The 44321-nt window shown below is 35.5% G+C and carries 46 protein-coding genes, 1 tRNA gene and 3 pseudogenes; 45 read left to right on the top strand and 5 right to left on the bottom strand.

Translation table 11 applies throughout. The features are described 5' to 3' along the window. The first annotated feature begins 29 nt into the window (after positions 1-29). The 14 genes and pseudogenes from LQ50_RS26625 (at position 30) to LQ50_RS19370 (ending at position 10381) form a co-directional block, all read left to right on the top strand. On the top strand, positions 30-239 hold the full coding sequence (locus LQ50_RS26625) for a sigma factor (protein ID WP_308417937.1): 210 nt from the start codon (positions 30-32) through the stop codon (positions 237-239). Then, a complete protein-coding gene (locus tag LQ50_RS26445; protein WP_505669919.1) occupies positions 209-547 on the top strand; it encodes an RNA polymerase sigma factor in 339 nt (112 codons plus the stop codon). The genes LQ50_RS26625 and LQ50_RS26445 overlap by 31 nt, the downstream gene beginning before the upstream one ends. Then, entirely contained in the window at positions 528-1121 is a 594-nt protein-coding gene (locus LQ50_RS19425) for a hypothetical protein (protein WP_034632475.1), read from the top strand. The genes LQ50_RS26445 and LQ50_RS19425 overlap by 20 nt, the downstream gene beginning before the upstream one ends. 388 nt (positions 1122-1509) lie before the next feature. After that, positions 1510-2190: a YgaN family protein gene (locus tag LQ50_RS19420; RefSeq protein WP_034632473.1), complete on the top strand. Its 681-nt coding sequence runs from the start codon at positions 1510-1512 to the stop codon at positions 2188-2190. 17 nt (positions 2191-2207) lie between these two features. Continuing rightward, entirely contained in the window at positions 2208-2420 is a 213-nt protein-coding gene (locus tag LQ50_RS19415) for a hypothetical protein (RefSeq protein ID WP_034632471.1), read from the top strand. A gap of 289 nt (positions 2421-2709) precedes the next feature. Then, a pseudogene (locus tag LQ50_RS26075) lies at positions 2710-2913 on the top strand (cysteine hydrolase); the annotation flags it as partial. 558 nt (positions 2914-3471) lie between these two features. Next, the gene (locus LQ50_RS19405; protein WP_308417935.1) at positions 3472-3996 is read left to right on the top strand and encodes a sigma-70 family RNA polymerase sigma factor; all 525 of its coding nucleotides are present in this window, start codon (positions 3472-3474) and stop codon (positions 3994-3996) included. A gap of 18 nt (positions 3997-4014) precedes the next feature. Then, positions 4015-5061 carry a DUF4871 domain-containing protein gene (locus tag LQ50_RS19400; RefSeq protein WP_034632468.1) on the top strand — a complete coding sequence of 349 codons (1047 nt, stop codon included), beginning with the start codon at positions 4015-4017 and terminating at the stop codon, positions 5059-5061. A 655-nt stretch (positions 5062-5716) separates the two neighbouring features. Then, complete coding sequence (locus LQ50_RS19395) at positions 5717-6523, top strand: undecaprenyl-diphosphate phosphatase (protein WP_034632466.1); 807 nt, start codon at positions 5717-5719, stop codon at positions 6521-6523. Between the two features lie 135 nt (positions 6524-6658). Beyond that, complete coding sequence (locus LQ50_RS19390) at positions 6659-7003, top strand: cupin domain-containing protein (protein WP_034632464.1); 345 nt, start codon at positions 6659-6661, stop codon at positions 7001-7003. Positions 7004-7088: 85 nt separating this feature from the next. Continuing rightward, positions 7089-7892 carry a class I SAM-dependent methyltransferase gene (locus LQ50_RS19385; protein WP_034632461.1) on the top strand — a complete coding sequence of 268 codons (804 nt, stop codon included), beginning with the start codon at positions 7089-7091 and terminating at the stop codon, positions 7890-7892. A gap of 383 nt (positions 7893-8275) precedes the next feature. Continuing rightward, positions 8276-8824, top strand: a complete 549-nt coding sequence (locus LQ50_RS19380) for a sigma-70 family RNA polymerase sigma factor (RefSeq protein WP_052144873.1) — start codon at positions 8276-8278, stop codon at positions 8822-8824. Next, positions 8821-9606, top strand: coding sequence for a hypothetical protein (locus LQ50_RS19375; protein ID WP_034632459.1), 786 nt, complete (start codon positions 8821-8823; stop codon positions 9604-9606). Before LQ50_RS19380 ends, LQ50_RS19375 begins: the two co-directional genes overlap by 4 nt. 307 nt (positions 9607-9913) lie before the next feature. Then, positions 9914-10381: a GNAT family N-acetyltransferase gene (locus LQ50_RS19370; RefSeq protein ID WP_034632456.1), complete on the top strand. Its 468-nt coding sequence runs from the start codon at positions 9914-9916 to the stop codon at positions 10379-10381. Positions 10382-10575: 194 nt separating this feature from the next. Here the strand turns inward: LQ50_RS19370 and LQ50_RS19365 are convergent, their stop codons facing one another. Then, positions 10576-10869 carry a MazG-like family protein gene (locus LQ50_RS19365; protein ID WP_034632454.1) on the bottom strand — a complete coding sequence of 98 codons (294 nt, stop codon included), beginning with the start codon at positions 10867-10869 and terminating at the stop codon, positions 10576-10578. Between the two features lie 87 nt (positions 10870-10956). Here LQ50_RS19365 and LQ50_RS19360 point away from each other — a divergent pair, with 87 nt between their 5' ends. The 10 genes and pseudogenes from LQ50_RS19360 (at position 10957) to LQ50_RS19320 (ending at position 21467) form a co-directional block, all read left to right on the top strand. Beyond that, entirely contained in the window at positions 10957-11226 is a 270-nt protein-coding gene (locus LQ50_RS19360; RefSeq protein ID WP_034632451.1) for a hypothetical protein, read from the top strand. 750 nt (positions 11227-11976) lie between these two features. Then, positions 11977-12144, top strand: a complete 168-nt coding sequence (locus tag LQ50_RS25545; protein ID WP_161784703.1) for a hypothetical protein — start codon at positions 11977-11979, stop codon at positions 12142-12144. Between the two features lie 162 nt (positions 12145-12306). Continuing rightward, complete coding sequence (locus LQ50_RS26340; RefSeq protein ID WP_272913738.1) at positions 12307-12438, top strand: hypothetical protein; 132 nt, start codon at positions 12307-12309, stop codon at positions 12436-12438. A 348-nt stretch (positions 12439-12786) separates the two neighbouring features. Next, a complete protein-coding gene (locus tag LQ50_RS19355) occupies positions 12787-14031 on the top strand; it encodes an MFS transporter (protein ID WP_034632449.1) in 1245 nt (414 codons plus the stop codon). Between the two features lie 244 nt (positions 14032-14275). Continuing rightward, a complete protein-coding gene (locus tag LQ50_RS19350; protein WP_034632446.1) occupies positions 14276-14890 on the top strand; it encodes a hypothetical protein in 615 nt (204 codons plus the stop codon). Between the two features lie 385 nt (positions 14891-15275). Next, positions 15276-15785 carry a hypothetical protein gene (locus tag LQ50_RS19340; protein WP_034632445.1) on the top strand — a complete coding sequence of 170 codons (510 nt, stop codon included), beginning with the start codon at positions 15276-15278 and terminating at the stop codon, positions 15783-15785. 44 nt (positions 15786-15829) lie between these two features. Beyond that, entirely contained in the window at positions 15830-16438 is a 609-nt protein-coding gene (locus tag LQ50_RS19335) for a DUF5412 family protein (protein ID WP_237563762.1), read from the top strand. Positions 16439-17880: 1442 nt separating this feature from the next. Further along, a complete protein-coding gene (locus LQ50_RS19330; RefSeq protein ID WP_034632439.1) occupies positions 17881-18114 on the top strand; it encodes a YczI family protein in 234 nt (77 codons plus the stop codon). An 863-nt stretch (positions 18115-18977) separates the two neighbouring features. Beyond that, positions 18978-20747 (top strand): annotated as a pseudogene (gene ltrA / locus LQ50_RS19325) (group II intron reverse transcriptase/maturase). 186 nt (positions 20748-20933) lie between these two features. Next, positions 20934-21467, top strand: a complete 534-nt coding sequence (locus tag LQ50_RS19320; RefSeq protein WP_034632437.1) for a GNAT family N-acetyltransferase — start codon at positions 20934-20936, stop codon at positions 21465-21467. 205 nt (positions 21468-21672) lie between these two features. On the opposite strand, the gene LQ50_RS19315 is transcribed toward LQ50_RS19320, so the two are convergent. Next, positions 21673-22062 (bottom strand): cytochrome b5 domain-containing protein, encoded by a 390-nt coding sequence (locus LQ50_RS19315; RefSeq protein ID WP_034632435.1) that lies wholly within the window; start codon positions 22060-22062, stop codon positions 21673-21675. A 658-nt stretch (positions 22063-22720) separates the two neighbouring features. On the opposite strand from LQ50_RS19315, the gene LQ50_RS19310 reads away from it, so the two are divergent. Both LQ50_RS19310 and LQ50_RS19305 read left to right on the top strand, forming a co-directional pair. Continuing rightward, the gene (locus LQ50_RS19310) at positions 22721-25225 is read left to right on the top strand and encodes a toll/interleukin-1 receptor domain-containing protein (RefSeq protein WP_052144872.1); all 2505 of its coding nucleotides are present in this window, start codon (positions 22721-22723) and stop codon (positions 25223-25225) included. Between the two features lie 406 nt (positions 25226-25631). After that, on the top strand, positions 25632-25976 hold the full coding sequence (locus LQ50_RS19305; protein WP_084138946.1) for a fumarylacetoacetate hydrolase family protein: 345 nt from the start codon (positions 25632-25634) through the stop codon (positions 25974-25976). A 427-nt stretch (positions 25977-26403) separates the two neighbouring features. Here LQ50_RS19305 and LQ50_RS25240 read toward each other — a convergent pair. After that, positions 26404-26500 (bottom strand) — tRNA-Sec (locus tag LQ50_RS25240). A 293-nt stretch (positions 26501-26793) separates the two neighbouring features. Here LQ50_RS25240 and LQ50_RS19300 point away from each other — a divergent pair. The 10 genes and pseudogenes from LQ50_RS19300 (at position 26794) to LQ50_RS19260 (ending at position 35888) form a co-directional block, all read left to right on the top strand. Beyond that, positions 26794-27666 carry a LysR family transcriptional regulator gene (locus tag LQ50_RS19300; RefSeq protein ID WP_034632433.1) on the top strand — a complete coding sequence of 291 codons (873 nt, stop codon included), beginning with the start codon at positions 26794-26796 and terminating at the stop codon, positions 27664-27666. Positions 27667-27830: 164 nt separating this feature from the next. Beyond that, positions 27831-28757: an AEC family transporter gene (locus LQ50_RS19295; protein WP_034632432.1), complete on the top strand. Its 927-nt coding sequence runs from the start codon at positions 27831-27833 to the stop codon at positions 28755-28757. Between the two features lie 246 nt (positions 28758-29003). Further along, positions 29004-29447 (top strand): histidine utilization transcription antiterminator HutP, encoded by a 444-nt coding sequence (hutP, locus tag LQ50_RS19290; protein WP_034632429.1) that lies wholly within the window; start codon positions 29004-29006, stop codon positions 29445-29447. 123 nt (positions 29448-29570) lie between these two features. Further along, the gene (gene hutH / locus LQ50_RS19285; RefSeq protein WP_034632426.1) at positions 29571-31088 is read left to right on the top strand and encodes a histidine ammonia-lyase; all 1518 of its coding nucleotides are present in this window, start codon (positions 29571-29573) and stop codon (positions 31086-31088) included. 15 nt (positions 31089-31103) lie between these two features. Then, complete coding sequence (hutU, locus tag LQ50_RS19280) at positions 31104-32771, top strand: urocanate hydratase (RefSeq protein WP_034632424.1); 1668 nt, start codon at positions 31104-31106, stop codon at positions 32769-32771. A gap of 14 nt (positions 32772-32785) precedes the next feature. Next, on the top strand, positions 32786-34075 hold the full coding sequence (gene hutI / locus LQ50_RS19275) for an imidazolonepropionase (protein ID WP_034632420.1): 1290 nt from the start codon (positions 32786-32788) through the stop codon (positions 34073-34075). Beyond that, positions 34044-35009: a formimidoylglutamase gene (gene hutG, locus LQ50_RS19270; RefSeq protein ID WP_034632418.1), complete on the top strand. Its 966-nt coding sequence runs from the start codon at positions 34044-34046 to the stop codon at positions 35007-35009. The genes hutI and hutG overlap by 32 nt, the downstream gene beginning before the upstream one ends. Continuing rightward, positions 35002-35244: pseudogene (locus LQ50_RS19265) on the top strand (transporter permease); the annotation flags it as partial. The gene hutG and the pseudogene LQ50_RS19265, both read left to right, overlap by 8 nt. 147 nt (positions 35245-35391) lie before the next feature. Beyond that, positions 35392-35547: a hypothetical protein gene (locus tag LQ50_RS25540; protein ID WP_161784702.1), complete on the top strand. Its 156-nt coding sequence runs from the start codon at positions 35392-35394 to the stop codon at positions 35545-35547. Further along, on the top strand, positions 35547-35888 hold the full coding sequence (locus LQ50_RS19260) for a hypothetical protein (RefSeq protein WP_034632408.1): 342 nt from the start codon (positions 35547-35549) through the stop codon (positions 35886-35888). The genes LQ50_RS25540 and LQ50_RS19260 overlap by 1 nt, the downstream gene beginning before the upstream one ends. An 835-nt stretch (positions 35889-36723) precedes the next feature. On the opposite strand, the gene LQ50_RS19255 is transcribed toward LQ50_RS19260, so the two are convergent. Beyond that, positions 36724-36942, bottom strand: coding sequence for a hypothetical protein (locus tag LQ50_RS19255; protein WP_034632407.1), 219 nt, complete (start codon positions 36940-36942; stop codon positions 36724-36726). Positions 36943-37314: 372 nt separating this feature from the next. On the opposite strand from LQ50_RS19255, the gene LQ50_RS19250 reads away from it, so the two are divergent. The 8 genes from LQ50_RS19250 (at position 37315) to LQ50_RS26335 (ending at position 42956) form a co-directional block, all read left to right on the top strand. Further along, positions 37315-38112, top strand: a complete 798-nt coding sequence (locus LQ50_RS19250) for an ABC transporter ATP-binding protein (protein ID WP_152608260.1) — start codon at positions 37315-37317, stop codon at positions 38110-38112. A gap of 2 nt (positions 38113-38114) precedes the next feature. Then, positions 38115-39749: a hypothetical protein gene (locus LQ50_RS19245; protein ID WP_034632406.1), complete on the top strand. Its 1635-nt coding sequence runs from the start codon at positions 38115-38117 to the stop codon at positions 39747-39749. Between the two features lie 139 nt (positions 39750-39888). Next, complete coding sequence (locus tag LQ50_RS19240) at positions 39889-40395, top strand: small multi-drug export protein (RefSeq protein ID WP_034632405.1); 507 nt, start codon at positions 39889-39891, stop codon at positions 40393-40395. Between the two features lie 12 nt (positions 40396-40407). Next, complete coding sequence (locus LQ50_RS19235; RefSeq protein ID WP_034632404.1) at positions 40408-41148, top strand: hypothetical protein; 741 nt, start codon at positions 40408-40410, stop codon at positions 41146-41148. 18 nt (positions 41149-41166) lie between these two features. Next, complete coding sequence (locus tag LQ50_RS19230; protein ID WP_034632403.1) at positions 41167-41559, top strand: GntR family transcriptional regulator; 393 nt, start codon at positions 41167-41169, stop codon at positions 41557-41559. Positions 41560-41561: 2 nt separating this feature from the next. Further along, positions 41562-42437 carry an ABC transporter ATP-binding protein gene (locus LQ50_RS19225; protein ID WP_052144871.1) on the top strand — a complete coding sequence of 292 codons (876 nt, stop codon included), beginning with the start codon at positions 41562-41564 and terminating at the stop codon, positions 42435-42437. Positions 42438-42472: 35 nt separating this feature from the next. Next, positions 42473-42802: a hypothetical protein gene (locus tag LQ50_RS19220; protein ID WP_034632402.1), complete on the top strand. Its 330-nt coding sequence runs from the start codon at positions 42473-42475 to the stop codon at positions 42800-42802. A gap of 25 nt (positions 42803-42827) precedes the next feature. Next, positions 42828-42956 (top strand): hypothetical protein, encoded by a 129-nt coding sequence (locus LQ50_RS26335; RefSeq protein ID WP_272913737.1) that lies wholly within the window; start codon positions 42828-42830, stop codon positions 42954-42956. 56 nt (positions 42957-43012) lie between these two features. On the opposite strand, the gene LQ50_RS19215 is transcribed toward LQ50_RS26335, so the two are convergent. Then, entirely contained in the window at positions 43013-43336 is a 324-nt protein-coding gene (locus LQ50_RS19215; protein WP_034632401.1) for a 2Fe-2S iron-sulfur cluster-binding protein, read from the bottom strand. 212 nt (positions 43337-43548) lie between these two features. Here LQ50_RS19215 and LQ50_RS19210 point away from each other — a divergent pair, with 212 nt between their 5' ends. Then, complete coding sequence (locus tag LQ50_RS19210) at positions 43549-44268, top strand: YebC/PmpR family DNA-binding transcriptional regulator (protein ID WP_034632399.1); 720 nt, start codon at positions 43549-43551, stop codon at positions 44266-44268. Positions 44269-44321 lie beyond the last annotated feature (53 nt).

The following is a 44321-nucleotide window of genomic DNA, read 5'->3' as shown; positions in this document are numbered from 1 at the left end:
TATAAAGAGTCTTAGAGAGGGGAGATATTTTGACGAATCAACAATTAGATATTACAGAGTGGTTTTCACAATATAGCGACTCGATTTTCAAATATATTTTAATGAATGTACGAGACCATCAACAAGCTGAAGACCTAACCCAAGAAACATTTGTAAAAGCATTTAAACTTTTAAGAGAGAATCAAATCCAAAAACCTGGTTATTTAGCATTGCTCATAATGTTATGGTTGATTATTTGAGAAAAAAACGCCCAATTCATTTATTGCAAGATTTGCTTAATGTTAAACGTGATAAGAACCCTTTGCCAGAAGAAGTTGTCCAAATTAAGGAGAGTACAAAGGAGTTATATTATGCATTGGGCAGTTTGAAGCAAGCGTATCGTGAAGTCATTTTCCTAAGAAAGATGAAAGGATTTTCCATAAAAGAAACGGCTGAGATATTAAAGTGGTCTGAAAGTAAAGTGAAATCAACATTGTCTCGTGCGATTGTTTCGTTGGAAAAAGCACTTCAAAAGGAGGAATATGGTTATGAAAAATCAATTCGATAATTCTCTAAAGGAGCTATATGACGATATTTCTTGGGCTGAATCTAGAAAAAAACTGGTAGAAGAAAAAATCAATGCTCAAATCAAGGATTCACTAAAGAAAACGAAAAAAAGCCCGAGTATGATTTATGCTACTAGTATAGTAGTGTCAATTTTCATCATGTTCGTAGGAATTCAATTTATTTTAAGCGATAACTATTTAGGTGAGCCTCGGGGAAATGGTACTAGCTACTCCAATGATGAGGAAGATGAGAAAAGTGAAAATGTAAATTCGTATTCAGAAGATTTATCTGAAGAAGAACAATTCGTTGGTCCTGATAAAGATGAAGCAAATCACGAGATATTATCGGGACACTCTACCATGAATGGATATGTCATGTATGGATGGGAACATGATAATTTCAACCTTGAAAACTTAAAAGCATCAATGGAATATAGGATTCCTAATATTCAAAAGGCGATTGATGCAACGGATAACTTTTATTTAAAAAAAGATTTTGAAGTTATTCAAGAGCTTCTATTTGAGCTAAATGAAAACATGGATAATGAGGAGAAAAGGGATCATTTAGTTCTTTAACTTCAAAAGATTTACCGTGACCTTGATTATTATTATCGTGACAACACAGTACACGCACCAACCAATGTAAGTTATTATGGAAAAAGTATAAGTGAATGAGTAATTCGAAAAGGTATTTGATAAAGAACAAAAACAATTTTTAGAAGGAGTCCGTAATGCTTAATCTACACGCGGACTCTTGGATTAAGAGTAGTAAGTCAAAGTAGACACAATACAATATTTTCAGTATTTTTTTATTCATCGGAGATATAAAAAATTACGATTACGTGGATTATCCTTATCAAAAGTTGGAGTAATGGTGACCAGATACATAGTCACATTCTAAAGCTGATAGTCATTTATAATTAATGGACTTGCGGAAACAATTGTTCATGGAAAGGTGTTCTAAATGCTTAGACTTAATGCTGATAGTTTAGAAAGACTCGCCAAAGTTCTATTAGTAATTTTACTGGTTATGGCTCTCTATGGAATTTTTACTTATAGTGAAAGTCCTAAAGTTGAAACTGACGAGAAAATAGAAAACAAACTAACCTTGGAACCTATGGTAATGACAGAACAGGAAAGGCAGATATTTAACTCTTTAGGAGGAGACAGTACGGTAGCTTATGATATATCTATAGAGAACGCAGAAGAAATTGTGTTAGATTACTGGATTGAACATTATCACGAGGGTAAAAAAATGAGAAATATTGTTGAAAACACACTTCACCCCAACCAAATCGATGATGTAATTTCATTTATCTTAGAAGAAACTCTTATTTATAGTTCACCAGGTCAAAGGATGGGTTATCAGTACAAAGGAATTATTTTTGAAGGAACAGATGTTGCTTGGGTAAGACATTCGTTGGTTCCTTATCAACAAAATTCACTAACCCTTTTCGATAAAGTCGAAAAGAAAATTCCAATTGAGCTCAATCAGGATATAATAATTGCTACGAAAATTGCGGCTCAAACCAATTATTTAGAATTTAGAGGAATATTTGACGAAAGTGACCCTAATTATAAAACGATGATTAACGATAGCAGAGATGCTTATATTTTTAAGATTAAGCTAAGAACTCTTGAATAAAAAAGGAGAATGAGAGAATGAGTGATTTATTTTATTTTGTCATGCTAGCGACATTAATAATTATTCTTTTAGCAGTAATTTCCCGTTTAAAAGAAACTCACAATGCAAATAAGCGAATTCATGATGAAAACTTAAAGGCTATCAAGGAAGCCTCTGAATACCGAAAAAAGTCGCTCGAAGTACAAGAACAAATTCTAGAGGAACTAAGAAATATAAGAAATAAAAAATGATAAGGAGATTTATTGGCACAAATTTTATGAATTACAATAATCGTAGAGCTGATCTTAGCGATTTACCTTCTTTATCAGACCTTTTTATAGAGCTAACTGACTATAAAACCAAACAGCATTCTATGAAAAAACAATTTGAAATTATTTCAAATAATCCTAATTATTTTGTGGTTCAACCTCTTTTAAAAATTTGATACTATGGAATTGAGCCATGTTGATCATCCTTTTTTCCTCTTCTCTGATTGCTAGTTTGGTCACTTATCATAAAAGAGGTTAATAGAATTGGAAAGTCCGAACTGCAACTATTAATGGAATGGATGTCACCTTAGTCGGAGATGGACATTCAACTACAGACGGCGATGTTTTAAGTGCAGAACAAATTATAAAGCATCATAACGAAATTCTTCATGGACATTACAATGTTGAAAACTTTTCCATTGTAAGAAATACGGAAGAAGAGTTATTCGATCCAACACATAATTCATATAGGTAATAATTGAGTAGTAGAACAATATCCCAATTTCTTAGTCAATCTTAGAACTTGGGATATTCTCTTTGATATTACTTATTAAGGTAGAATGGAATATCGTTTAAAATGTTAATGTATGTGAACTATTACACTTAAAGTAACAGGTAGCAATAGATTGTATATAGCCTGGGGAGAATACGATGATTGGAAAGTTAAGAATAAGAATTCAAATGAGTAATCCTTATTGAACAAACAGGGGCATAATTTATATAACAGGAGTTGTCATTATGACAGTTACTGTTGCTCTTTTGCTAAGAAGCCAGTTAAGTACAATAAGTGTATTAAGAAGAATTGAATTATAGTAATGTAAAGAGGTTCTTTGAACCTCTTTTTTGGTCTTTAAAAACCAAATAGCAAATAATTTATATTTTGGAAAGTGTTATTAAATTAAGATAAAGTGCAACTAGCTAATAGTGGCTTAATATTTTTTAATTAAGTCAATATAAAAGCGAATTTCAAAAAAAAATGAAACTTATTCTTTACTTTTTCGTCTTAGCATAGAAGAAATGAGGTGAGAAATTGTTGAGCAATCTTAATGATAAAAGTATTGTTTTTCAGATAGAAAAGGATACGTGGCTTGAAAGTATTATGGATGAATATGGTGAAAGACTTACGAAGTTAGCTTTTAACTATTTAAAAGATTGGAATGCGGCCGAGGATGTTGTTCAGGATGTTTTTATTACTTGTTACAAGCATTATGAAAACATTGATAAGATTACTTCTTTCAAGTCATGGATTTTTAGAATAACTATTAATAAATCTAAAGACGTGTTAAAAAGTTCATCCATTAGAAGAGTTCTTATTAATTCAAATATTTTCAACTCACTTTCTTCAAAAGAACAATCTCCAGAAATTGTCATGATTGAGCGTGATGAAAACGAACTTCTTTCTATGTGTGTTCTATCCCTTTCAATTAAATATCGAGAAGTAATTACTCTTTATTATTATGAGGAATTATCGATTGAAGAAATTAGCAAGATGCTAAAAATAAATGTGAATACGATTAAAACTAGATTGAACAGAGGTAGAGCTAAATTAAAAAAATAATAGAAAGGTGTGAGAATAATGCAAGATAAACTCCAAAACTTACGTAATGCAATGGATTCTACGACTCACAAAGAGAACCATTTTACGGAAGTGCAAAAAAATAATATTAGAGAAGCAATTAATTTCGAAGTTAATAAAAAGAATCGAAAGCCAAGAAAATATGTTATATATGGGTTAACTGCCGCTGTTGTCACAATTTTTGCCTTGTTAATATCAACTGAATTAATAATAACTTCAACTAATAATGGAACATTTACTGGTGGTTCAAATCAAGTATTAATTGACGAATGGGAAGTTCGAAATGAATATGAGAAAAATGATAAAGTTTTATTCAGCTTATATCCAGACCCTGCACTTACTGCTGGAAAACCATACGGTTATATATTTAGCTTTACAGAACCGTTCAAAACATTTGAAGGAAAAGAACTAGCTATCTATGCCCAACACTATGATGGTGAGCGTATCATAGTTTTAGCTCCTACAAAAATAACCGAACCTTCTCCGGGGTATACAGGATTAGAACGCTTTACGCATACATTTGAAGTGCCTGTTGGCGGCTTGTGGAAATTTGAAGTTTATTTGGATGACCAATTTTATGGAGATGTAATAATGTCAGTACGTGAGAAAACAGTTGATAATAAATTAAGTTTACCTAAAACTATTCCTAATTATGTTCAGGAAAGTGATTTTGCAGCAATTGATTGGGAAAGAAAAGCTGTTGAATTTGGAGATAGAGGAATTATAGGAAATGAAAACAAATCTGGTGTCATTGGTGCAGATATGCCAACTTTAAATGGACAAAAATGGATGTGGCATTTATGGGGTGTTGATAATGCGGAGCTAACTGTTGTTGGTTTTCACAAAGAAACTCAAACGATTCACCAAGTTTTGTATAACGGACCAGGTGGAGATTCTTATTGGACACGTCAAGCTGTTGGAGAAAATAACGGGGCAGATGCACACATGCCTTCTAATATAGCATTACCAAAAAAAGGGGAATGGGCGTTTTTACTTTATACAAATGATGAGTTATTTGATATTTTAGTTTATGACATTAATGAATAGATAATGGCATTGTTGTGAACAACCCCTTATTTAGCTAACGGGAGCGTGTGCGGCCGAGTCTAGGTCGTATCATATAGCGGGTGGGATTCCCGTAGAGTAAGAACTAGCCATTCACTCGTAGCGAGTCTTTGGAGGGCTAAGGGTAACTTTAGTCTTTAAGCGTAGACAGTTAGGTAATGGGTCGAAAGCCAAATGGTTGACGGATTGAACCCCAAGGATGTTAGTAAATCGAGAGGGCTGATGTTTTTCCTGCGACAGAAAGCAACATTACATTCTTCGTAAATGGCTAAAGAATGAAACCTCTCTGGGGTCAGAGACCTTGGCACGTCACACATTGATATGATAAGTCAAGTCGGGAGACCCTATCAGTCTTTTCTTAATAGAAGAGTATGGTGTACAAGTGATAATAAGCAAGGAAACCAAACGCTGGTAGGGAGTCGGTTAGCGGCGTAGTACCAATGAAGTTGGGTAATGCCGTTGGAGGAAAGGCTAGCTACCAAGTTACCACCCTTGCTAGGGACACATTTACTACACTCAGAGGCTGTAAGGTAGAGAGGTTCTCTTCTACTCTACTAATACAATAATGCATTGAATAAATTTCCAAAATTTGAGATTATATATATTAAGTGTATTAAAGTAAAATAGGGAGGGTTAAATGGAGGAGTTTATTACTTTAATTAAGTACGCCTTCTTAGGTGCGTTTCAAGGGTTTACCGAACCGATTCCTATTTCATCAAGTGGCCATTTAGTTATAGCTCAAGAGCTTTTTGGAATCAGTATTTCTGAGAATGATTTTAGCTTCGAGGTATTAATGAATTTTGCATCACTTTTAGCAGTAGTTCTTATTTATCGAAAAGATTTGATTAGATTAATGGAAAATGGTCGAAAGTATGTTACTAGACGTAATTCAGTCTATAAAAATGATTTTATGTTTATAGTTTACTTGATTATAGGCACAATTCCAGCAGGTGTTTTCGGTTTATTATTTGAAGATAGGATATCAGCAACATTTAGAGGTATTGCCCCGATAGGAGTTGCTTTATTAGTTACTGGTTTAGCACTTTGGCTTATTAGAAATTTAAAAGGGAGAAAGAGTGACAGGAACCTTACTATCAGAGATGCACTAATTGTTGGCTGCGCCCAAGCTATTGCTTTAATCCCAGGTATCAGTAGATCAGGTTCAACGATAGTTGCAGCGATGGGAATAGGCATGAAAAGAGAAACAGCATTGCGTTATTCATTTTTGCTGTATATTCCTGTAAGTCTTGGTACTATCTTAATCAAGATAAATGATATAAATTTTGGTGATCTACTTATTCCATATGTTATTGCATTTATTTTATCGCTCATTTTTTCTTATTTTTCCCTTAAATGGTTTATGGGAATTATGGAGCGGGGGAATTTAAAATACTTTGCTTATTACTGCTTTGCCATGGGAGGTTTAATATTATTTATTACATAGATTTTGATGTTCAACTAACGGAGGCGATGCTTTAACAAGGCATCGCTTGCCTTATTCCGCTAACAAGCAGAAGAGTTCAATAAGGTAATGGACATAGGTATACTACTTAAAAAGAAATAGTTAGGAGCTCAATCAATGAAAATAAGCAAACGTAATGCAGAACATTATATTTGGGGAGATAACTGTGATGGCTGGCATTTAGTTAAAAATAACGATCTAAGTATTATTCATGAACGTATGCCCCCAAATACAAATGAAGTAAGACACTATCATAATCACTCTCAGCAGTTTTTCTTTGTCTTATCAGGAACAGCTACTCTTGAGATTGATGGAACTATAATAGAATTAAATTCAAAAGAGGGCTTCGAAGTTCCGCCACTTGTTCCACATCAAATGTTTAATAAAACGAATCAATACTTAGAATTTATTGTAACTTCTCAGCCAAATAGCAAAGGTGATAGAGTTTTAGCCGTAGAATAAACTTCAACAAAAGCAGGATTTTTTAATAAGCAAATGTCTTGTTTGTGTTCTAAAACAAAATTGTAAGAAAGGAGCCATTCATGTAATGCTAGATTACGGTAAAAACTTATTTGAAGGAACAGCAAGATATTATTCGCAGTATAGACCTATTTATTCAGCATCTTTAATAAGGTACTTAATTGAAAAGTTTTCACTCGATGGGAAAGGTAATATGCTTGATTTAGGCTGTGGAACGGGACAATTAGCATTCAGGTTCTCCGATTGGTTTGAAGGGATAGTTGGGATTGATACAGAACCTGAAATGATAAAGGAAGCAATACGTCTGAGCAAAGAAATTAGAGTTGAAAATATGGAGTTCTTTAATGGAGTTCTTGATAAATATAAGGTCAATTCAAATAAAATCTTTAGATGTGTAACTATTGCAAAGGCATTTCACTGGATGGACAGGGAGAAGGTGCTGGAAACGTTATACGGTATGGTTTCCAATGATGGCGGAATTGCTATAATTGATAATTTTTCTCCAAATAAAGAGCTTTTACCTTGGCAAAAGAAAGTCAATGAAGTAGTAAAACAATGGTATGGGAATGAACGAAGAGCAGGTAATTCTACATACTCTCATCCAACTATTAGTCATCAGGAAATTGTAGCAAAGTCAAAATTCAATTTAGAAAGTTATCAAATTCCTACTTATGAGCATTTATGGTCAATAGAATCTATAATCGGCAACTTATATTCGACTTCCTATGGGTCTATAAGGTTTCTCGGAGATAACGTAAATTCTTTTGAACAACATTTAAAAGAAGAATTGTTATCTATCGAAAAAACAGGTGTATTTAAAGAACAAATAAATACAAAGGTTATACTGGCTATAAAAAACAAACTAATGTAATGGTTTATTTTCTTAAACTATCATGAAAATAGGTTTCTTCAAAAATAGAAAAAGATAATGCTAAAAAAGGCCCTGCTCAAGCTTGAAAAAAAGAGGAGAACGTTAGTGAATAAGGATATGGATTAAATTGACTGGATTAAGGTCCGTATTAGTATTGCCACTGCCTAACCCTTTTCATTCTCTGTGGTGCAGCGCTGTTTTGCGCTGCGTGGATGGCTCTGAATATAGGTTATCACTTTTTTTCCTTGTTGAAGTAGAAGTAGATGAATTGAAAAGTAAGGTTGCAGTGAGTATAGCAGAAAAATATGTTTAGGTACTATCGTCCATTTAGATGAAACTAAATGGACATTTTCTCGTCTAAAAGGTAAAGGGAGGAAGAATATGTGTTAACCAATGAAAAATTAATTAATTTAATAGCTGAAGAAAAGAAAGAAGAACTATTAGAATTTGTCATGGATGAGTATGGGGAAACACTTACAAGATTAGCTTATAGCTATCTAAAGGATTGGGGACTTGCTGAGGATGCTGTTCAGGAGGTTTTTGTAAAATGCTACCATAGTCTAGATCGTTTTCGGCTGGAATCTTCTATACAAACATGGCTGTACACGATAACAAGTAACCAATGTAAAGACGTGTTGCGAAGCCGTTCTTTTAGAAGGATGTTATCGCAAATCTCTTTCTTTAAATCAAATCAAGCAACTCGGATCACTCCTGAAATGATTTTATTAGAGCGCGAGCAAGATGAACGGATAACAAAAGCATTACTGTTGCTCCCTATTAAATACCGAGAAGTAATGATTTTCTTTTATTACGAAGATGTAACAATATCAGGAATAAGCGAAATCTTAAAAGTCAATGAAAACACAGTCAAAACGAGGCTGCGTAGAGGTAAACAATTATTAAAAAAAATGTTAGAGGAGGAACAAAATTGACTGATTTTGATAAAAGGATAAAAGATTCTTTAAATAATACGGCTTTTAAAAAAGCACGATTTACTGAGAAACAAAAAATGAACATCCGATATAGAATTCATTCGAGGAATTATAATACGAAAACTTATCCTAAGTTCTTAACCACAGTTGCTGTTTTATTATTATTGTTTCTTATTGGACAAATGAGTGTAACTGTATTAAAAGATGATTTATCTAGTGCATTAAAAAATAGTGAGACAACACCTACATTAAAAGAAATTAATTTAGAGGGAGAGATCCGAAATTTACAAAAAGAGATTGAAATCTTAGAAAATGAAAATCACGAGTTATTCGGTTACGTGTATCGGTTTGAAGACCCGTTTACCAATGTGGAATTAGTACATAAAGGAAAAGTAGGTGAGGATTACTTTTTATTATTAAACAACGAGGATGGCTTGCAAATAAATGTGAAACAAAAGGGTAATGGTGAGTTCTATTCCTTCCCTCTATGGGACACATATCAACCCATTGAAGGATTCCAGTGGTACGGGGGAAGACATCCAGAAGAGCATACGTATTACGGGGTAATCTCTAATGACTCAGTTTCATCAGTACAGGTGAGAATGGATTCTATCGAACAAGAAATAACTATCATAGAAAGCAGTACGGGAGAACGAATTTGGTTTAGTATTTTTCCAGATGAACCTAAGTCTACAAAAGATAACCAACGTGATATATCAATTGAAGTACATGACCAAAACGGTGATATTATTTGGATGGATAATTTTAAACCTGGATATTGATAAATTAGCATGGGTACGCTTTTTATCTTATTGTATTACCATGAAAATGGGTTTCTTCAAAAATAGAAAAAAGACAATGCTAATAACGGCCCTTCTCAATTGTTTAAAAGCGAGGAGAGCGTTAGTTAATAAGGTATTGCCATTTCCTATCCATGCACATGCTGGCTAATGGGGCTTGAGAGCAATAAATGGATTTGGCATTGTAGCAACTCCTACTTGTGCTAACAGAAGAGATAGTTTACGATAATTATTATTTCGTGGAAAAATAAGTTAAATTGAATATTTATTACGAAAGAGAGAGATAACCATGTTAATAAATGCTGCTACATCTTCTGAAGCACCGGTAATTCATGATTTAATGATTAAGGCATTTATAGAATATAAAAACGAAACCCCTCCATCGAGTGCGTTAGAAGAAACTGTTCAGTCAGTATCAGACGCTTTAGAAAAAGGAGAAAAAGCATTGATTGCTTTTGAAGAACATAATCCAGTTGGTATGGTGCGATTTCAACTAAAAGATGAGGGTTTGTATTTTTATCGTTTGTCTGTTATTCCTGAAAAACAAGGAAAAGGCATTGCAAAAAAGGTATTAAAATCTTTAGAGGAATATGCAAATAAGGTAGATGTAACTGCATTACTATGCAAAGTTCGTATGACAGTACCCAAGAATATAAAGTTATATAGTTCCATAGGTTATGAGGTTTATGATGAAGAAATTGTACATAAGCCAAATGGTATAAATATTAAAGTTGTTTCAATGAAAAAAGAGCTTTAGTTATTCCACAATCGGGCGCGATTGTGGAATAACATAGGTAGAAAATTATAAGATAGTGTATAATAAATCAAAATTAAATCTACTGAAAAAGAATCCCTTTTGAATCAATCTTTTTTCGGAAAATCTGGGCCTTCCGTGCTGTTATTAATCAAACTATATTCCAAAGCAACAATAAGTTGTATTTACATCGTCATTTATGACATGACTGATTTCCATTTAGCTACTTTCTTTTCTAAATATTCTTCTAACTCTGCTTCATTTTCACATAGTTTATAAAATAATGATAGAGCAACTAAAATAACATCGGCACATTCTTCTTTTACATCCGCTATATCTAAATGTTTGTACTCGCTACCACTAGCTTGTTTGTATGATAGCATTGCTTGTGAAGTTTCGCCAATTTCTTCAGTTAGTTTGAGAACCATTTGTTCGAGTGTTTTCTTTTCTTTTGAACTCAGGTATTTTATATCTTTTAATAATTCTTGCACTTTAAATGCACCTCATATCCTTTTACGATTTATTGGGTTTTGTGGTAAAATATAGGAATAATCTCTTAAATATATGGAGGTAAATAATTGAATAAAAAAGATTATTTTATATCCGTTGTATTACATGGATTTATAGGTTATTTATGGGTACTATTTGTAAGTCATATAAATAATTATACTTCTAAAATAGAAAACAGTGCTTTTATTAGTAGTGGTATTTTGATTTTTATAGGCATCTTCCTATTTGGTTCAATAGTAAAGAGAATGACACCAATTAATCAATATAAGTATAATCATCCAGTTAATTTAGTTGGTTTTGTAACATTGTTATTAGTAGTATTTATAAACACTTTTTGATTGTTTGTTAATTTATTTTGCACTAACGGAGAGCGATGCTTTAACAAGGCATCGCTTGCCTTGTTCCGCTAACGAGGCAATTTTATTGAAGATGTTTATTGGGTTTTTATGGTATCAACAAAGAGGGTTATTCGTCAACGAAGTATTTGATCGCTTGTAGTTTTATTAAATAATAATTGGGAGGATATAGGTGTTTATAATTTTTTACGAATCTTCATGAGGTGATTGGAACTGATTTCGTATTTAGTTAACATATAAAAATATGGAGTGGAAACTAAAATTGAAAAGGGAAAGGCTTTTTCTATTATTAAGATTGTCATTGCTATGATTGTAAGTTTTTTAGTGGTTACTAGAATATTTAACGGTCCGTAGTTTACAAATTCTATTTGATTTAATAGAAGCGTTACCAAAAAGGGGAGGGGGGGATAAAGGAGGAATTTAATGAAATAATGCAAATGCATTTTCTTATGGCATAGTAGCGGGTGTTATTAGTTTTATTATTGGTCACGAAAGTAAGATAAGTTTGCATATATAACCTGCTTACTTGCTAACAGGTGCGATAGCGAAACAACAGCTATCGATTGTTTTGCTAAAGGGCAGAATAGGTCAATATGAGAAGAGGCGGTCAACATTAAATCAAAAGATAGCATTTTTAAAAATAACACTAGAGAAAATATTAATGTGATTATTTCTTTTATTTTAGGTCTTACCTCAATATCATTTATGTTTTTTACTTTTGTAGGAGTTGTTATGGCTATTATTGGTTTTATCCTTGGAGTTATTGGATTAAAAGAAGTAAATCTTAAAAGACAACCTGGGAGAGTAATAGCACTTATAGGTATAGGGTGCAATACGTTTGCAATTGTCTTTCCGATTCTTTCAACTGTTTATTATTTATTAAATACTCCTACATATTAAAAAAACCAATATTAAATAGTGGGTTTAATCTAGGGAAAGAAAACAGGGATGAGTAACGAAGAATTATTGAGATAATGGGGATCTTGATTTAATAGGGGAGCGCACTTTTTGTTGTGCTAACAGCAGAGGAGTTGAGAATTCTTTACACAAGGCGGTGTATCTATGGGTATATTTGGTATTATTGCTTTTGCATTACTAATGTCTACGTTATTTGCAATAGAGCGTAAATTAAGCAAGTCAAACGAACAAAATAAAGAAATAATAGAATTACTTAAAAAACACAAGGGCAGCTAAATTTCACTTGATCATTTTATCCTTGCCGTTTTCTCAACATACGGGTGCAATGCTTTAACAAGGTGTCGCTTATCTTATTGCGTTAACGGACAGGATAGTAATATTTCAGTTAACTAAAAAAGGATTAATGGAATATTAATGCTAAAGTATAAATATATTTTTGGGTGAATTGATAAAAAAATACTATGGTCCCTATCCCCTATTTGTTGTCAAAAAATTCAATCCCCAATAAATGATTATTAAAGAAAAACTGAAAGAGGCGATAAAATGTAGGTTTTCCCTTTTAAATGTGTAAACAGACTATTTCTTATCGAATATTGTTATAAACATTTTTAAGGGGATAGGGATATGAATAATAATGTTTCTTTTCGTTTCCTTTGGATTGGTCAAACATTTGCCAATCTAGGTGATGTGTTATATATCGTTGGTTTAATTACGTTAATTTATCAGTTAACAGGCTCTGCTATGTACATGAGTATGGTTCCCTTTTTTATTACTATGTCACAATTTCTAAGTGGAATATTAGCCCCTCTTATCATTGACAGGTTTCGTTTAAGAGGTATTTTAGCGTTTTCCCAATCTGGAAAAACATGCTTGTTGTTCATATTAGGATGGTTATTGTTTAGTAGTTTCTCATTTCAAAACATTACAGTAGTTTTTTTGTTAGTATTTATGATTTCATTTTTAGATGGTTGGTCAACACCTGTTAGAAATACTATGGTTCCTCTTTTGGTACAACAAGTTGAATTAGTGAAAGCAAATAGTTTTTTATCTATTTTAGACCAAACGATTAGACTCGGAGCATGGTCTGTTGGTGGTGTCCTCGTGGTCTGGTTGGGGAACTATCAAGTAATCTATATTACTGTTGTTTTATATTTTGTTTCAAGTATTATGATGTTCATGATTAAAGAAATTCATCTTAATAGTCATTCTACAGAAACAGAGCAAACCTCTATTCCCAAAAATAACTGGGTCAAAATAAAAGAAGGATGGGTTTTCATTTGGAAAACACCTGCTATACGAACGGTTAATATAATGGGTGTTATGGAGTCTCTTGCCAGCGCTGTTTGGGTGGCGGCAATCATTTATATTTATGTCGAAGAATTATTAAAAGCGAGCGAAGAATGGTGGGGCTATATTAACGCTAGTTTTTTTCTGGGATTGATTATTGGTGGGTTTATGAGTTTAAGGTATAATCGCTTAGTAAGTGAGCATTTGAGTCATGTTACTGTTTTTGGAACACTTATTGCGAGCATATTTACTTTTGTGTTTGCAGTCAACTCAATACCTTGGTTAGTATTAATTCTTTCTATCTTGATTGGTTTTGGAGAACAATTGGGGGGAATAGCTCAACAAACCACGGTACAGAAAAGCACTCCACACAAAGAATTGGCAAAAGTTTATTCTGCTCAATATTCACTTCAATTGGTGACTTATGCTAGCGCAGTTCTACTATTAGGTTTTCTTACTGATTTATGGGGTGTTAAAATGTCATTCTTACTAGCATCTTTCTTGTTATTTACATCCTTTATATTTTCCTTTTTAAATAGAAAACATTTGAAAGCCGTAGTACAAAAACAAGTATCGACTTAATATCTTAGAGAGCTTGGAGAATTTCTAAGCTCTTTCTCTTTTATGCCAGAAAATTTATAGAGTTAAGTTTTGTGAAGTTTTGTACTTAAAGTAACGGATAGCATTAGTCGTGGAACTGTTGCAATGGCAGTTCCTATCGTTGCTGAAGTAACGGGCAAGATTGTTTAGTAAGATAACCCTCATGGTTGTCCCTTTTTAAACATAGGATTGAATAGGGAGTTTTACAATTATTGGGGGTGTTTTTGTGAAAAAGCTAATAATCCTTATAGGTAGCATTGTTTTTTTAGGAGTTGTTGGATGTTCTAGTGGAAATGACAAGCTAGATACTTCTTTTTTTAAAACTATTGGTGAAAATCCCGATGGTGGAGCTTCATATGTTTTTCCAGCCTACAAAATACTATTAGATGCAGTGCCTTTTAAAGCACAATTACCTGTATATGTTCCGATATCTGGAGGAACTGCTCATTTATGGGTACCTCATGCTATAATAGTAAATTCAGATTTAACTGAGGTATCAGTGAGTTTTTCGAAAGAGTTTTTTCGTGACGGTACAGAAGAAGGAAATGGTTCTTTATATTTAGAAAATGCCAACTACAAGGATTCGTCTTGGGACAATCTTGAGAACAAGAATAAGACGAAAATAGATGAAAAAACAGATGGTTATTTTTATTTATCTGCCAGCGACAATGACTATGTTGATTTAAGGTTTTCTAAGGACGGTATTTATTATCTGGTTCTATATCAAACTGTTGGGAAGTCATTGGAAGAAAGAAAAGAAGAGTTAATAAAGATAGCAAATTCAATGGTTGAATATGATGAATGGTATGATGTCAGATTTGAAGGAGCTTTAAAGGAATAATCTTATTCAAGTAACGGGGCGATAGCTGAATAAAGGTTATCGACTTTCTCTTGTTGTAGTAACGGAGCAGGTTTATGAAAGAAAAAGTGTTGAAATTTGTTCAAAGGGAGGCAGATACTTTGCTTGCATTAAAAGAGTTTGCGTCCAGTTTTTTACTCATTGTAAGTTGGTTTATATTTGCAATAAGTGCATATTTACTCTACTGAACAATTGTTATACCTTTACTTGCAATCATCCCTTTTCTTATTTCTTTAGTTATTGGTTTATTATGCTTCAACTGTTCAAAAAAACTTGATGATAGGAGAAAAGATAATTAGTTCTTCAAAGGAGCAGGTTAGAGCAAAAGAAAGTTTAATGATAATTGGAAAGGTAGAGGAGAGAATTTATGGGGAATTTCAGAGGGGTTTGGGGAACTCTTGTTTTATTACTAATTATGTCAGGGTGTAGTGGCTTCGCTGAAAACTATGATGCAGGAATACCGATTGCAAGTTTTACTACCGATAGTATCGGATATAGTGAGTACACGTTAGAGTTAGCTAATGTTAATTGGAAAACTGCCTCAATGGAGAAAATCGAAGGAATAGCAAATCTTGAAGAATTTGCACTTGGATTAGAAACAGTTGAACTCGACAGAAATCAAATTATTTATATCAAATTTGAAAAAGATAAGAAACGTGATGGTGATATTACAGTCCCAAAAGTAGAAGTTTCAATTTATAAGTCAGGTAAAAGAGAAGATCCAATACATAATTTTGAGTGTCTTTTTGACGACGAATGTCCATCTGAAGAAAGAAGGATTGTTTTGCCTGCTGAGTCAGGACAATACTTTATAGAAGTAAATTTAAAAAGCCAAGGGAATAAAGCTCAATATGTAAGTATTATCGACATAAAATAATATTCATATAGAAGAGTGTTATTAAACAAGCGGGAGTGATGCTTTTGTTAAAGCATTGCTCGCCATGTTCCGCTAACGGAGCAGGATTATACAACAAGAAAGGGGCAAGTTTTGTGGAGGAAAGATATAACTTATGGTCTTTTAATTTAATAATTGTTTGCATTGGGTTAGCAGCCTACTCATTTTATTCTAACATTGTTCATACTTGGCAAATTACACCTCCAAATTATATCTTACTTATAATTAGTTTATTAGCCTTTACTTTAGGAATTTTTGGTTTTAAAGATAAAAGAAACTGGCGAACCAAAACAAGAAGCTGGTTAACGATAATTTTGTCTTCATTGACATCTATCGCACTTTTTTTGGCGGTATTATTTACATTCTTCTTTTCATCAATGGGAGCAAATGAACATATAAAGACGGTAAATTCACCCGATGATAATTATACAATTGATTTTTATCGTTGGGACCAAGGAGCTACGGGTACATTTGGTGTAAGGGGAGAGTTAAACGGTCCACTTTGGTTTAAAAAAAGAATTTATATCCAGAGAAGAACAGAAGAGGTTAATATAGAATGGAAAAGTAATGATATAGTCTCAATAAACAATCATATTCTTAACTTAAATAAAGGTGATACATATGGTTATCAATGATTAAGTATGTGAAACAATCTACTTAAAGTAACGGAAGCGCGCGACAAGTGCTGCTATAAGCGCATTAAGCGTGAAAAGCAGGAAGTTAACTAGATAAACTTAAACTTCACAACAGAGGGTTGGAATGATGGAACCATGTTTCCTAAAACAAACTCATCAAGACTCCTGCGTGCGTCATGAATGACAGTTCATGGGGTTCGAAGCACAGGTAGAGTCGGCAGAAGGAAGGCTAGAGAAACCTTCTTGTCTAAGGGTAACGAGGAACTTATAGTCTAGTACAGATTGCTAGATGGAGCGCGGAATGACGGGAAACTGTCACGTTCCGTGTGGAGCAGGGGAAAAGCTGGAGATCACTTCAAACGCTTACCTATTGCTAACGTTTCTGCAATAAAGCAGGAACGCATTTTTTTGAACATAATAAAGGAAATTAATGTTTTAAACAATGGTTAACTTTCATTTGGAAAATTCGTATAATTATTAAGGTCTAATAAAGTGGAGGAGTCATTTTGGAAACCAATGTTCAAACGTCTCAAAGCGTGGAAAATACAACGGAAAAGGAAGTAGATTCTTAAACGTATTAGGGATATTTCTGTTTGGGTGATTTGCATTAACAAGTGTAACAACGCCAATCCCTCCAACATATGAAATAAAAGATTTTTTTCTGTTTATCTTTGGAAGTGCTATTATCTATTACTCTTTAGTAAATATTTATTCCATAGGAAGGAAGATTGTTTTAACAACTCTTATTCTTTTAGGCTGTTTTAGTATATATATGGCTTATTATCTTGCAACCAATCCAATGTAAAGGGAGGAATTCATAATAAGAAAATACGCACCCTTATTACTCGTATATGTTTTATCGTTAGCAATATTAGGCTTTTTATCATATGCACATGATGTTCATCCATATGGCTTCAATTATGATGTGCCTAAAGAAAACACCGTAGAAGTGAAACAAGGAATTATAAGCAAGGAAACGCATTTGTTTGATGCAAGCGAAGTTAATCCAATTCCAGTCATGCTCGGTATAGATACATTAATTCAAAATTGGATAATATTCCTTTATATTTTTCCTCTTTTTATTGCTGGTTTATTAGGTATTTTAAAACGGAATTAAGGTGGAACTTAAATCTTCGCACATATACGGCTATTTATTTTCCTTTATTAGTAATTGTATCTACTGTGGGTTATCTATTTTTCAAAAATCAAGGTTTAGATATTTTAGCCTTGTTAGTTCAACTAAACAATAATGCATAATATTAATAATAAGATAAAAAGAACAAGAAGGGAAAAGGATGCGTGTTATTTAAGCATCGCTGCCTTGTTCTGCTAACGGAAGCGATTCTGTAAGAAGACAAGAGGGCTTTTGGAGAATCCTTAGGTTGCTGTTACGCCGCTAAAGGGGGCGTTTAGCTCAAAAAGGCTATAAAGGGGCGTTTATATTGTTAATTATTTTAAGAGTACTATTTGCAGTAATCGCTGCTTTTATCGCAGGGTATGGATTGATTACTAAGAATTTTGAGTTCCAATCATATATGATGTTTTTTATAAGTTTAATGGTGTTAGTAATAGGATTAGAAGAATTTCGTAAAGAACGAAAAGTTTCGGGTTGGATTAGCATAGTTGCTTTTTTATTTGTATTATTTGTATCACTTCTAGTCTTTTTCTGGAACTAACGGGGCGATAGCTTAATAAAGGCTATCTCCTTTCTCTTGTTGAAGTAACGAAGCAGGATTATTGTGCGAAATGTTCCTAGTTTAAATGGAGGATGGTCACATCACTCTGGTAAAGACTAGGCAATTCCTTATGGAATTGAAGGATTATATCGAAGAGTCAAATGATAGAGTAACGTCTTGAAGGGCTCTCTCTTAGTCGAATAGCACTGAAGTTAGTAAGAATAACAGTGTTATAAGCTCGGCAAGAAGGTGTAAGAATTTACCGTAACAGTGATTTTTAGCTGTCGAAAGTCTACCCGCGGGGGTGGTGTAAATCATGATGCTGAGTTGATTGAATACGGTGAGAATGCTTAATTATCCCAAAAGAATGGGGTAAGCTGACGAACTTCTGAATGTACGGGTCTACACCTGCAATACATAGAAATGTGTATATCACCAAATTGTGAGGTTAGCAGTGGTTGAGTAAAACTAACTATTATGAAAAACCATGATATGTTACAGGCATATGAACAGCTAACAGGCTTACAGGAAGCACCTAAGTTCTTTCTATAATAGATATAATTCAACGTTGTAAGCTGATAACGTGGAGGGCTTACTCCCTATGAAACGGTGAAAAGGAAAACGCTAGTGAAATTAGCCAGTGTATAACCTTCTTTATATCAGTGAAAGTGGTGGCACAGTACCAATGAAATGTCTAATCCACATGGAGGGATAGCCACTAGACTAATAAAGAATCATTCAACCATGTAAGGCAGTTCTTTATCGAATAATAAGGTTCTTGTGAGACTAAAAGAGGTTGAACTCCCAAGGGAGTCACCAACTTGTTAAAACGGAAGAAACTGAGGCATAACGAGTATTATGATATGCAATCTTGTTTTGATAACTTATATGCTCGAAGTGTTGATGGTCAAAATTTCTATGACTTGATGAAACTAATTAGTTCAAATGAAAATATACGTCTTGCGTATCGAAACATCAAAAGAAATACTGGGAGTAAAACGGCAGGTACAAATAAATTAACCATCGAAGATGTAAAAGATTTGTCTGTGGAACAAGTAACTAAAAAGCTTGAACATATGCTTAGCGCATACGAGCCAGAAAAAGTTAGACGAGTGTTTATTCCAAAGGCGAATGGTAAAACAAGACCTTTAGGAATTCCGACAATATGGGATAGAATCCTCCAGCAGTGTATTTTACAAGTGTTGGAGCCGATTTGCGAAGCGAAATTTCACAAGCATAGTTACGGTTTTAGACCAAACAGGAATACGCATCACGCCAAAGCTAGATTTGAGTTTCTTATCAATCAAGCAGGACTCTACCACTGTATAGACGTTGATATTAAAGGCTTTTTTGATAATGTGAACCATAGTAAACTACTCAAACAACTCTGGTCGATAGGTATAAGGGATAAAGCACTTCTTTCAATAATTTCTAAGCTACTAAAAGCTGAAATTGAGAGAGAAGGCATTCCAACCAAGGGTACTCCTCAGGGTGGCATTCTGTCTCCGCTTTTATCAAACATTGTCCTAAATGAACTTGATTGGTGGGTAAGTGACCAATGGGAATCGTTTAAAACTACCTTTAAATATAAGCATCCTGGAAAATATCAAGCTCTCAAAAAATCTCACTTAAAAGAGTGTTTCATTGTTCGTTACGCTGATGACTTTAAAATTCTCTGTCGTACGAGGTCACAAGCGATAAAGATGAATTATGCTGTAAAAGACTTTCTTAAAACAAGGTTACACCTTGAAACAAGTGATGAAAAGTCACAAGTCATAAACTTAAAGAAGAATTCGTCAGAATTCCTTGGGTTCTCGATTAAAGCCGTAAGAAAAGGTAAGACCAGAATGGGTTATGTGGCTCAATCAAATATGACGAAGAAAGCAAAGTCAAATGCACTCATAAAAATTAAAGAAGCAATAAAAGTCATTCAGAAGAAACCCTGTATGGAGACAGTTTGACATTATAATACTGTTGTAATGGGAATTCAAAATTACTACTCAGCAGCCACACAAATTACAAATAATCTTAGTGAGTTAACCTCCTTCCTTAGTAAGGCTTTATATAATCGACTAAAAGACCTCAGAAAAGAAGCGGAATTTTCGGATATGACTCGTACATTACAAAAACGCTACAAGGGATATGAACCAAAGTTTTTCAAGATACGAGACATGGTATTTGTACCCATTTATGCCCAACGGCATAAAACAAATCTGTGTTTCTCGCAAATTACGTGTAATTATACTGCCGAAGGCAGAGAAAAGATACACAAGACCTTAAAGGCGATAAATAAAAATGTTCTACGTTCTATCATGAAAAGCTTTATTCCAAATCGAACCATTGAGTATAATGACAACCGTATAAGTAAGTTCGTTGCACAGTATGGAAAATGTGCTGTAACTGGAGTTGAGTTAGGGTTGAATGATTGGCATTGCCATCATAAAAATCCTTTTCATCTCTCAAAGGATGACAGGTTCTTAAACCTGATAGTGCTTCACGAGGCTGTTCATCGCCTAGTACATGTGAAAGATACTGAAAGAATCAACCGTTTACTTGAAGCACTACAATTAGATAGGAAGCAGAAAGAAAAGGTCAATGAACTTCGGGGACTATGCCAAAATGACTCAATTTGATTTGGATTTATAAAATGCTTCATTAAAAACATAGAATTGAATGAATTGGTTTAGTTGGAACGCCGTATGATTCGAAAGTTTCACGTACGGTGTGAACAGGGGGAAAAGGGAGCGATAAGTTCAAACCCTTACCTATCTGTATGAAGAAGATGTGTTGCATTAAAGGGCTGAGAAGGAGAGGAAAAAATGTTTCCAACATTAGAGACAGAAAGATTGGTACTTAGAGAAATATCGAAGGATGATGCAGAGGGTATATTTGCTTGTTTTTCAAATGAAAATGTAACACGGTATTATGGGCAAGATACTTTAGAAAATATAGAACAAGCAGAAGCATTTGTTGATTTCTTTGCAAACAGTTACAAGGAGAACAGAGGAATACGTTGGGGGATTGAGATAAAAGGAACTCAAGGGATAATCGGCACTATAGGATTCAATGCTTGGTCCCCTAAACATAAACGAGCTGAGATAGGTTATGAGATACATCCTAATAAATGGAGGAAGGGATATACCATTGAAGCCGTATCTAAAGTAATTGAGTACGGATTTGGTGAATTTGGTCTAACTAGAATCGGTGCAGTAGTCTTTACCGATAATGAGGCTTCTAATATGTTGCTAACAAAAGTAGGATTTATAAAGGAAGGTATTTTAAGGGATTATATGTATCAAAATGGAGAGCCATATGATACATATGTGTACTCATTACTTAAATATAATGGATAACATTATTCAACAAACGGATGCTAGAGCGAAACTAAAAGTTGTCAGTTGCTGCCCCTAATGTTTATTGTGTTAACGAGCTTCTCAAAAGCTCAAGACTATAGACAACACTGGGATTGCAATAAGGCACTCTCCCGCCACCTTGAAACAAAGACACCTAGTTACGATTATTTGAATCGTAACTAGGTGTCTTGTTTCATTCTTATTGTTATTCAAGTGTACCGACGATTGGTAAGTTTTCCAGTACAGAAGAGCCGTGAGGAGATGCTGAAATTTTCTCTGAGTTGTCAGCACCAGCCATTACTCCACCAAAGTGTTCTCCACCTTCCCAAGCTCCAATATCTGAAACATCGTAAACGACTCCGTCAACCGCTACATAAGCAGGATTTCCATCTTGCCCATTATACTCACTAAGTTCTTCCAGTGTGAATACTTGACCTTCTTCAACTGCTGAAGCGTCTGTTTCTTCTGTAGTATTTTCCTCTGTACTTTCTTCCGATGTCGACGTATCTGGTTCTTCAGTTGTTGTGTCCCCACCACAAGCTGCTAAAACAAAAGCCGTCATTGACAATACTAATAAACCATTAAATTTTTTCATGTTCTTGCCCCCTACATTTTTAAAAACTTTTTTATATAGTTATATGTTAAATGCTATCTCCCCTCACTAAAAGAGATTTTGATTACATTTAACGTAGTGTTCACTTTCCGTTAAAAATCTGGTCACTTTTTTGTCAAATAAACTAGTGGTAATAAAAAAATGGATATTACGCGAGGAGATTTCAAGTGAAATATAGTTGGATTTGTGAAATGCCGTACTTAAACGGAAGCTTACATTGAATAAGAACGATGAAAAGCTAGTATAGTTCTTTGCTGCATAGTACAAATATACTGGTTATAGAATAACCCTTTAAAGACGATTGCTTTTAAAGTAATCGTCTTTCGTATTTGACACATACTGCGCAGCAAATAACTTTTTTTAAAAAGAATGAAAAGGTAGTTATATAAGTAATTGCTTCCACAATCAGGCGAGATAATAGAAGAATTATAAGTTCATTAAACAGATTGTTTAGAGTTAATGGTTATTTTTTTAAATATATTTTGAAAATTATACCCTAATGACCTAGTAATTATAAAAATATGGTAAAATGTATAATATATTGATATTCGAGTCTGTTCAAAAAGAGTGGCTTTTTCTTTTTGAAAGATTCGAAGCCATTACCACGTACTTTTTGCACGCTAATTAGGGGGAATTTGCATTGAAAAGGATTTTTTTATCTCATAGTAGCAAGGATAAAATTTTTTACATAGAAAACATTGTCAAGAATTTAACAAAATTAATTGGTAAAGATAAATTTGTATATGATGCTATAACTTTTGAAGAAGGTCAAGAAACATCTCAAGAAATATCGAAATGGTTAAAGAACACAGAAATTTTTGTTCTTTTTATTTCTGAAACTGCATTAGAATCTCCTTGGGTTAAAAAGGAAATTTTAGAGGCTAAGGATTTATTTGATAGAAATGACCTGAGAAAGATATATCCAATTATAATCGATGAACAGATAACACATGAAGATAAGAGAATCCCAAATTGGATGAGAGAAACATATAACATTAGAATTATCTCTCGTCCAGCAGTTGCTGCAAGAAAAATACATAATAGATATATAGAATTAGTATGGGAAAAAAATCCTAAAATTAAAGAAAAGAATACGTTTTTTGTAGGAAGAAATAGTCTTATTGATAATATTGAGGAACGAATTGATACATACGATAAACCTGTACCAACTTCTTTAATTGCATCAGGCTTAAATGAAATAGGAAGAAGATCCCTATTAAGAAGAAGTTTAATAAAATCAAGCATAATTAGTGAAAGTTATTTTATGCCAACTATATTTTTAGATGCACATCAAAGTATAGAAGATTTAATACTTTTATTAAATGATTTAGGTTTTGAATCAGATTATGGTTTTGAGAAATCTCTTATGCAAATCTCTCAGGATGAAAAAATAGAAATTGCATTTAAAATGTTTAAGGAAATGAAGAATGCTAAAGATGTTTTATTAATAGTAGATGAAGGTGCCATAGTGTCTCCTACAAGGACTATAAGTGATTGGTATCTAAAGTTGAATAATAAACTTAATGAAGCATTTAATGGCATGACTATTTGCGTCGTAAGCAAACATAGAACAAGGTTTCAGGATCTGATTAAAGCAGAGTCGATTCATGCTGTTCATGTTCCGGAACTTTCCGCGGGCGAAAGAAGTCGATTATTCACAAGATACAGCCGGATTTCGGGATTGGATTTAGGAGATGAAGATATAAAATATGTTACGACTTTTTTCTCTGGGCTACCAAAAGAAATAATTTATACAGCTGATTACATTAAGCATAATAATATTCAAGATATAAAAAGAGATACATCTATTATTACTGACTTTTCTGACGGGAAAGTATCTAGGTTAGTATCTCAGTATGATAAGAATGCAAATGCTCATAATTTATTGGCGTTGATAGCTACATTTGACTTTATTAGTTATAGTATGCTTTCTGAATTATTCAATGATTCAGAAGAATATAAGATGCTGATTGAAGATTTTATAACAAATGGAATTTGTGAGAATTTAGGTATAAATGGCGAATATATATGTCTAAATTCTGCTATAAAGAATTATGTAAAGAGACAAAGATTTGAAATGGGTAAAGAATTTAAAGATGCTCTGCATGAGCATGTTAAAAATTTTATGAATGATTATGATAATTTCAATGATAAGGATGTTTCAGATGTATTTTATTCTCTAAGAGAAGTGATTAGTGAAAATAAAGAAATAGATAATAGATATTTAATACCATCTCATTACTTAAAATCAATGAAAGAATTATACGATAGAAAAGATAGAGATCAAGATGTTGTTAAATTAGCAGATAGAATTTTGATAAGCGAAGAGTTTATGGATAGACATATAGCTAGAGAAATACGTTACTTTCTATGTTCATCGTTGGCACGTCTAAAAGATGACAGGTTTAAAGCAGAAGTTCAGAAAATTGATGGACCTGAGCATAATTTTTTATTTGGATTTTATTATCGACATGTAGGACGTGATAGAGAAGCCATAAATAGTCTATTGAAGGCCCTTGAAGAACGACCTAAATTTTCAAGAGCTAAAAGAGAGCTGGTTCTTGTTTATAATAACAATGAGGAATATGATAAAGCTTTAAATTTGGCTCAGGAAAATTACGAATTCAATAAAAATAATGAGTTTCACATTCAAGCATACTTTCAATGCTTATCTTACGGAAGAAGTGACAATTTAAGTTTTGAAGAAAGAAGAAATCGAGCGAGTTTATTGTTAGAGGATATAGATAAAATTGACTCTGAAAAAGCTAAAAGTATGTCTTTAGTAATGAATATTCAATATAACGTTTATTTTAATGACAATTTTGAAATTGCTCAAGATCTAATTGAAAAGAATGCATTTTTATATCCCAACGATATATTCGTACTTCTAGCAACTTTTGATTTCTATGAAAAAGTAGGTAGTATTGAACACTTAAGATCTATTTTAGAAGCGATAAAGAATATTCATGGTAATACATGGAGTAAATATAACCGTGATTACGTAAAATGCCTAGCAGTTTATAAAGCTGCCAATGGTGACATTTTAAAGGCTAGAGCAATAGCGAGGGATATCAATACTTCAGAGACAGCTAAACGAATACTTGAAAATAAGATAAATCGATATGAAACTGCATCAAGGGATTAATATTTGACAATGTGTCATTTTCGAATAGGTATCACGAAACGTGAGCTTATGTGTAAGAAGAATAACAAAACAAAATAATTTGCTACGTAGTACAACGATACTGTTCATTAGAAGATGATATTCCAATTTGCATGTTTGTGGAGAAAAAAGCATACTTTTTCGGATAGGGAGGATTAGGCTCTTGCACTTCAAAATCGTTGACGTTCTCCAATCGTCTAATTATATTCAAAGAAGTTGGAGAGTAACAGAGATACAATATATATCCTTTATTGATAATAAAAGCACGAAGAACATCTCTTCGTGCTTTTATACAGTACGAATTTAACTGGAGAAGTTTGGGTTAATATCCGTTAATTAGCGATTAGGTATAAGTTACAAAGGAAAATAATGAGAGGTTGGTGTGGCAATGAAGGTACTACAAAAAACAAAGATGATAGTTCGTTATCAAAGATGTGACGGAAATGTATATTATGGAATTGTTGAAGATGACGAGATAGTACAATTATCTAGTACTTTTACTGAAGTAGTAATCAATGATTTAAAATTTGATGGAGAAAGGGTTAAATATAATGATGTGAAGATTTTGGAGCCGGTAGTACTCTCGAAAATCATTAATTTTGGATGGACATATGCTGATCATGCAAAAGAAACTGGTGGGAAAGCAAATCTTAAAGAACCATTTTTGTTTTTGAAACCGACGTCTTCCGTGATTCCCGATCAGACCAACATCGTTCTACCGCCAAATGATTAAGAAGTCGGGGGATATTGTAGTGGTTGAAGTAGAACAGATAGGTAAACTTTGTAACTATGTATATTAAAAACTTTACGAAAAATAATGATTAGTCTTACTAAAGCGTTATATACATGTTTGTTGTATTTGTATATGATGCTTATTTTTTGTTATCACAATGTACCATCCCATACTTTTTTATGGGAGGACATACAGTAACACGTTTCGAAGAATTGAGAGCTTTACAGTGGGGGGGAATATAGGCTTCAATACAAGTGAGGTGTCGATTGCTAAGTCTGCTTATATGGATAAAGACGAAATGACCCCAAAATCAGTGATCTAACAAAGTGAAATAGACCGTCCCATTATATTTTGTAAAATTCCGAGTATTTAGATAATTTTCGTTGCGATTAATTAAAAGCAATTAAACCCTTGATTATATAAGGTTTGGCGGGACTGTCTAGGAATCGAACCTAGCGGAGACGGCACGCGCCTCCCAAGCGGTTTTGAAGACCGTGGCGAACACCAGTGTCACAGCCAGCCCCATGAAGTATTAATTTAACCTATTTGCATAATGGAGATCGTGAATCTCACACGATCTCCATTATGCATGAATTAATAAACTTTTTCAAGTTTTTTCGTTCATGGAAAATCTAGCCTTTCTAGTGAAGAGAGAGCTTTGGTGAGTTGGACATTTGTCTCTAATAGAAAGACTAGACTTTTATGGTAATGTATAGAGTAGATTATAAGTAAGAGAAATGAAGCATGTGGCTAAAATCTAAGTTAGATATCGAAATCCGTTATGTCATAACAATCAACAATTGTTGGAGGAGAAAAAATGGATGAACGTGATTGGCTTATCTTAAAGGTTCTTTTTGAGAAACAAAACATTACAAAGACGGCTCAAAGTCTCTATATCTCACAACCTTCCTTAACAAAAAGAATTCAACATATCGAGAATGAGTTTCAAGTTTCAATCATCAACCGGGGAGCAAAGGGAATTCAGTTTACTCCTCAAGGGGAATATCTAGTAAAAAGTGCTGAAGACATGTTAACACGTCTTCAAAAGATGAAAGAAAACGTTCTTAATATGGAGAGAGAAGTGAGCGGTACTCTGCGATTAGGGGTATCGAATTATATTGCAAGGTATAAGCTAGCTCCTCTATTAAAATGGTTTCAGGAACAGTATCCAAACGTGAACTACAAAGTTACAACCGGTTGGAGTCATGATATTGTGAATATGGTCTATCATCGGGATGTTCATATTGGGATTGTTCGCGGCGATTACCAGTGGTCTGATTCAAGGTGCCTTCTATTTGAAGAGAACATTAGTGTGGCGTCTAAGGAACCATTTGCACTTGATGATCTGCCTTCGATGCCAAGAATTAATTATGAAACCGATACACTGCTTAAGACGGTCATAGATCAATGGTGGAACCGCACATTTTCTCAGGCTCCTTTGATTGGGATGGAAGTCGATAAGGGGATTACGTGTAAAGAAATGGTGATCAATGGTCTTGGCTATGGAATTCTTCCTAGCGCATTAATTGAGGAGCAAAAGGACGTACATAGCATACCATTGAAAGATGAAAACGGAGCTCCTCTCATAAGAAAAACATGGATGTTCTATCATGAAGACACTGCTGAAGTAAAGATGGTTAGGGAGTTTGTTCGATTCGTTGAAAAATTGGACTTTACACAAATTCATTAAATATAGTATGAGTGTTACTCAACAAAGCCGTATTGACTCCGCACATTCGCGCCTGCATGAGCCCTCTTTTTTTCTATTCAATTTTTGAATAGAACCTTATAGCCAAATTGAATTTTACAGGCGGCTTAGTTATTTATTATGCTTGGGTGGAAGGGGGAATGTGTGTGGATGTGTTTTTTCTAATCGTAGTGAATGTGATGATTCCTATTTTTTCTTTGATCGCAATCGGAGCTTTTCTTCATCGAACCTTTAAGTTTGATATGAGCACACTTTCAAGGCTAAATACGTTTCTATTAATACCGGCTGTATGTTTTGTTAATGTGTATCAGAGTCAAATGGCAGGTGATACATTATCGCTGATTATTGGGTTTCTTGTTTTACAAAATATGAGCTTAATTGTGATTAGTGCGCTAGTTGCAAAGTTTGCGAGATTTGACACTCGTTTGTCAGCGACGTTTAAGAATAGTGTTGTCCTCAGTAATAATGGCAACTTTGGCTTGCCTGTCAGTCAGCTCGTCTTTTTGCATCATCCGATCGGAGTAACCGTTCAAATTGTTGTTCTTATTTTTCAAAATCTACTTACATTTACATATGGATTGTTTAATTCGGTTTCTGTGGAGAAAAAAGGCTTCCAAGCGCTGCGATTGTTCTTGAAAAATCCTGTTATATATGCACTGGTGTTTGCTATTGTTCTGAAAGTTCTTTCGGTTCCGATTCCACATTATCTCTGGACTCCTATCGAAAATACAGCCAGTGCGTTTATGGCGATCGCGCTTGTGACCCTAGGAGCTCAAAGTGCGTTTATCAAGATCTATCGTTTTTCAAAGCCGTTAATCCTTAGTTTAATAGGGCGGTTGATTCTCTCTCCTTGTCTTGGTCTTATCGTGATCCTACTTTTAAACCTCGATGGAACGATTGCACAGGCGTTGTTCATTGCGAGTGCCTTTCCTACGTCAAGAAATAGCTCGATATTTGCATTGGAATACGGGAATCATCCTGAATATGCAGCGCAAACGGTTTTGGTATCAACCGTGTTTAGCATGGTGACGGTAACAGGTACAGTCTATTTAGCAGAGATTTTATTTTCTTAGTTTGTTCTAATGTTTTAATGGTTTCATCTTTAGAGCTTCACATACTAAAGGCACCAATCATACTATACATTGGGAAGGGGGAAGTAATTACATACTCCTTCCCGAGGAAGTGCCTAAAGGTTCTAGGTGAATATTTCATTTACCGTATGAATTTGGAATTTTTCATTGACACATGATTTTTAAGCGCTTACACTAAGGGTAGTTATTAGATATTAGTTTGATAGAAAAGCGAAAGAGTTGTTGTTGATGGCGTTAAGTAATGATAATCGGATTGGACGACACGCGATCCTTCTATTGCTTTCTGAGGATTCAGTTGGTCAGTTAAAGAAACTGGAACAGTCGAATTGGAAAGGATGTACCGGAAAAGTTGGTTCAATGGAGGCGCATAAAGTAGTGGCAGCAATAGAGACTGCGGCGAAGAAAAATGGGATTATCCAGTCGAATGTTTATCGTGAATCACACGCACTGTATCATGCCATTATCGAAGCGCTACATGGAGTAACGAGAGGTCAAGTTCAGTTAGGGTCTGTTTTACGAACAGTTGGCTTATCGTTTGCCATATTGCGTGGAAACCCGTATGACAGTGAGTTAGAAGGAGATTGGATTGCCGTTTCCTTGTATGGCACAATAGGTGCACCTGTTAAAGGGTCAGAGCATGAAACGATTGGTTTAGGAATTAATCACATATAATTGCCCATAGTATTTTAGTTAATAGGGGGCTATATCTTGAAATCAAATGTTTGATTTCAGTGATATAGTCCCCTTTTCTATTGCTCCTTTACTTAACTAAAGGGATTGGAAGGAGAGAGGATCATGGTTATATTAAACGGTCAAACACTAACTTTTTCTGATGTGCGTAATGTGCTCTTTGAAAATGAGAAAGTTACGTATTCAGATGAAAGTATGAAGAAAGTCAATGCAAGCCGCAAAGCAGTTGAAAAAATAGTGGATGAGGGAAAAGTGGTATACGGGATAACAACAGGTTTTGGAAAATTTAGCGATGTCTATATCGGGAAAGATGATGTGGAGGCTTTGCAATTAAACTTGATTCGCTCGCATGCTTGTGGAATTGGAGAACCTTTTCCAGAAGTGGTGTCAAGAGCGATGGTTCTTCTTAGAGCTAATGCATTATTGAAAGGATTCTCAGGAGTACGACCAGTTGTGATAGAAAGATTACTTGATTTAGTAAATGCTCACATTCACCCTGTGATTCCCCAGCAAGGATCGCTTGGGGCAAGTGGAGATTTAGCTCCATTATCCCATTTAGCACTCGTGTTAATTGGAGAGGGTGAGGTTTTTTATCAAGGTGAAAAAGTAGATGCAATCGATGCTTTAACAAAAGAAGGAATCTTTCCAATTTCTTTAACAGCAAAAGAAGGGTTAGCGCTCATAAATGGAACGCAAGCGATGACCGCAATGGGAATAGTGGCTTATTTAGAAGCTGAGAAGCTAGCTTTTCAATCAGAAGTTATTGCTTCAATGACAATGGAAGGGTTACAAGGCATTATTGATGCCTTTGATGAAGAGATCCATCTAGCTCGTGGCTATAAAGAACAAATCGATGTTGCTAGGAGAATTCGCACCTATTTAGCGGATAGTCAGTTAACGACAAAGCAAGGGGAAGTCAGAGTGCAAGATGCGTATTCGTTACGTTGTATCCCGCAAGTGCATGGGGCGACATGGCAAGCATTGAATTACGTAAAGGAAAAGTTAGAGATTGAAATGAATGCAGCCACAGATAATCCACTTATTTTTGATGATGGGAAGAAAGTATTATCTGGCGGGAATTTTCATGGTCAGCCGATTGCCTTTGCTATGGATTTCTTAGCAATAGCGATGGCGGAGTTAGCTAATATATCAGAGCGGCGGATTGAACGGTTAGTGAATCCACAATTAAGTGATTTACCGCCATTTTTAAGTCCGGAGCCAGGATTGCAGTCTGGTGCGATGATTATGCAATATGCAGCCGCATCGCTTGTTTCTGAAAACAAAACATTGGCTCATCCAGCGAGTGTGGATTCGATTCCTTCATCTGCAAACCAAGAAGATCATGTTAGCATGGGAACGATCGGTTCAAGACATGCCTACCAAGTGATTCAGAATGCACGCCGTGTCCTTTCTATTGAAGCCATTTGTGCGATGCAAGCAACAGAATATAGAGGAACCGACAAGATGTCGCAAACAACAAGTCAATTTTTTCATAAAGGAAGAGAAATAGCCTCATCCATTACAAAGGATCGCGTGTTCTCAAAAGATATCGAAGAAATTTCTAAATGGCTACAAGCAAGTTCGCACCGTTTTGATCCATCAGAAACGAAAATTCATTCCTAAAAGGAGAGAGAAAACATGACAACAAAAAAACGAATGATTCAGGCAAAAACAGGTGTAGAAAAAGAATGTAAAGGCTGGGAGCAGGAAGCTGTTTTACGTATGCTATACAATAATTTGGACCCTGAAGTCGCTGAAAAACCAGAAGACTTGATTGTTTATGGGGGGATTGGAAAAGCAGCTCGAAACTGGGAATCATTTGATGCGATCGTTCGTTCCTTGAAGAAGCTGGAAGACGATGAAACGTTGCTGATTCAATCGGGTAAGCCTGTAGGAATGTTCAAAACCCATCCGGCTGCACCGAGAGTGTTGTTGTCCAATTCTGTTCTAGTACCTAAGTGGGCCAATTGGGATCATTTCAATAAGCTCGAAAAAGAAGGGTTAATGATGTATGGCCAAATGACAGCGGGCAGCTGGATTTATATTGGAACTCAAGGGATTTTACAAGGTACCTATGAAACATTTGCGGAAATTGCTAGAAGACACTTCTCTAATAGTTTAAAAGGAACATTAACATTAACAGCCGGCTTAGGAGGAATGGGTGGTGCGCAACCTCTAGCAGTGACAATGAATGATGGTGTTGTCATTGCTGTTGATGTAGATGCAGAGCGAATTCAAAAACGAATCGATACAAAATATTGTGACCGCATGACACATTCGTTAGATACAGCACTTGAGTGGGCGCTAGAAGCTAAGGAAAAACGCGAACCTCTTTCAATTGGTTTAGTAGGCAATGCAGCAGCAATTCATCATGGAATTCTCGAGCGCAACATTCATATTGATATTGTGACAGATCAAACATCGGCTCATGATCCATTAAATGGCTATGTTCCTGAAGGATTTTCTTTAGCGGAAGCTGATGAGCTTCGTGATACAGATCCGACTAGATATGTGAAGCTAGCAAATGAAAGCATGAGAAAGCATGTGGAAGCGATGGTCGAGATGCAAGAGAGAGGCTCGATTGTGTTTGATTACGGAAATAATATTCGTCAAGTTGCAAAGGATGAAGGCTTTGAAGATGCGTTCAAATTCCCTGGCTTTGTTCCGGCCTATATCCGTCCTCTTTTCTGTGAGGGGAAAGGTCCTTTTCGTTGGGTAGCCTTATCAGGCGATCCTGAAGATATTTACCGTACGGATGAACTGATTAAAGAACTATTCCCTGAAAATGAAGCGCTTTGCCGCTGGATTGACATGGCTCAAGAAAAAGTTGCGTTTCAAGGTTTGCCATCACGTATTTGTTGGTTAGGTTACGGTGAGCGTAAAAAGATGGGGCTTGCTATTAACGAGCTTGTAAGAAAAGGAGAATTAAAAGCACCGATTGTCATTGGACGTGATCATTTAGATTGTGGCTCTGTTGCTTCACCAAATCGGGAAACTGAAGCGATGTTAGATGGAAGTGATGCAGTAGGGGATTGGGCGATTTTAAATGCACTAGTCAATACATCTGCCGGTGCGAGCTGGGTATCGGTCCATCATGGTGGTGGGGTTGGAATGGGGTATTCCCTTCATGCTGGAATGGTGGTCGTTGCTGATGGAACACCGCTTGCAAAAGAGCGATTGGAACGCGTTCTTACAACAGATCCAGGCATGGGTGTTATACGCCATGCAGATGCTGGATATGAGCTCGCACAAGATGTAGCGAAGGAAAAGAATGTTGTTATTCCTATGAATGAGAAAGAGAATTAAGAGGAGGCGGGCGAATGAAACAATATGTTGATTTACTACTTGTGAATATTGGGCAGTTGCTAACGATGGAAGCGGTTGGTCCTAAAGCCGGGAAAGACATGCAAGATGTAAGCATGCTTGAAGATGCCGTTGTCGGAATAGCCAATGGCAAGATTGCTTTCATTGGGAAGAAGAAGGATGCAGCAGAAATTCAAGCTGGTGAAGTCATTGATTGTCAAGGAAAGCTCGTATCGCCAGGATTGGTTGACCCTCATACTCATGTTGTTTTTGGTGGATCACGTGAGCATGAAATGGCGTTAAAGCAGCAAGGCGTTCCTTATTTAGACATTCTAAAACAAGGAGGGGGCATTCTGTCTACGGTTGAACAAACTCGTGAAGCGACAGAAGATCATTTATACGAAAAAGCACGCTTTCACCTTGATCGGATGCTATCTTATGGGGTAACGACTGCGGAAGTGAAAAGTGGTTATGGATTAGATGTAGATACAGAATTTAAGCAGCTGAAAGTAGCCCAACGCTTGCAGCAAGATCATCCGATTGATTTGGTCTCGACGTTTTTAGGAGCGCATGCAATACCAAATGAATACAAAGAAGACCCCCAAGCCTTTTTAGATGAAATGATTGGGATGCTTGATTTAATTAAAATTGAGGAACTTGCGGAGTTTGTTTGTATATTTTTACTAGAGACCGGTGTGTTTACCGTCGAGCAGTCTCGGGAGTATTTAATTAAAGCGAGTGAGAAAGGATTTGGATTAAAAATTCACGCAGATGAAATTGATCCTTTAGGTGGAACAGAACTAGCAGCTGATTTAGGAGCGGTGTCAGCAGATCATCTTGTTGGTGCATCAGATCAGGGGATTAAAAAGTTAGCTAACTCTGGAACGATTGCTGTTTTACTGCCAGGTACCACCTTTTATTTAGGAAAAGAGACGTTTGCGCGTGCTAGAAAAATGATTGATGAGGGAGTAAGAGTGGCGCTGGCGACAGATTTTAATCCAGGAAGCTGCCCGACAGAAAACATACAGTTGATTATGACTTTTGCAGCCTTGAAGCTGAACATGTCTCCTGAAGAAATTTGGAATGCGATGACGGTTAATGCTGCCTATGCCATCGGTCGCGGAGAAAAAGCAGGTCAAGTGGTCGTGGGGCGTCAAGCGGATCTTGTGATTTGGGATGCTCCGAACTATCAATATCTTCCTTATCATTACGGAGTGAATCATGTAAATACCGTAATTAAAAAGGGACAAATCGTTTCAAAAAGGAGGAAGATCATTGACACCATTACCTTATCTACAAAAAGCTAATTCATCATTTATCGACCGGGACGTCACAAAGATGGGAGACTTAATAAAAGAGTGGAGTGGTGAAAAAATCAGAGGGGTTGGGCTAATTGGCGCTCCCCTTTCTAAATCATCCATTAGTCACTCAGGAGCCTGTTTTGCTCCGGGAACGATCCGGAAAGCATTGTCAGGCTATTCAACCTATTCAATCGAAGATACCATTGATTTAGCCAAATGGATCATTCAAGATTTAGGTGATGTTTCCATGCATGTAACGAATATTGAAGAATCTCAGAACCGCGTTTATGAAACGATTCTTCAATTGTTTAAGGAACATCCATCATGGCTTCCTATTGTATTAGGGGGAGATAATTCAATTACTTATCCTAGTATTAAAGGGTATCAAGAAGCAAAAGGAGAAGTGGGGGTCATTCAGTTTGACGCTCATCATGACGTAAGAAACTTGGAGGATGGAGGTCCAAGCAATGGTACACCCTTTCGAAGTTTACTTGAAAGTAAAACCATCAATGGGGCCAACTTAGTTCAAGTAGGTATTCGTGATTTTTCAAATAGTAAACCATATCATGATTATGTAAACAATCATGGTGTAACGGTGTACACGATGAAGGACGTACGACATACGAGTATGAAAGAGTTAATGGAAACATCACTAAAGAAGCTTGAAAAGTCCGTTGATTCGATTTACGTTTCTGTGGATATGGATGTCATAGATCAGGCGCAAGCACCAGGGTGTCCAGCTATTGGACCAGGGGGCATGGATACAGTTGATCTTTTTGAGGCAATCTCGTATTTGGGGGAACACCCGATGGTAGGAGGACTAGAAATTGTAGAAGTGGATCCAACGGTAGACTTCCGTGATATGACAAGCAGAGTGGCAGCTCATGTCATTTTGAACTTTTTAAAAGGAAAGCAAAGAGGGGGATTAACGTTTGATTAATGCTGTAGTCATTTCTGTCATCATTATGGTTGTTCGTAGTCTCCTTCGAGTAAACGTTGTATTGGCCATTCTCTTTGCTGCACTAACTGCTGGTGTAGCATCGGGCCTTCCTTTAGGGGATAGCATTGATATGCTTGTTTCAGGTATGGGAGGCCAAGCAAATACGGCTCTTAGTTACATTTTACTTGGAGCATTTGCCATCATGATTGGATATTCGGGTATTACTGGTTTTTTATAAGGCTAGTTCAAAAAAACTAAATTCGACCTTCTAGAGCTGAAGAGCACAAATAAAAAGTAACAAGCATTATAACGCTTGTTACTTTGACTTAAATGTATACGATTACTCCTATTTGAAATAATTAACGTAAAGGAGTGATAAATTATGTTTAATGTATTATTGTCTGTTATTTTAAGCTTATCTTTAGTTCAAGCTGAAACAAGTGATCCCCTAGAACCGAACCCTAATAAACCATTAGGGGATGTTATACCAATTGAGAAAGCCGTATCAGAGTTTGAAAAACAATATGAAAAAAAGTAATGATGCCTGAATACTTACCTTTTACACCAACAGTTAGTGGTGGAAATATTGATAAATCACAGGATATTTTAAGAATTGACTATTTGAATGAAAAAAGTAATAAAACGTTAGCTTTAGAAGCACATGTAAATGACCTAAACCTTAAAAGTGCAAAAGGTGAGTATTTTAATTTAAATAATGGGATTAAAGCAGAAATAATTAATGATCAAAGTATTGACTTTCTCTTTATAAACTTTAAGGTTAATGACTTAACATATCTTATAGGTATTAATAAAAATAAATATCCTGATATCGAAGAATGCATAAAAGAGCTTAAAAAAGTAGCAAATTCAATAAAATAGAAAAACACACATGTTGAGAATATCAACATGTGTGTTTTTCTTTACCAATTTGTATTAAGAATTCCATAGCCCCTACAACCCGTTTGCCCACTTCGACCACAAGCTGTTCTCAAGAAATAGGCCGTTACTAGGAGCATCGAAATAACTATACGATGAACCAGGACCTGCTGGTGCAGTTTTTATAGTAGAAACAAATGTATGCTGCGACTTCCCACTCAATCATTGATTTGACTGTAGACAAAAAGCCTTTGGTTTAATTTCTCAAAGGCTTTTTAAGCTATTTCTCCTATTTTCTTTTGATCGTTGAAGAGTAGGGAATTTCTATCTTTCCTCTCAACAAAGCGGACGGGATGGGAGGGCCGACTCCTGCAGGAGGGAAGGGCAGGTTGAAATCCACCGGCGCAGCCGGTTAGTTCAACGCCCGCCTGCGGAAAGCGTGCCCCCCATCCCGGGAGCGAGATCGAAGCTACTTTTCAAGTCCGAAATATAAACGAACACTTTTTCAGTGGCCTCATGTAGAGGTGGGCGAGACACCGCAGGAACAGCCGAGGAGGCTCGGCACCGCCTTGCTGGTACGAGTGACTGAAGCGCAATGGAACGAACATATGGAGAACACGTCTTCCTCATAAAAACAACAAAGTATGCGGAAACTGCCTTTTTTTATGATTAAATAGACGTTGATGAAAGCCGAAAGAGAGTGCAGCAAAGGAGGGAAGCTCATTCATAAGGTAGCTAAAGATCCGAAACCCAGCTCTAAATGATATAAAATTAAAAAAGAGAAATTCCTAATAAAGAAGGATCACATGCATCAATGTGATCCTTCTTTAATGTAGTATTAGCTGTTATGAGAATGGCTTTGACTATGATTTACGCTACGCTGAATTCCGGAATTTGAATAACTTTGAACCATTTTTTGCAAATCTTTGTGTGCCTCTCTTAATTCTAATGTTGCGTCGATGATTTTTTGAAAACCTTCCAAATCTTTATCTGAAGCATTCAACAGCGATTTTGTCATGCCTTCGGCGATTTGTTGTAGGCTTAGGTCTCTGTTCACAAACAACGACCACCTTTCTTTTCATTTGTTGGAGTTTTTTCCTTACTTATTAATTTTTCGATTGAGTAGGTATTTTCCTGCAAAAACTTCTCTACATATATCAGCAGATTGTCGTAAATGTAAACAAATAACGAGTGAATTTCCTATATGTATACAAGTTATAAAGTTTTTCAGGTTATATTTATAGTTTACGATATTCTTTTCGTGAGTGGAGGATAGTTGCAGGTTTCTCATATTTATTTGAGGAAATTATAGTTTTTATCAAATAACTTAATAATCTATCATTCTATTGTTATAGTTCTTTCGTTATTTAGTAGGTTATTTATTGGGTGTTTATGTTAAAATTGAGAGATAATTCTATTTATGGAGTGGATGATTAGTGTGGAGAAAATAGAAAAACCGATCTTATCTTTAGAAGATGTCACGATGTCATTTACGAATAAAATGGTATTGCGTGCGATTAATTTAGACGTGTATAAGGGACAAATCATTGGTTATATAGGTCCAAATGGAGCTGGGAAAAGTACGACTGTGAAAATAATGCTTGGCCTTATTGAAGGTTATCATGGGAACGTCACGATCTTTGGTAATGATATCTCGGATGGAAAAGTAGATTATAAAAAGCATATTGGTTATGTGCCGGAAACGGCTGAATTGTATGATAACTTAACAGCAGGTGAATATTTATCTTTTGTAGGAGAATTATATGGAGTTCCTCCTGAGCAAGTAGAGAGCAAAGCTAGACGGTTGATGGCCAAATTTGGCTTAGAAGAGGTGTATCACTCGAGGCTTTCATCTTATTCGAAAGGAATGAGGCAAAAGGTCTTACTTATTTCTAGTTTATTGCATAATCCTGATCTATTATTTCTTGATGAGCCATTGAGTGGACTAGATGCTAATAGTGTTATGGTGGTGAAAGAGATTTTAGCGCAATTAGCAGCACAAGGAAAAACGATATTCTATTCTTCTCATATTATGGAAGTTGTCGAGAAGATTAGTAACCGAATCGTCCTTCTATCTGAAGGGCAAATTATTGCAGATGGAAGCTTTGATGAGTTGAAAGAACAAAACACGGAAGGGACATTAGAACAAATTTTTAATCAATTAACTGGGTTTCATGAACATCAAGAAATCGCTGAGGAATTTGTCTCTATTGTTCAAGAGGTGTAGGGATGGAGAACTTTCTAACTCTTAAACTACTAGACTATTTTCGAAGTGTATTTGAGAAATTAGGTGTTGATTACAACATCATGCGTAAGATTTTGCAGGTGAAATTAACGATGGATAATAGAAGGGTCCCAACGATCTTTACTCAATCCAACGCAAAGACCGACAAAAAGAAAGAAGGAAATCAATTTTTAAAGTCGTTATGGCTTTATGGCCTTTTTGGGCTTGTACTCGTCCCTTTTATTCTTGTTGGTGAAAATTATTTGTTTCAAATGAGTATTGTCTTTTCAATAGCAATGTTTATTATTATGACATCGATGATTTCGGATTTCTCGTCTGTTCTTTTAGACATACGAGATAAAACAATCTTGCAAACAAAACCTGTTACTCAGAAGACAATTAGTGCGTCTAAACTTGTACACATCGTCATTTATTTATTTTTTTTAACTGGTTCGATTATGGCGATTCCCTTGCTTGTTTCTTTATTTACAAAAGGCATTGTCTTTTTTCTTATCTTTCTTGTAGAGATACTATTTGTAAATCTCTTAATTATTGTCATAACAGCCTTGCTTTATTTGTTTATTTTACGCTTCTTTGATGGCGAGAAATTAATGGATCTGATCAATTATGTTCAAATTATGTTGTCACTTGCAACGATTGTTGGATATCAATTAGTGATTCGTTCTTTTGAGTTTATTAATATTGATATTCAAGTTAATTTAGATTGGTGGCAGTTCTTTCTTCCGCCAATGTGGTATGCTGCTCCGTTCGAATGGATCTTAAATGGTCATACCAATATGTTTATATTGATTTATACGGCTTTAGCATTTATTGTGCCAATCTTTTCTATTGTGCTCTACATTAAATTAATGCCTTCTTTTGAGAGGAACCTTCAAAAGCTTACGGCCCAAAGTGGTGGTAGAAAAAGCAGTCATAAAGGTAGCTTGGTGGCAAAGTGGATTTGTCGTAACAGTAAAGAAAGAACATTTTACCGATTTGCCAATACGATGATGAAGCAGGAAAGAGAGTTTAAGTTAAAGGTGTATCCTTCATTAGGGCTCGCCTTCGTGCTACCGATCTTATTGTTTTATAATGAGTTTCGTTATAGAACGTTAGAGGAGATGGCTTCAACTCAATATTATTTGGCGATCTATGTTTGTTTATTAATCATTCCGACTATTATAATGATGTTGAAATACTCAGGGACTTATAAAGGGGCTTGGATCTATCAAGCAGCACCAATAGAGCATCCAGGACCTATTTTCAAAGGTACTTTAAAAGCATTTCTCATGAAGCTGTTTCTTCCTGTATATATCTTACAATGTTTGATATTTGGCTACATTTTTACAGTTGCGATTGTTCCGCATTTATTGACGGTATTATTAAGTTCATTTGTATATACGGTTTTGTGTTTCCTATTATTAAAAAAGGCTTTGCCGTTTTCTGAATCGTTTAAAGCGGGACAACAAGGAGAGGGCTTTACCATTTTTATTTTGCTGCTATTGATTGGACCTTTTATTGGACTGCATTATCTAAGTTCAATGGTTCCTTTTGGAATCTATATTTACATTGTTCTTTTATTGCTTGTCAATTACTTTCTTTGGAATGATCGTATCTTTAAGAAAGTCAAAATACGTTAAAGTCTTTTGATAAGAAGAAAAGACGTGTGCCTACGACTAGGCATACGTCTTTTTTTGAAATTCCTCTTTTCTTTAACAAATAAGGATGTTATAGTGTGTATATAAATATAAACAGTATAACAGTTAGGGGATGTATTAAATGAATTTCTTTGAATTATTATGGGCGTATGTTTTAGTCTTTATTTTATCTGCTGTGCCTTTTCTTGAGGGGTATGCCGTTGCACCACTCGCGATTATTGCTGGTTTATCAGCCGTACCAGTCATTATTTTAGGTTTGCTTGGAAACATTGTGACGGTATTTCTAGTGATTGTTTTCGTAAATAAAATTAAAGCTTGGAGAAATAAGAAAAAGAATAAGGGCCAAGAACAAGAAGAAGGCCAGACAGAAAGCAAGCGAACTGTTCGCGCACAGAAAATTTGGAGCAAATATGGTTTACCTGGTTTAGCGATGATTGGTCCATTGTTTGTCGGAAGTCACGTAACGGCATTTATGAGTGTTTCCTTAGGGGCTACTAAGCAGAAAGCATTTGTTTGGATGACGGCTAGCATTACAGTTTGGACAATTGTGTTTGTTATTCTTGCTTATTTCGGAGTTGATTTGCTTGGACATCGTGATGATGGAGTATCGAATCGCTTCTTTAATTAAGGAGGTAGATGAATGTTTACTCAAGCGTTATGGCTCGTGAAAAAAGATATGAGGTACACGTGGAAGGGCTTTATTTTCACAGTTGTTGCGGTCGTATTCTTTGGTTTGTTTACGGCTATCTTTTTAGAGCAAGCAGCTAGAGCTTTGTTTGGTGATGGTGTGATGTATTATAACGAGATCGTACTAGATATCTTTTTTGTTGCAATCGTGCCTTCATTAGCAGCTATTTTTATGTCTGGACCTTATTTATCGTTTCAAACGATCAAAGACGATCCATTTACCAAACGAATGGCTTTTCTTAGAACCTTACCAATTCCTGTGACAGTTATTGCATTAAGCAAAACTCTGATGATGCTCATCACATTGTTGATCATGTCGACAATCTTTTATGGTGCCATGGCATTTGCGTTGCCAGATAGCTTTTTTACTTATGTGACGTTGCCAGAGTTTTTCGTGTTTATTTTGCTTTGGTTTGGTTATTCTCTTGCTCTTGGTGGGATGAATCCATATATTGAATACGGAACAAGTGGGAAGGTCTTGCATCTATTGCCATTTGTTTGGATTGCTTTAATGTTTGGTTTGTTTTTTAGCTTTCGTCATATCGTTGGACATAGCATCGTTGAATGGAGCCTATTATTAGTCAAAGATTTTGGGTGGTTTTCTGCTATTGTTTCGATCATCATTGGTGTGATGGGCTGCTTCCTTTGGCATAAGTTACTTATGCGCCGCTTGAAGAAGAGAGATTATGTGTAACGGAAGGGAGGAGGTCCAATGAAACTACCCATTCGAGTTTCTGAAGAAAGCAGAGAGCCGATTTATCATCAGATCGAAACACAAGTGAAATCACTAATTGTTGGCGGACAGCTTCCACCTGGTACACCGCTACCTTCCATTCGAGTTCTTTCTAATGACCTTCAATGTAGTGTGATAACGACAAGAAGAGCGTATCAAAATCTAGAAAGCCATGGATTTATTAAAACCGTTCAAGGGAAAGGGACGTTTGTAAAAGAGATGGAAACGGTAAAAATGGAAGAGACCAAACAAAAAGTGGTTGTCGATGCTTTTAAGAAAACCATTGAACAGGCAGAACAATTAGGCTGGTCGCGTAGTGAGATTAAACGAATCTTTGAAGATGTGATTAATATGAAAACGAATGGGGGATAACCATGGAAAGCCCATTGCTAACGACAAATGGTTTAACCAAGCAATACAAGAAATTTACATTAGGCCCGATTGATATGAAGGTAGAGAAAGGAACTGCGATTGCGATCGTCGGAGCAAATGGTTCGGGGAAAAGTACATTCTTTCGTTTGATTATGAATTTGCTTCAACCTAATAGTGGTTCTCTGGAAATATTTAATCAGTCATATGAAGAAAATGAGACAGACATCAAGCAACAAATTGGGTATGCTGGGGAATTACTTGAACCATTTGGCCATCTGTCGATTAAAGAACTTGCTAAGTTCGTCTCGTTTTGGTATTCAAGTTGGGATGAACAGTACTTTCAACACTTACTAGAGAGGTACCAAATTGATGGTACGAAAAAATATGCGAAGTGTTCAAAAGGCATGAAAAAGAAAGTGGAGTTTATTCTTTCGATTAGTCATCGTCCAACTTTGCTTATTTTAGATGAGCCATCGGCTGGAGTGGATATCATTTCTCAAAAGAAAATGAGAGAGGATTTGATACACTATTTGGAGGACGGAGAAAGAAGCATAATATTAGCGACTCATTCCATAGATGAGGTAAAATCAATATGTGACTGGATTACCGTTCTTCATGAAGGGAACATACTTCACTCTTTTGATAAGGATGAGATGTTTGAAAATTGGGGTAGAATATGGATATCAAAGGTAACGGATCGAATTCGAAATCATCCAAATGTGATCGATCTAGTAACCTCTCCAATTCAAGTTGTGACGAATGATTTACAGCAACTCGAAAGTGACTTGGAAAATGAAAACATAGACATTACACATGTGCAAAGATTAACGTTAGAAGAAGGACTAGAGTATTTAATAGGGACTAACATTAGCGTCTAATTCAGGTATGTTAGATACGTAAATAGGTGATGAGGATGATTTATAAACGGATCTTTTTGCTTAGCATAGTGTTTTCGATTGTTTTTAGTTTATACGGTTTTTCAATGAGTGAAAAACCGTATGACGGTGATACCGAAATTTCTGATTCGATTGAATGGTCCATTAGTGAAGGAGGGCTAAGTGCACCTTCTTTTCAAGCAGTAATCACGAAGCTTTGGAACAGCACCTTTAAAGACGATAGCTCAATTCTATCGAACTACATTGTGCAATTATTTGATTCGCCTATTCCGGTAGAGAAAAGGATGGTTCAATTAATGACGGTGAAATATCAAAGCACGTTCTTTTCTTCATTGATGATTCGTTAATCAATGAAGGAAAGAGGTGAAAATCGTGCTGAAGAAAAAAGTGATTCACCCAGACTTAAGAGAACCTATTGGAGGCTTATTAGTAGGGCTCATTATGATGTTAGTTGTTTTCTTTATTGCCCATTTTGTGTTTGGGTTAGAAATTTTTTCGTGAGTTGAGAAAGGAGCGGTGGCTGGTGATGCCATCGCTCCTTTTTGGTTCGTTTTTTCTTAGTCTTGAGGACGAGTACCTGGGTCCATCCCTGAATCAGTTGCTGTCATAACAGGTTTTACAGTTAAATCTGACTGTACTCTTATTTGACAGGAAAGTCGAATGTTTTCCTCTCTAAATCCTTTTGCATCGAGAATCTTTGCTTCTGCTTCCTCAACGGGACCGGCATCTCCTGCAAGGACTTCGACGCGACAGGTCGTACATCGTGCGTTTCCGCCACAGCGATGCAAAATATCGACATCGTTATCTTCTAAAGCCAGTACTAATTTCGTTCCTTCCTCTACTTGGAAAGACCCTCTTCCTTCTACTTGAATCGTTGGCATAAGTTATCTCCTCCTTTCACGGTTACTAAAAACATTACCATAATTTGGACTAAATGTGTAACATCGAAAAGCCCTATTAAAGACGAAAAGATAAAACTCGAAACAATGAATAAATGTATAGTATAATAAATGTTGGTGAATTATGGATCAGTTCTAAAAACAAGTGAACTGATAGTGAAAACAATAGATATAGTTGAAAGCGAGTGTTCATTATGGGGCGTAAGTGGAACAATATTAAGGAGAAAAAAGCGTCAAAGGATGCAAATACGAGTCGGGTCTATGCCAAGTTTGGGCGTGAAATTTACGTGGTTGCAAAACAAGGGGAACCAGATCCTGAGTCTAACCGAGCGTTAAAAGTTGTGCTTGAGCGTGCCAAAACATATAGTGTGCCAAAGGCCATTATCGATCGCGCCATTGAAAAAGCAAAAGGCGGTTCAGAAGAAAATTATGATGAACTGCGTTATGAAGGGTTTGGACCTAATGGCTCAATGGTCATCGTTGATGCTTTAACGAATAACGTTAACCGTACAGCGGCAGAAGTACGTTCGGCTTTTAAAAAGAATGCTGGAAATATGGGTGTGAGCGGATCCGTTTCATTTATGTTTGATGCGACCGCCGTTATTGGCCTTGAAGGAAAATCAGAAGAAGAAGTACTCGAGTTTTTGCTTGAGGCCGATGTTGATGTTCGTGATATCGTTGCTGAAGACGATTCGATTATTGTCTATGCGGAACCAGATCAATTCCATGAGGTTCAAGAAGCATGTAAGGCTGCGGGAGTAGAAGAGTTCACAGTTGCGGAGCTAACAATACTTGCACAAAATGATGTATCTCTTCCAGCTGATGCAAAGGAACAATTTGAAAAGTTAATTGATGCACTAGAAGATCTAGAAGATGTGCAACAAGTGTATCATAATGTCGATTTAGGAGAGTAAATTTTTATCAGCTTTTAAATGGAGAAAATCGATTGATACTACATATAAAGCAC

It is taken from the genome of Halalkalibacter okhensis (assembly GCF_000787375.1).
In the GTDB taxonomy this organism is placed as follows: Bacteria; Bacillota; Bacilli; order Bacillales; family Bacillaceae_D; genus Halalkalibacter; species Halalkalibacter okhensis.
Note: the sequence above shows the minus strand (reverse complement) of the source record. Positions and strands in the feature narration are given on the sequence as shown.

What these genes read in the sequence shown, in the direction of transcription:
- LQ50_RS19425 (WP_034632475.1), top strand. Translation starts at nt 528, where the DNA reads ATGAAAAATCAATTCGATAATTCTCTAAAGGAGCTATATGACGATATT.
- LQ50_RS19420 (WP_034632473.1), top strand. Translation starts at nt 1,510, where the DNA reads ATGCTTAGACTTAATGCTGATAGTTTAGAAAGACTCGCCAAAGTTCTA.
- LQ50_RS19415 (WP_034632471.1), top strand. Translation starts at nt 2,208, where the DNA reads ATGAGTGATTTATTTTATTTTGTCATGCTAGCGACATTAATAATTATT.
- LQ50_RS19400 (WP_034632468.1), top strand. Translation starts at nt 4,015, where the DNA reads ATGCAAGATAAACTCCAAAACTTACGTAATGCAATGGATTCTACGACT.
- LQ50_RS19395 (WP_034632466.1), top strand. Translation starts at nt 5,717, where the DNA reads ATGGAGGAGTTTATTACTTTAATTAAGTACGCCTTCTTAGGTGCGTTT.
- LQ50_RS19390 (WP_034632464.1), top strand. Translation starts at nt 6,659, where the DNA reads ATGAAAATAAGCAAACGTAATGCAGAACATTATATTTGGGGAGATAAC.
- LQ50_RS19385 (WP_034632461.1), top strand. Translation starts at nt 7,089, where the DNA reads ATGCTAGATTACGGTAAAAACTTATTTGAAGGAACAGCAAGATATTAT.
- LQ50_RS19370 (WP_034632456.1), top strand. Translation starts at nt 9,914, where the DNA reads ATGTTAATAAATGCTGCTACATCTTCTGAAGCACCGGTAATTCATGAT.
- LQ50_RS25545 (WP_161784703.1), top strand. Translation starts at nt 11,977, where the DNA reads ATGGCTATTATTGGTTTTATCCTTGGAGTTATTGGATTAAAAGAAGTA.
- LQ50_RS26340 (WP_272913738.1), top strand. Translation starts at nt 12,307, where the DNA reads ATGGGTATATTTGGTATTATTGCTTTTGCATTACTAATGTCTACGTTA.
- LQ50_RS19355 (WP_034632449.1), top strand. Translation starts at nt 12,787, where the DNA reads ATGAATAATAATGTTTCTTTTCGTTTCCTTTGGATTGGTCAAACATTT.
- LQ50_RS19340 (WP_034632445.1), top strand. Translation starts at nt 15,276, where the DNA reads ATGGGGAATTTCAGAGGGGTTTGGGGAACTCTTGTTTTATTACTAATT.
- LQ50_RS19320 (WP_034632437.1), top strand. Translation starts at nt 20,934, where the DNA reads ATGTTTCCAACATTAGAGACAGAAAGATTGGTACTTAGAGAAATATCG.
- LQ50_RS19315 (WP_034632435.1), bottom strand. Translation starts at nt 22,062, where the DNA reads ATGAAAAAATTTAATGGTTTATTAGTATTGTCAATGACGGCTTTTGTT.
- LQ50_RS19305 (WP_084138946.1), top strand. Translation starts at nt 25,632, where the DNA reads ATGAAGGTACTACAAAAAACAAAGATGATAGTTCGTTATCAAAGATGT.
- LQ50_RS19300 (WP_034632433.1), top strand. Translation starts at nt 26,794, where the DNA reads ATGGATGAACGTGATTGGCTTATCTTAAAGGTTCTTTTTGAGAAACAA.
- hutP (WP_034632429.1), top strand. Translation starts at nt 29,004, where the DNA reads ATGGCGTTAAGTAATGATAATCGGATTGGACGACACGCGATCCTTCTA.
- hutH (WP_034632426.1), top strand. Translation starts at nt 29,571, where the DNA reads ATGGTTATATTAAACGGTCAAACACTAACTTTTTCTGATGTGCGTAAT.
- hutU (WP_034632424.1), top strand. Translation starts at nt 31,104, where the DNA reads ATGACAACAAAAAAACGAATGATTCAGGCAAAAACAGGTGTAGAAAAA.
- hutI (WP_034632420.1), top strand. Translation starts at nt 32,786, where the DNA reads ATGAAACAATATGTTGATTTACTACTTGTGAATATTGGGCAGTTGCTA.
- LQ50_RS25540 (WP_161784702.1), top strand. Translation starts at nt 35,392, where the DNA reads ATGTTTAATGTATTATTGTCTGTTATTTTAAGCTTATCTTTAGTTCAA.
- LQ50_RS19260 (WP_034632408.1), top strand. Translation starts at nt 35,547, where the DNA reads ATGATGCCTGAATACTTACCTTTTACACCAACAGTTAGTGGTGGAAAT.
- LQ50_RS19250 (WP_152608260.1), top strand. Translation starts at nt 37,315, where the DNA reads ATGATTAGTGTGGAGAAAATAGAAAAACCGATCTTATCTTTAGAAGAT.
- LQ50_RS19245 (WP_034632406.1), top strand. Translation starts at nt 38,115, where the DNA reads ATGGAGAACTTTCTAACTCTTAAACTACTAGACTATTTTCGAAGTGTA.
- LQ50_RS19240 (WP_034632405.1), top strand. Translation starts at nt 39,889, where the DNA reads ATGAATTTCTTTGAATTATTATGGGCGTATGTTTTAGTCTTTATTTTA.
- LQ50_RS19235 (WP_034632404.1), top strand. Translation starts at nt 40,408, where the DNA reads ATGTTTACTCAAGCGTTATGGCTCGTGAAAAAAGATATGAGGTACACG.
- LQ50_RS19230 (WP_034632403.1), top strand. Translation starts at nt 41,167, where the DNA reads ATGAAACTACCCATTCGAGTTTCTGAAGAAAGCAGAGAGCCGATTTAT.
- LQ50_RS19225 (WP_052144871.1), top strand. Translation starts at nt 41,562, where the DNA reads ATGGAAAGCCCATTGCTAACGACAAATGGTTTAACCAAGCAATACAAG.
- LQ50_RS19220 (WP_034632402.1), top strand. Translation starts at nt 42,473, where the DNA reads ATGATTTATAAACGGATCTTTTTGCTTAGCATAGTGTTTTCGATTGTT.
- LQ50_RS19215 (WP_034632401.1), bottom strand. Translation starts at nt 43,336, where the DNA reads ATGCCAACGATTCAAGTAGAAGGAAGAGGGTCTTTCCAAGTAGAGGAA.
- LQ50_RS19210 (WP_034632399.1), top strand. Translation starts at nt 43,549, where the DNA reads ATGGGGCGTAAGTGGAACAATATTAAGGAGAAAAAAGCGTCAAAGGAT.